The organism is Pseudomonas sp. WS 5532 (genome assembly GCF_012985445.1).
GTDB lineage: Bacteria > Pseudomonadota > Gammaproteobacteria > Pseudomonadales > Pseudomonadaceae > Aquipseudomonas > Aquipseudomonas edaphica.
Map to the genome: position 1 here is coordinate 230,687 of NZ_JAAQWK010000003.1, position 56,543 is coordinate 287,229.

The window sequence follows — 56,543 nt, forward strand, 5'->3', positions numbered from 1 at the left end:
ACACGCTGCTGTTGGCCGCCGGACAGGAACGCCGGGAATTCATTGCGTTTGGCGGCCAGGCCAACGCGGTCGAGCAAGGCTTCGGCGCGCTCGATGGCCTCGGCACGGCTTTCGCGCAGCACCTGGGTGGGCGCTTCGATAAGGTTTTCGAGGACGGTGCGGTGCGGCCACAGGTTGAAGTTCTGGAACACCATGCCCAGGGTCGAGCGGATGCGTACCAATTGCTTGGCATCGGCCACCAGCGGCGCGCCGGGCATGCCGTAGTTGAGCTTGATGCTTTCACCGTCGACATGGATGCTGCCCTGGTCGGGCACTTCAAGCATGTTGATGCAGCGCAGCAAGGTGCTTTTGCCTGAGCCGCTGGCGCCGATCAGCGAAATCACCTCACCTTCGTTGGCCGTGAGCGAGATGCCTTTGAGCACTTCGATATTGCCGAAGCGCTTGTGCAGGTCGATCACCTCAATCATCTTGCGCGCTTCGACAGGCGGCAGCACGTCGATCTCAGGCGTCGGCGCCACACGCGGCTCGCCCGCAAGCTTGGCGACGAACCTGGCGATACGCTGGCAGGCTTCGGCCAGGCGTGCTTCGCCCAAGGTGAACGACAGCCGCACAAACCCTTGCGCCGGCTCGCCAAACGCCGCGGCATCCAGCACCGAAACACCCGCCTCGCGGAACAGGCGCCAGGCAAAATCCAATGAGCCCAAACCCGTGCCGCGCACGTCCACCAGCACAAACATCCCGGCTTGCGGCGCTTGTACCTTGATGCCGGGGCACGCACTCAGGCCGGCCACGACCAGGTCACGGCGGCGCCGGTAGATGTCGCGCATGCCCACCGTCACTTCGTCATGGGCCAGCACGGCTGCTGTGGCGGCTTCCATCACAAAACCCGGCAGGCCGTAGAGCATGCTCAGCACCAGGGTTTCGGCGTGGGCGATCATTTCCGGCGAGGCGATCAACCAGCCGGTTCGCCAGCCGGTCATGGCGTGGGATTTGGACAGGCTGCCAATCACGATGCAGCGCTCGGCCATGCCGGGTAACGCGGCGAGGCTGTGGTATTGGCCGTCAAACACCAGGCTTTCGTAGACCTCATCCACCACCACCCACAGGTCGTGGGCGGTGGCCAGGTCGGCTATCGCTTGCAGTTCCTGCGGGTTGAGCACCACGCCGGTGGGGTTATTGGGGTTGGAGAAGAAGATGGCACGGCTGCGCGGGGTGATGGCGGCAGCCAGGCGTTGTGCATCCAGGCGAAACCCGGACTCCGGCGAGCACGGTACGCGCACCAGGGTGGCGCCGCTGGCTTTGAGCGTGGCTTCGTAGGTGACGTACATCGGGTCGAGCACCAGCACTTCATCACCGGCTTGCAGCAGGCACAGGGAACTGATGAACAACGCGTTCTGTGCGCCGGGCACGATGATCACGTTGTCGGCGTTTAGTGAGCGTGCCAGGGTCTTGCTGTAGCGCGCCGCCACAGCCTCGCGCAGGGCGGCGCGGCCGGGGATTTCGGTGTAGTGCGTGTCACCGCTGTGCAATGCGCTGACTGCGGCTTCGGTGATGAAGGCCGGCGTGGCGAAATCGGGGTCGCCGACGCTGAGGATGATGATGTCTTCGCCCTGGCTGGCAGCCTGGAACGCGGCGTGGTGGATGTCCCAGGCGGCGACGCCCTGCCCTGCAATTCGTTCGACGAAGGGGGAAAACCGCATGCCAGAGCCTCTCGTTCAAGAAGAAAAAGCGCGAACCCGGTTGTGTGAAAACGGGTGGATGCGGTCAACATAGTGCAAACTGAACAGTCGTTCAATGGGTATGTTTGAGGGGGTGTCGTTTATCGAGTGAACAGGTCGTGAATAACATTTGCGGGGGGAGTTTGAGTGTGGCGGATGAGTGCATACCCGTTATTGGGGTAACGGCGGCTAAGGGTTGCGCCCTGACGGCGGTTCACCTTGGCAACAGCAGAGCTGCACGCGATCAAATGTGGGGGCTGGCTTGTCGAGCCAGCTCCCACACTTGGAGCAGCAGGCAGATCAGATCAGATCAGGATAAAAATCAGCGCCAACCCAGCGAAAATCGCCCATTTTTCCAGGTAATACCGCGCACGATTACGCTTTTTCAGTTCCTTGCCACGCAAACGAATCTTGTACAACCGCGTAAACGCGCGGTTCAAACCACCGGTCTTGTCACCCTCATCATTAGGCGAACCCGCAGCCGCCATTACATTACGACTGAACCAACGGTTAAACGCCGCCGCCCAGCGGTACTTCATCGGGCGCTCAATGTCACAGAACAGAATGATGCGGTTCTGCTGCGTAGTGTTTTCCGCGTAGTGAATGTAAGTCTCGTCAAACATCACCGGCTCACCGTCCCGCCAGTAGTAACTCTCGCCATCCACATTGATGTAGCAACCCGGATCGTTCGGCGTGTCCAAGCCCAGGTGGTAACGATAAGAGCCTGCATACGGGTCACGGTGGCGCACCAGCTTGGAGCCCGGCGGCAGCTCGGCAAACATCGCCGCCTTGATCGAGCCAATGCCTTGCACCAGCTCAGTGGTACGCGGGCACAGCTTCATCGCCGAAGGGTGACTGTCGCCGTACCACTTAAGGTAAAAGCGCTTCCAGCCCGACTTGAAAAACGAGTTGAAACCCACGTCATTGTATTGGTCCGAGCGCTTGATCTCGCCCGCGCGCATCAGGTTCTGACCTTCCTGGCGGATTTCCTCCCAGTGCTCCTGCAGCGGGCTCAGGTCCGGAAAGTCGCTGGGCGACAGAAACGGACGGCTTGGCTGCCTGGAAAACAAGTAGAGGAAACAGTTGATCGGCGCAAGGAACGTCGAGTGATCGCTAAGCTGGCGACCCAGCTTGTGTCGCACTCTGCCACGCAGGTGAACATACGCAATGGAGGCAACGTAGAGAACAACAATGATGAGTTTCAAGGGATTCGTCACAAGTTAGAAGAGAACAGGCTGCTCCTGCATGCCCACAACGGCCGAGGATAAATAAGCAGCACCTGAAATCACGATTACATAGTGGCGGCTGGCCGGACGAGTCACTTCCTAAACCACGCCTTAGACCTTTATTTAGCCACAGTTTGTAACCAAAGGTTAACTAAGAATTGTGAAAAGCTGTCTACGCAACGCGTAGGACTCACGTGCGCCTGCCTGGATGCAAGCCCAGAGTGAGGCTATTTACAGCGCAGGCGGTTGCGCTGGCAACCCACAAAAAACTCGGCACCCAACCAGGTTCAATCCCCTTTCAGTTATCATCGCGCCAATCAATCTCCAGCAAAAGGAACTTGCATGAAACTTCAACCAGACCCGGACTTCACCGCGCTTCAGGGCGCCTGGGAGCAGACTTCCCTGGAAGACAGCGGCGTACTCAACCCTGCGGACGCACACAGCGCGCCAGGCGCCATTACCACGATTGAGGGTGATCAGTTCGAAGTCCGAACCGTCGCTGGCAACGTATTGCTGGCTGGCCGGTTTTCCCTGGACAGCAGCACCACGCCCAAACGTATTACCTGGGTAGATTCCATGGGCGATGACGCCGGCAAAGCGTTACCCGCCAGTTATCGCCTCGAAGGCGATAATTTTGTGTTTATCGCAGCGGATGAAGGCATGCCCCGCCCAACGGTCTTCAGCACCGGGCCAGGGCAAACCATGCGCGCCTTCGTGCGCCGCACCTGAAAACCGCATGCCATCCGAAACGCCGACATGCTTTTCACACGGTGTTTACTTCCTGGCCTTTAGCGTAAGGCCACCTACTCCAGTGAATCACTTGGCCCGCCTCTTCTCTCGCGGGCCTTTTTTTGTGCGCGAAAAACCCGCTCAAACAGCGCGCTTGATGGCCGTCAGGGTGAAACACAACGGCAATTGGGCCGACTGGTGCTCGTACTGGTCATACAGCTCCTCGCGGTTGGAGTGCGGATACTCCTGCAGATGCTCGATCTGCAAGTGCGCCGCAATCGCCGCGGTGACGACGCTGCCCAGGGTATGCACATACCAGTAGGACGTCGGCCCAGGCACCTCTGTCAGCCCTTCATACACAATTGACGCCTGCAACACGAACGGATCGCGTTGAAAATACGAGCTGTCGGGCAAAAACGGGTTGCTGGCCTGAGGGTCGAAGACTTCCAGGAAAGGGTGAGTCTCGTAGATCACCAGGGTGCCGCCGGGCTTGAGGGTACTGGCCACGTGCTGCATGAACAGCGCCACATCCGGCATCCAGCCGAGTACGCCAATCGTCACCAAGGCAATATCGAACCGGCCAAGCAAACGCTCAGGCAGGTGATGGATATCGGCTTCGATGAATTGCGGGTTATGCGGGGAAATATCAGCCAACTCCCGAGCTTGCGCCAGAAAGGCTGTCGATTGATCGACACCCACCACCTCGCGCGCGCCCAGGCCAAACAGCGACAGGCTTTCACGCCCGTTGTTACAGCCGACTTGCACCACCGACTTGCCGGCAACGCCGACAGTTTGCAACAACGCGGTGATGGTGGGATCGAGGCAGGAAAAAGCCGGCTCAACGACTGATTGCAGCAAGGTATTCCAGGTCGCAGTATCTTTGTGCAGCGCGGCAGAGGCGTCCCAGGCGGCCTTATTATCGGCGATTGCCTGTTGGGCTGAGGGCATGTCCATTGCGTCTCCAGGGAGTCATTTCAGCGGGCTACGGAAAATAATCCAAACGCCCGTCAGATGAAACCCTCAGCGGCAGCGAAACTTCTGTTCAGGCCCACGGGTCACTAGCCCAATGAGTGTCCAGCCCCTGAACACCCTTTGCGAAGACAACGCCGTGGCCAATCACTCTGACTTGCGTAATACCTTGTCCCTGGACAGCCTCAATTTTTTCCTGGCCGATGTGCGCGACGGCCTCGGGCCTTACCTGGCGATTTACCTGCTGGCCGTGCACAAATGGGACCCGGCCAGCATCGGCGTGGTCATGACCCTGGCGGGCATCGCCGCACTGGTCACCCAAGGCCCGGCGGGCGCGCTGATCGACCGCACACGCAGCAAGCGCGCGGTGATTGCGGCGGCTGCCATCCTGGTGACCATCAGTTGCCTGATGCTGCCATTTGTCAGCGCCTTCAGTTGGGTGGCCTTGACCCAGGCCGCCAGTGCCGTGGCCGCCTCGGTGTTTGCACCGGCCATATCGGCCATTTCCCTCGGAATTACCGGGCCACGCGCCTTCACCCGCCGAACGGGGCGCAACGAAACCTTCAACCACGCCGGCAATGCTGTGGCAGCGCTGCTGGCCGGCGGCCTGGCGTACCTGTACGGCCCGGTGGTGGTGTTTTACTTGATGGCCTTTATGGCGCTGGCCAGTATCGTGGCCGTGAGCTGTGTGTCGGCCGAGGCGATTGACCATGAAGTCGCCAGGGGCTTTGACCCGGCCCACCAAAGCGATCACGAACAACCGTCCGGTGTGAAAGTCCTGCTGGCCAACCGGCCGCTGCTGGTATTCGCCATCTGCTGCGCCCTCTTCCACCTGGCCAATGCGGCGATGCTGCCGTTGGTCAGCCAGAAGCTTGCGCAGATCAACTTGCAAATGGCTACGCCGCTGACCTCGGCGTGCATCGTCGCCGCGCAGTTGGTGATGGTGCCGATGGCCTGGCTGGTGGGGCTCAAGGCCGATGTGTGGGGGCGCAAACCGTTGCTGCTCGCAGGTTTCCTGATCCTGCCACTGCGCGGCGTGCTCTACACCTTGTCCAGTGATCCTTACTGGCTGGTGGCGGTACAGATGCTCGACGGCATCGGCGCGGGGATCTTTGGCGCGCTGTTCCCGGTGATCGTCAAGGACCTGACCCAGGGCACCGGGCGTTTTAATGTGAGCCTTGGCGCGCTGTCCACGGTGTTTGGCCTGGGTGCGGCGTTGAGTAGCAGCCTGGCCGGTTTCGTGGTGCAACAGGCCGGCTACAACGCGGCATTCCTGACCCTGGCAGGCGTGGCGGCCGTGGCCTTGGCGCTGTTATGGCTGGCGATGCCGGAGACCTTGGAGAAACCATCGTTCGCCTGCCATACAACTGTCGCCTGACATATGCGACAATGCGCGCCAAATTCCAACACACAGCCAAAATTTTCTGCTCAGCGACCGGGTTTCGCGCCTTGATGTCGCTGTTGACGCATGCCTGAAGGCTCCTGCCGCCACGCTCGCAACTCATTGATAGGTAAAGTAATTGATCTCCACAGCTAACATCACCATGCAGTTCGGCGCCAAGCCGCTCTTCGAGAACGTCTCGGTCAAATTCGGCGCCGGCAACCGTTATGGTTTGATCGGTGCCAACGGTTGCGGCAAGTCGACCTTCATGAAAATCCTCGGCGGCGACCTCGAGCCGTCCGGCGGCCAGGTCATGCTGGAGCCAAACGTGCGCCTGGGTAAACTGCGCCAGGACCAGTTCGCCTACGAAGAATTCACCGTACTCGACACCGTGATCATGGGCCACGAAGAGCTGTGGCGGGTCAAGGCTGAGCGTGACCGCATCTACTCGCTGCCGGAAATGAGCGAAGAAGACGGCATGGCCGTTGCCGAGCTCGAAACCGAATTCGCCGAAATGGACGGCTACACCGCCGAATCCCGCGCCGGTGAACTGCTGCTGGGCCTGGGTATTCCGCTGGAGCAGCACTTTGGCCCGATGAGCGAAGTCTCGCCAGGCTGGAAACTGCGCGTATTGCTGGCCCAGGCGCTGTTCTCCGATCCTGAAGTGCTGTTGCTCGACGAACCGACCAACCACTTGGACATCAACACCATCCGCTGGCTGGAAAACATCCTGACCCAGCGTTCCAGCCTGATGATCATCATCTCTCACGACCGTCACTTCCTGAACAGCGTGTGCACCCACATGGCTGACCTGGACTACGGCGAGCTGCGCCTGTTCCCGGGCAACTACGACGAGTACATGACCGTGGCGACCCAGTCCCGCGAGCAGCTGCTGTCGGACAACGCCAAGAAGAAGGCGCAGATCTCCGAACTGCAATCCTTCGTCAGCCGCTTCTCGGCCAACGCCTCGAAAGCCAAGCAAGCCACGTCCCGCGCCAAGGCGATCGACAAGATCCAGCTGGCCGAGGTCAAGCCGTCGAGCCGTGTGAGCCCGTTCATCCGTTTCGAGCAGAACAAGAAGCTGCACCGCCAGGCTGTGATGGTCGAAAAAATGGCCAAGGGCTTCGACGGCAAGCCGCTGTTCAAGGACTTCAGCTTCCAGGTTGAAGCCGGCGAGCGCGTGGCGATCATCGGCCCGAACGGTATCGGCAAGACCACCCTGCTGCGCACCCTGGTCAACGAACTGACCCCGGACGCCGGCAGCATCAAGTGGACCGACGCCGCAGAGCTGGGCTACTACGCCCAGGACCACGCCCATGACTTCGAAGACGACGTGACCCTGTTCGACTGGATGGGCCAGTGGACCCAAGGCGAGCAGATGATCCGTGGCACCCTGGGCCGCATGCTGTTCTCCAACGACGAGATCCAGAAGTCGGTGAAGGTGATTTCCGGTGGTGAGCAAGGCCGCATGCTGTTCGGCAAGCTGATCCTGCAAAAGCCGAACGTGCTGATCATGGACGAACCCACCAACCACTTGGACATGGAATCCATTGAAGCGCTGAACCTGGCGCTGGAAAACTACCCGGGCACGCTGATCTTCGTCAGCCACGACCGTGAGTTCGTATCGTCCCTGGCCACCCGCATCATCGAGTTGAGCGCCACCGGCGTGATCGACTTCAGCGGCACCTATGACGACTACCTGCGCAGCCAAGGCGTGGTGTTCTAAGCACCCGCGGCTAGCCGGCTTGCTGTGGCGAACCCGCTTGCTGTGGCGAGCAGGCTTGCCCTGCGCTGGGCTGCGAAGCAGCCCCAATAAAAAACACCGCGTTCTGCCAGGCAAAACGCGGTGTTTGGTTTTAGGGCCGCTGCGCAGCCCAGCGCAGGGCAAGCCTGCTCGCCACATCGAGCCTGTTCACCACAATAGAGCGGCTTATGATGACGGGCCTCTTCAGCAAAACCCGTTAGCCAGCTTCCTTTTCCCCCACGCCCTTGCCATCATGCCCTCACCGCCCGCCCGCGAATGAGTGACCATGCCTGCCGCCGCCCCCAGCTCCCTGTCGATCACCCTGCAGATCGTCTCCATTGTCTTCTACACCTTTATCGCGTTTATCTGCATCGGCCTGCCGATTGCGGTGATCCCAGGCTATGTGCATGAACAACTGGGCTTCAGCGCCGTAGTCGCCGGGGTCACCATCGGCTCGCAATACCTGGCCACCCTGCTCAGCCGCCCGATGGCTGGGCGCATGTCGGATAACGTCGGCACCAAACGCGCCATTGTGTTGGGTTTGGCCGGCATCCTGGTCAGTGGCGTGCTGACACTTATCGCAACCTTGCTTGAAAGCATCCCCGCCGTGAGCCTTGGGGTGTTGATCGTCGGCAGGTTGTTGCTCGGCGTGGCCCAAGGCCTGATCGGCGTTGGCACCATCAGCTGGTGCATGGGCGCGGTCGGTGCCGAACACACGGCGCGCTCGATCTCCTGGAATGGCATCGCGTCCTACGGCGCCATCGCGATTGGCGCGCCGCTGGGCGTGGTGATGGTGGCCGATTATGGCTACACCAGCCTGGGCATCGCGCTGTCCGTGTTGGCCGCCTTGGGCCTGGTGTTGATCCGCAATAAACCGTCGGTGCCGGTGGTGCGTGGCGAGCGGCTGCCGTTCTGGTCGGTGTTCGGGCGCATCGCGCCGTTTGGCGCCAGCCTGTGCCTGGCGTCTATCGGCTACGGCACGCTGACCACCTTTATCACCCTGTATTACCTCAACCGTGGCTGGGTCGGTGCGGCGTACTGCCTGACGGTGTTTGGCGTGTGTTTTATCTTGTCGCGCCTGGTGTTTATCTCCGCCATCAGCCGCTTCGGCGGGTTCAGCGCGGCGATTGCCTGCATGACCATCGAGACCGTCGGCCTGACCCTGTTGTGGCTGGCGCCCTCCACCGGTGTGGCGCTGATCGGCGCCGGGCTGACCGGCTTCGGTTTGTCGCTGGTGTACCCGGCGCTCGGCGTGGAGGCCATCAAGCAAGTGCCCAACAGCAGCCGGGGGGCGGGGCTGAGTGCGTATGCGGTGTTTTTTGATCTGGCCCTGGCGATTGCCGGGCCATTGATGGGCGCCGTGGCACTGAACCTCGGCTATGGCTGGATCTTCTTCTGCGCCGCGCTGCTGTCGGTCACGGCCCTGTGCCTGACCGTGCAGCTCAAGCGCCGCGCTTACTGATCAGCGGTCTGCAAACCGGCGCGGGTCGACTGACCCAGGGTATGCACGAAGAAGCGCCCCGCCTCCGAGATCAGGTCGCGGTGGATGCCTTCGCGGTCGACACCGTCGGCATCCGTGCAAATCGCCGGCATGGCCAGCAGTTGGTCGCTGTCACACGGCGCCATGAACACAAAGTGCCCGGCCCCGGCCAATAGTTTGAAATCCGGCGGCTGCGGCAGTTTGCGCGCCAGGGCAGCGGCGTTCTTGTCCACGGCCACCAGCTTGTCGCCGTCGCCACTGTAGAGCAGCACCGGCACGTGCACATCGGCCAACGTGTGGCGGCCAAACATCAGGCTCAACGGCGCCATCAGCATCAAGGCGTGAATACGCGGGTCGGCTTGCGGCTGCAGGTCTTCACGGTCGACCACCAGCTCACCTTTGGTGGTGCAGGCGTCGCGGTCTTCCGGGCGCTCCTGGCAATAGCGGCGCAGGCGGTCGAAATCCGGCTTGGCACCGGCCAGGATCAGCGCGGTTTCGCCGCCGGCGGAATAACCGATAACCCCCACTTGGTCGACATTGACGAACGGCGACAGCATCGTGTCGCCCAGGGTCGCGGTAATGGCTGCGGAAATCTGAATCGGCCGCCCGTACAAGTTGCTCACCGTGCCCAGGCGGCTGTGATCCTTGTAGTTGTCGCCGGGATGCAGCACGGCTACCACTACAAACCCCTTGCGCGCCAGGGAAGTGGCCAGGTCGTGCAGCGCCAGCGGTGTACCGGTGTTGCCGTGGGACAACATCAGCATCGGGAAACGCCCGATGGCCACTTTGGAATCCTGGGTGGCAGCCACGTGGTAGGGCCCCAACTGCGTGGAATGCTCGTCATCGGTGGACGGATAGAACGCGATGGCGTTCATCGGCTGCTGATCCAGCGGGTCGAGAAAACTCATGCGATGAAAGCCCACACTCCAATGCGGGTGCGGCGCCGGGGCGGCGTGCACTGAAATCAGGCCACCGAGCAGGGAAAGAACCAAAACAGCACAAAGACGCATCATGGGGATGTCCACCTTTGCTGCGCGACCACGTTCAACACCCGCGGCATGTCGGTTTGAAAAGTCCATGGGCCAAGGCACTCGCTCCGGGTGATAAACCCATGCGTGCATAACCTGGGCCAAAGTAATGACAGCGGGTAAACGAAAAAACTCCGTACTCCGGTCGCGTTCAGGCGATCAGAATACAGAGTTTAGGCGCCCCGGTTCAGATTGGAACCGAACAGAGGCGAACTTTACACAAGCCTTACGCGGCGGCGAACAATTGTTCGTTGATCACTACGTTGGCGTCGCTCAAGGCCTTGCTGCGAACTTCTTCACCGTACGCCAGGCCTTGGGCGCGGACAAATTCGATATCAGTGATGCCGAGGAAGCCAAACACCAGTTTCAAGTAATCCTCGTGCCCCACATTGCTCGCCTGGCCCGCATGCAGACCGCCAGCGGTGGAAACAATGATCAGCTTCTTGCCGCCGCACAGGCCTTCAGGGCCGGCTTCGGTGTAACGGAAGGTTTGGCCGGCCACGGCAATACGGTCGATCCAGGCCTTGAGCTGGGACGGCACCGAGAAGTTGTACATCGGCGCACCGATGACTACAGCGTCGGCGGCGATGAATTCAGCCAGGGACGTAGCGCTCAGTTCGGCCTCGTGTTTTTGTACGGCGTCGCGCAATTCGGCAGCGGTGCCCAGGGCGCCCAGGGTCAGGCCGGAAAAGTGGCTGATGCCTTCGGCAGCCAAGTCACGATAGGTCACTTCCACACCTGGCTCAGCCGCTTGCCAGGCCTTGACCACACCAGCGCTGAGCTGACGCGAAGCCGAGTTGTCGCCGAGGATGCTGGAATCGATATGCAACAGTTTCATGCGGGTTCTCCAAGTGAGGATCGCGGCTGGGCGATCGAATGAAGTTAATCCTACACATGAACCCAATAGTCGATTAGACGGCACAAATGTGATTGTTCGTCCTGCCAGCAGGACAATCAGCTCGCCAACTCAGTGCGACGACACATAAATAGACGTCGACGAGGGCGCCGGCAGCGCATAGGTGCGTTTCATCCACTGAATCTCCTCCTGGGGCGTACGCCCGAACAAGCGCTTGAACTCTCGGCTGAACTGCGAGGCGCTTTCATAGCCCACCTGAGCACACGCCGTGGCGGCAGTGATGTCGTTGCGCAGCATCAGCAAACGCGCCTGGTGCAGGCGCGTGGACTTGAGGTATTGCATCGGCGAGGTGTCGGTGACCGTGCGAAAGTGCGCATGAAAACTCGGCACGCTCATCATCGCCTCGCGCGCCAACGCTTCCACGTCCAGGTGCTGGTGGTAGTCCCCATGAATCTTGCGGATTGCGCGTGCCACCTTGCCGAACTGGCCTTGGCGGTTAAGCGCGGCGCGCATCGAACCGCCCTGCTCGCCTGTAAGGATGCGGTAGTAGATCTCGCGCATCAGCGCGGGGCCGAGAACCTGTGCCTCCATCGGCGCACTCATGGCTTCGAGAAACCGCAGCAGCGACTCACTGAGTTTGTCGTCCATGGGCGAGGAATACATGCCGCGCGGCTTGGCTTCGAGCAATTCGGGAAACGCATCCAGCGCCAACATCAATTCGGCGGCGAGGGTGAAATCCAGGCGCAAGTACACCGCCAGCATCGGCTCTGCTTCGCTGGCCTCGGTTTCCATGGTGAACGGCACCGGCACCGACACCACCAGGTAATGCTGGGCGTCGTACAGGTAAATCTCTTCACCCAGGTAACCGCGCTTGCGCCCCTGGCAGACGATCACGATGCCGGGGTCGTACAGCACCGACACCCGGTGCAGCGGCCGATTTGAGCGCAGGAAACGCACATCCTCCAGAGCGCTCAGGTTATAGCCTTCGACAGGCGCCAAGCGCCCCATCAGCTCGATGATTTTTTGGGTGCGGCCCATGGCGCATGGCTCCTGGCGAAAACAGCACGGTACTGCGCAAACACCGGTATGGCTATGCACTCATAGGAATAGGCAATCAGCACATTGGAATGGATATTCGCTCAAACCGCAGTGTTCCGTAGCCTGAAACAGCACTTTCAGCCTTCGGAGTTTGCCCATGCTTATCGTCTACAACCCTGCCACTGGCGAAGAAATCGGCCGTGTGACCAAGCACACCTCAGCCCAGGTCAAGGCCGCCGTTGACCGCACCTGCGCCGCCTTCCCCGAATGGTCCGGCAAACTCGCCAAGGAGCGCAGCGACATTCTGCGCCGCTGGCACGACAGCGTTAAGGCGGACAAGGAGGCCTTCGCCGAACTGCTGTGCCGCGAAAACGGCAAGTGCCTGAGCGAAGCCCGAGGTGAAATCGACTACGGTTTGGGCTTTATCGAGTGGTACGCCGAAGAGGCCAAACGCGTCTACGGCGACACCATTCCCACCCACGACCGCAATGCCAATGTCATGGTGACCAAAGAAGCCATCGGCCCCGTAGCGGCCATTACGCCGTGGAACTTCCCGTTCATGATGATCACCCGCAAAGTCGCCACGGCCCTGGCCGCCGGCTGCACCATGGTGATAAAGCCCGCCGAAGACACACCGCTCACCGCCCTCAAGCTGCTGGACTACGCACGCAAGGCCGGTATCGAAGCCGGTGTGCTTGAAGTGGTGGTGGGTGATCCCAAGGAGATCGGCCTGATCCTCACTGGCGACCCACGTATCCGCAAGATCTCGTTCACCGGCTCCACCGGTGTGGGCAAATTGCTCGCAGCGCAGTGCGCAGCGACTATCAAGAAGATGACCCTGGAGCTGGGCGGCAATGCGCCGTTTATTGTGTTTGAGGACGCCAACCTGGATGAAGCGGTAAAAGGACTGGTCGGCGCCAAACTGCGCAACTCGGGCCAGGTGTGCATCTCGCCGAACCGGATCTTTGTGCAGCACAGCATTCTCGAAGACTTTATCGAACGCATGAAGGCTGCCGTCGCCAACATCGAAGTGGACCAGGGCCTGCGCGAAGGCTTTGTGGTCGGGCCGCTGGTCAATCAACTGGGTTTTGACAAAGTCGTGCGTCTGGTCGAGGACGCCAAGGCGGCGGGCGCCAAGGTGCTGATGGGCGGCAAACCCCACGCCAAGGGCGGGCTGTTCTATGAACCGACCGTATTGACCGGCTTGCAGGACGATTCACCGCTGGCGACCGAGGAGATCTTCGGCCCCGTGTTCGCCGTCTACTCGTTCAAGGACGAAGAAGAAGTCATCGCCCGCGCTAACCAGACCGAGTTCGGCCTGGTGGCCTATGCCTACACCAGCGCGCTGGGCCGGTCGTTGCGCCTGTCACGTCAACTGGAGGCCGGCATGGTGATCCTCAACTCGGGTTCTGTGGGCACGGCGTCGGTCCCGTTTGGTGGCATCAAGCAGTCCGGCTATGGGCGTGAAGGCAGCTATTACGGGATCGAGGAGTACGTGCACGTGAAGTATGTGTTGATGGCGGGGGCGCAGTTCTAAGCCCTCTCACCCTCCAAAAGCCAGTGCCTGCAAGGTGCTGGCTTTTTTTAGGCTGGATTTGCGCACGCCACACGCGGATAGTTCGTCCCACTGACAGGACAATAGGTTGACCATGCAAGACCTCAACGACCTCTACTACTTCGCCAAAGTCGTCGAAGCCGGCGGCTTTGCGGCGGCCGGCCGGCTGCTGGGGATTCCCAAGTCACGGCTGTCGCGGCGCATCGCTGAACTGGAAGAACGCCTTGGCGCCCGCCTGTTGCAACGCACCACGCGGCAATTGACCCTCACTGCCGTCGGCGAGCGCTACCTGCGCCATTGCCAGGCGATGCTGCTGGAAGCGGAAATGGCCGACGAGGCCGTGGCCAGCATGTCCAGCGAACCCCGCGGGCGCCTGCGCGTGAGTTGTCCGGTGGGCATGGCGCAGCACATGTTGCCAGGCATCGTTGCCGGCTTTCTCGCCGCTCACCCACTGGTGCAGCTGGAGATGACCCTGGTCAACCGACGCGTCGACCTGGTGGCCGAAGGTATCGATGTGGCCCTGCGCGTGCGCGAGTTGGGCGATGAAGACCCGTTGCTGGTGACCAAGCGCCTGCGCCAGGCCCAGACAGTCTTGGTGGCCAGCCCGCAGTTCCTGCAAGGCCGCCAAATCAACACCCCGGACGATCTCAAGCAATTGCCGGTACTCGCTGCGCTTGAGGCCGATCGCCTGGTGCACTTGCGGTTGATCGACCCGCAGGGCAATACCGAAAACCTATCCATGGAAGCGCGCCTGGGCATCGACGACTTTATCGTGCGCAAAGCCTGCGCCTTGCAGGGCCTGGGCTTTACCCTGCTGCCAATGATGTATTGCGAAGAGGAGCTGGCCAGCGGCCAATTGGTGCAGTTGCTGCCGCAATGGTCTTCGCCGGGCGGCTGGTTGCAGGCGGTCTACCCGCACCGCCGTGGCGTGTTACCGGCGATTCGGGCCTGGATCGACTATCTGGAAGAAGCCTTCAAGGGTTGCGGAGACCGTTTGCTATGAAGATGAGCGAAGCACAAGTCGCGGCATTCTGCCTGGGCCTGCCCGGCGCGCGGGAAGACTACAAATGGGGCGGCGTGCGCGTGTTCTCGATTGCCGGCAACAAGATGTTCGCCCTGCAGAACCTGCGCGGTGACTCGCTGGCGTTCAAGGTCGACAAGGAGCTGTTCCTCGGCCATGTGGACCGCCCTGGCATCCACCCCGCGCCGTACCTGGCGCGGGCGCAGTGGGTGATCATGAACACGCCCTACCCGCTGGGCGCCGAGGAACTGCGTGGCCTGTTGCAGCGCTCGCACCAGTTGGTGGTAAGCAAATTGCCCAAGCGCGCGCAGGTGGGACTGAAGCTGGATTGATGGTTCAACGCGCAAACGGCAGTGCGCGCTCAATGGCCATCGCCGCCCCCAGCGCCAAATGCTCGTGCCAGGGCCGTGCAACGATCTGTACACCCACCGGCAAACCCGAGTCAGCAGTACCGGCGCGCACCACCACACAGGGCCAGCCGGCCAGGCTGTATGGCAGCGTATGGCTGAACAACCCTGGCCGGGCGGTGCCCAGCAGCGGCGCCGAGGCCGCGTCAACCGGGCACAGGATAATGTCGTAGTCCGCCATGAACCCCAGCATGGCACTGCGAAACTGATCCCAATCCGAGAGCAACTGTATCGCCTGTGCCCCGGAGCCTTTGCCCATTGCCCAGTAGCGCTCGGTAATATCGCGAGCATTACGTAATGCCGAAGGGAACGCCTGACGGACCACGGCGCCCGCACCTGCCAGCAAGTCGGCAGCCACCTGCAGCGTGACCTGGGTACATGTGTCTACCGGTTCGATGCCGCCCTCGCTGTACCAGGCGACGCGCAAACCATTCAGTGCCTGTGGAGGCATATCCGGCAGCGGCATTGGAATCACCCCACAATCGTGCCCATCCTCACCGGCGATCACCCGGAACACCAGGTCCAGGTCTTCGACATGCCGGGCCATCGGGCCGATCTGGCTGCGGCTATCACTCAACCCACCCGGGTGATCGAAAACCCCGGTGTTGGGCACCCGGCCCGTGGTGGGCTTCAAGGTACTGACCCCGCAAAAATGCGCCGGTATGCGCAGGCTGCCACCCGAATCGCTGCCCAGCCCCAGCGGCGAAAGGCCGGCAGCCACCGCAGCAGCTTCGCCACCGCTGCTGCCGCCGGGGCCATGGGACAGCGCATGCGGGTTACGGGTAGCGCCGTAGACCGGGTTATCGGTCACTCCACCGCCACCGCCCGGCGGGCAGTTGCTTTTACCCAAAAGAATGGCGCCGGCCGCTTTCATGCGCGTCACTGCAACAGCATCGTGCTGAGGACAATAATGAGCCCGATCAACCAGACCCGCTGCCGACACCACCCCACGGGTATCGAAAACATCTTTGACCGTGAAGGGAACGCCCTGCAACACGCCGCCATACTCGCCTTGGGCGATAGCGCGATCAACCGCCCAGGCATCGGCCAACGCCGTATCGGCACAGACCTGCACCAGCGCGTTGACCGAGGGGTTGAGCGCCTCGATACGCGCAAGGTAAAAGCTGACGATAGCGGTGGAAGTAAACTTGCGCTGTTGAATCAGCGCTGCAAGCTCAGTTGCCGAATGATGGAGCAATGAATCTGAAAAAGACATTCGTGTGGGCCCCGTGCGCTCAAGTGCCCGAAGCATAACGCGAGCCTGTTGCCGGTTTACAGGGCCGTCTGGGTAAGTTGCCTCCCGCAATCGCGTAGGAAATATCCCAGACGCCTCAACACTATAAAACCGAGAGCAGCGTGCCGCCCAGGAGCAACTGGTCCAGCCAGAACACTTGGTGCAGCAACACAATCACCCAGAACAGCACCTGATACGACACCTTGCGCGTCTTGTGGCGAAACACCTGCTGGGCAATCAGCGCCCCCGGCCAACCGCCCGCCAGCTCCACGGCATGCAGGATATTTTCGCGCACGCGCGGGCCTTCGGCTTGGGCCTTGCGTTTGTCGCCCCAGTACAGGAAAAACGCCACCACGCTGACCACGCCATAGGCGGCCAGCGGGATCAGCGTCTCGCCGCGATGCCACAACAGTGCCGCGCCAGTCAGCGGCGCGGCGCATAGCAAAACAAAGATGAACGCCTTCAAGCGCGGGTGTTGAATGCTCATGGCTTGACCGCCGTCCAGTCGATCCAGCCAAACTGCCAGGTCGCCAGGATCACCAGGCCAAACGCAATCCGATACCAGGCAAACGCCGCGTAACTGTGGCTGGCGATGAACTTGAGCAACGCCTTGACCGCAATCATCGCGAAGATGAACGAGGTGACAAAGCCGATGGCAAACACCGGCACGTCATCGGGCTGGAACAGGTGACGGTACTTGTAGCCCGAATACACCGCCGCGCCGACCATGGTCGGCATGGCCAGGAAGAACGAGAACTCGGTGGCGGTCTTGCGCGACAGGCCGAACAACAGGCCGCCGATAATGGTCGCGCCGGAGCGCGAAGTGCCTGGAATCATTGCCAGGCACTGGGCCACACCGACCTTGAGCGCGTCTTTCCAGGTGATCTCATCCACCGTTTCAGCGTGCACTGCATGTTGGCGGCGCTCGGCCCACAGCATGATCACCCCGCCCACCACCAGCGCGGTGGCCACCGTGATCGGGTTAAACAGGTAATGCTTGATCAGGTCGGCAAAAATCACCCCCAACACCACCGCCGGCAGCACTGCGATGATCAGGTTGACGGTAAAGCGCTGGGCGTTGCTCTGGGTCGGCAAGCCGATCACCACGTCGAGGATCTTGCGCCGAAACTCCCAGACCACCGCGAGGATCGCGCCCAGTTGAATAATGATGTTGAACGCTTCAAAGCGTTCTCCGCCGAAGCCGATCAAGTCGGCGACGATAATCTGGTGCCCGGTGCTGGAGATCGGCAGGAACTCGGTCAGCCCCTCCACCACGCCAAGAATCAATGCCTGTATGGCGGTCCAAAAATCCATGTATCCCCCAAAGGTCATGCGCTGCGGCATGCCTTGTCTGTCTTTTTAATGTTCACTGACCACGTGCAATCGTGATGCGCTGCGGATTTTCACCAGCCGTGCGCAAAAATTTCGTGAAAAATCAGGGAGTACTCAGGTTTTTCGATTACAGGCCGAAAGCCTATCAGACAAGCTGGAATTGTCGATGCAGCACACAATTATAAAAAGCACGGAGTGACAGGACGATGAACAGTTTGCGCAGCATGTCGATCAGCCGCCGTCTTTGGCTGATCCTGATAGTCGCCGTGTTGATGCTGCTAACCTTGGGGCTGTTGATGCTAAAGCAGATCCATGGCGACCTCTACCAGGCCAAACGCCAGCAGACCCAGCACGTGGTGCAAACCGCCAGCGGCGTGCTGGCTTACTACCAGAACCTTGAAAAAACCGGCGTTCTCACCCGCGAGGCCGCGCAACAGCAAGCCCTCAGCGCAGTCCGTGGCTTGCGCTACGACCACGATGATTACTTCTGGATCAACGACCTGACGCCCGTGATGATCATGCACGCGGCCAACCCCAAGCTCGACGGCCAGAACCTCTCGGCCATCCGCGACCCGGACGGTTTTGCGGTGTTCAATGAATTTGTGATCCTGGCCAAGGCCAAGGGCGCCGGCATCGTCAACTATCGCTGGCCCAAACCGGGCGCCGACGCGCCGGTGGAGAAGACCTCGTATATCCAACTGTTCGAGCCGTGGGGCTGGATTATCGGCTCGGGCGTGTACGTGGACGATGTGCAGGCCGAATTCACCGGCCAGGTGTGGAAAGCCTCGTTGATCGGCCTGGGCATTGCGCTGCTGATGGCGCTGTTGGTGATCCTGATCGCGCGCAGCATTGTGCATCCATTGCAGGCGGCAGTGAATGCCATGGGCAATATTGCCAGCGGCGAAAGCGACCTGACCCGCACCCTCGACACCCACGGGCGCGACGAGGTCACTCAATTGTCGCAGCACTTCAATAGCTTTACCGCCAAGCTGCGCCAGGTGGTCGGCCAGTTACAGGAGTGTGCCAACGCGCTGGGCCAATCTTCCACGGAACTGGGCACCAATGCCAGCCAGGCCCACGACCGTAGCCAGCAACAATCCCAGCAGATGGAGCTGGTGGCTACCGCGATCAACGAAGTGACCTATGGCGTGCAGGACGTGGCAAAAAATGCCGAGCATGCCGCCAGCGAAATGCGCGACGCCCAGGCCCAGGCGCAGCAGGGCCAGGTGAATATCGACGGCAGCCTGCAACAGATCGACCAGCTCTCCAGCACCATCAGCCAGGCCGTGGAGGTGATCCGCACGCTGTCCAGTGAAAGCACACAGATTGGTGGTGTGCTGGAAGTGATCCGTTCGATTGCCGACCAGACCAACTTGTTGGCCCTCAACGCCGCCATCGAGGCGGCGCGTGCCGGTGAACAGGGTCGCGGGTTTGCCGTGGTCGCCGATGAAGTGCGGCTGTTGGCCCAGCGCACGCAGAAATCCACCGCCGAAATCCAGGTGATGATTGAGCGCCTGCAAGGGCATTCGGAAGCGGCGGTCAAAGTGATCAGCGACAGCCACAGTGCCTCGCAACTGACCATTGAACAAGCTGGCCAGGCAGGTGCGAGCCTCACCGCCATTGGCCAGGCGTTGCGCAACCTCAATGGGCTGAATGCCTCGATCGCCAGCGCGACCTTGCAACAGGCGCACGTGGTGGAGGATATCAACCAGAACGTCACCCAGGCGGCGGGTTTGTCCCACAGCACGGCGCTGGCGGCGGAGCAGTCCAGTGTGGCGAGCGCGCATTTGCGTGGGTTGAGTGAGCAGCTTGGAGGGTTGTTGCGCCAGTTCAAGATCTAGCACTCATGCTCGTTCCCACGCTCCGCGTGGGAACGCCGCCACGGACGCTCTGCGTCCAGGCCTGACGCGGAGCGTCTGGGGATGCATTCCCACGCAGAGCGTGGGAACGAGCATTCCTCCGTCCCACCATCTTGGTTACAATCACCGCCCTCACCCACTCTCCCAAGGAACCGCCATGTCCGGGCTTGAATTGTTCGCCGCCGCCCTGGGGGTGATCGCTGTCTGGCTGACGGTCAAGCAAAACCCCTGGTGCTGGCCCATCGGCCTGGTGATGGTGCTGCTCTACACCTGGGTGTTCTTCGACGTAAAACTCTATTCCGACATGCTCCTGCAAGTGGTCTACGCCGCCCTGCAACTCTACGGCTGGTGGCAGTGGACCCGCGCCGGTGAGGTCGCGCAGGGTCGCCAGGTCACCAGCCTGGGCTGGTCCGCGATCATGGTCAGCCTCACCGTCGGTGCCGTGTTCAGTGGCCTGCTCGGCGCCGCCATGGCCCACTGGACCGATGCCGCGCAACCCTGGCTCGACGCCGCACTCACCGGTTTCAGCCTGGTGGCGCAAATGTGGATGGCGCAAAAACGCGTGCAATGCTGGCCGCTGTGGATCGCCGTGGACGTGATCTTCGTCGGCCTGTTCCTCTACAAAGGCCTCTACCTTACCGCCGCGCTGTATGCACTGTTCACCGCGATCGCCGTACAAGGCTGGCGTGAATGGCGCGCCGACCCGGCGTTGCACGCATGAAAGTGGTGGTACTGGCCGGCCCCGAATCCAGCGGCAAAAGCTGGCTGGCCGCGCAACTGCACGCCCGTTTCGGTGGGTTGATGGTGGGTGAATACGTGCGCTACTTCATCGACCATTACCAGCGCGACACTACCCTGGCGGACATCCCGGCCATCGCCCGTGGCCAACTGGCCTGGGAAGACGCTGCGCGCGCCGAGCAGCCTCGCCTGCTGATCCTCGACACCCACCTGCTGACCAACAAACTCTGGAGCCAGACCCTGTTCGGTGATTACCCGGCGTGGCTGGATGATGAGTTGCTGGCCCGCCATTACGACCTGCACCTGTTGCTGTCCCCCGAGGACGTGGAATGGAGCGCCGACGGCCAGCGCTGCCAGCCGGAACTGGCGGATCGCCGGGTGTTTTTCCAGGGCAGCCTGGACTGGATCGAACAGCATCAGCAACCCGCCCTGGTGATTCGTGGCGACTGGGAAGCACGCCGCGCCATAGCCTTTGAGGCGGTCGAGCAACTGCTCGCCTAGCCGTGCCAGGCACCACCTGTATAAATACCTCCCGCCTCAGTAACCGAGCGACAATCCGGTATTGCGGCGTGGGTCGTTAGCCCCGTAGAAACGGTTGTTGCCCACCGGCTTGCCGCCCAGCGAAGGCGCGCCCACCAGGATCGCCGCCAAGTGGTTGGCATCCTGGGGGCCGGCAAACTTGTGGCCCCAGCTTTCCAGAATCTTCTGGGTGTCAGGGCTTACCGCGAAGGTTTCCAGGTTGGTGGTTTCAGGCATCCACTGCTGGTGGAAGCGTGGCGCGTCCACGGCTTCCTGGATGTTCATCTTGTAGTCGATGACATTGAGGATGGTCAGCAAGGTCGCGGTGATGATCCGGCTGCCGCCCGGCGTACCGACCACCATCACCGCCTTGCCATCCTTGGTGACGATGGTCGGGCTCATCGACGACAGCGGCGCCTTGCCCGGTGCGATGGCGTTGGCTTCGCCCTGCACCAGCCCGTACATGTTCGGCACACCGACCTTGACGGTGAAGTCGTCCATTTCATCGTTGAGGATCACCCCGGTCTTGCTCGCCATCACGCCGGCACCGAACCAGTCGTTGAGGGTGTAGGTCACGGACACCGCGTTACCCCACTTGTCGACGATCGAATAGTGCGTGGTGTTGTTGCCTTCATGGGGCGACACACCCGGCTTGATCGCCTGGGAATCACCCGCCTTCTGCGGCTCAATGGCGGCACGCAGCTTGGCGGCGTAGTCCTTGTCCAACAGGTGCGCGATAGGGTTCTTGACGAAATCCGGGTCACCCAGGTAGCTGTTACGGTCCACGTAAGCGTGACGCATCGCTTCGATCTGGTAGTGCAGGCCTTGGGCCGAGTGATAGCCGAGGTCGGCCATCGGGTAACCTTCGAGGATGTTCATGATCTGGCAGATCACCACACCGCCGGAGCTTGGCGGCGGTGCCGAGACCACGTGGTAGCCACGGTAATCGCACTCGATGGGCGCCAGTTCGCGGGTCTTGTATTTGTCGAGGTCGGCCTGGGTGATGATGCCCTTGCCGGCCTGGCTGGAATCCACCAGCGCCTTGGCCACCCAGCCTTTATAAAAGCCGTCGGTGCCCTTGGCGGAGATTTCCTTGAGGGTCTTGGCCAGGTCTTTCTGCACCAGTTTCTGGCCGACCTGCATCGGTTGGCCGTTGTGCAGGAAGATCCCGCGCAGGTCTTTGTCTTTTTCGAACTCGCCGGTGGCGGTGTGCAGCAGGTCGATATCGCCCTGCTCCAGTTCAAAGCCGTTTTCGGCCAGTTTGATCGCCGGCGCAATCACCTGGGCGCGCTTGAGGGTGCCGTATTTGTTCAGCGCGGTTTCCATGCCGGACACGGTGCCGGGTACGCCGACGGCCAAGTGGCCCTTGGCGCTGAGGCCGTCGATCACCTTGCCGTCTTTGTCCAGGTACATGTCGGCAGTGGCCGCCAGCGGGGCTTTTTCACGGAAGTCCAGGAAAGTCTTGCGCCCATCTGCCAGCTGCACGGTCATAAAGCCGCCGCCACCGAGGTTGCCCGCTGCCGGGTACACCACGGCCAGCGCATAGCCCACGGCAACCGCCGCATCCACCGCGTTGCCGCCGGCCTTGAGTACATCCACGCCAACATGAGTGGCCAAATGCTGGGCGGTCACCACCATGCCGTTTTCACCGGCCACCGGGGCCTGTGAGGCGGCTTGCACGCCGTTGACCGTCAACACCAGCGCAGTGGCAATCAGGGTACGGCTGAAGGGTTGGTATTTCATCCATGGCTACTCTATTTATTGAGGTGCACCAAAATAGCCCGACTAGGATCCAATCCCCAGCGCAATGGCGTTTTTATTACAGAACTTGTCGGTCATAGAACGGGCACGAAAAAGCCCATGCTATATTTCGCGCCCAGACTGGCGGCAAGGCGCTTTGTGATGGCGATCAAGAAGACCGGAATTCGAGCGCAACAGGCCGACCAGACACGTGCGCGTATCTTGCAGGCGGCAGTCAAGGTGTTCACTCGCGACGGCTATTCCGGTGGGCGCGTCGACACTATTTCCAAGGCCGCCGACTCCAACGACCGCATGCTTTATTACTATTTCGGCAGCAAGGAACACCTGTTCGTCTGTGTGCTGGAACATGTCTATGAACAGTTCAATAAAGCCGAAAGCAAACTCAAGCTGGACCTGGGAGACCCCGTGCAAGCCTTGCGTGAACGGGTGGCATTTATCTGGAGCTACTACGTCAAGCACCCCGAGTTCGTGGCGATCCTGAGCATCGAGAATCTGCACCAGGGCAAGCATGCCCAGCAGTCCGGCGAAATGCGCAGGCTGTCGGGCGAAGCGGTTGGCGTGTTGCGCCCGATCATCGAAGCCGGCCAGGCCCAAGGTGTGTTTCGCCAGGACCTCGACCTCAAGCACGTGTATTTGATGATTGCCTCGCTCTGCTACTTCTACAACTCCAACCGCCACACGCTCAGTTCGTTCCTGGGTGAAGACTTGGGGGATAAGGAGCATCAGCAGGATTGGCTGGGGTTTATCAGTGACTTGGTGCTGCGTGGTGTAACGCCGATTCCACTGTAGCAACCGGCTCATCCTGTGGGAGCTGGCTTGCCTGCGATGGCCATAGGTATCTACACAACTTTTGAAGGCAGCCAATTTCTCCTGTGGCGAGCAGGCTTGTCGAATCGTCGCACCGCCTGCGTTGGGCTGCGAAGCAGCCCCAAACCCAGTCGCTGAGTTCTTTCAGGAAAATTGCAGTGCCTTTACTGGGGCCGCTTCGCAGCCCAACGCAGGGCAAGCCTGCTCGCCACAACAGCCCACTTACAACAGACTTCGTGTTAACCGGTTGTGTAGATGCCTACGCTGCGATGGCGGTCTTTTGGTGTACATATCCGTCACCGCAGCAACGGATATACACCCATAGCCCCTCTCAAAAGCACCACCGAAACAAATAAAACAATCCCATGCTCAACAGCACCGTAATCAACACGCTACGCGTCCAAAACATCAAGGCCACCGCGCAGACTCCCGCCAGCAAGTAAGGATTCGTCGGGCTCAAATTCAGCGTGTGATCAGCGAGAAAAATAATCGGCCCGCAGATCGCCGTCAGCATGCCCGGCACCGCAAACCCCAGGAACTCCCGCGCCCCCCGATTAAGCCGTACCGGCAGGCGCGGCTCGATAAACAGGTATCGGTTAAGGAAAACCACCAGCCCCATGGCCACAATCATGATGTAGATCACTTCTGCCCTACCCCCAGCCGCTTGCAGGCAAACCCCGCACTCATGCCCAACACCCCGGACACCACCACCGCCGACTCCCAGTGCAAAAAGCTCAACCACACCGAAAACAGCAACGACACCGCCACGCACACAACCGTCGGCACATCACGCACCACGGGTGTGATCAACGCGATAAAGGTGGCGGCAATCGAAAACTCCAACCCCAACTGGTCAAGCCCGGGAATGCTTTTGCCAAGCACGATGCCAGCCAGGGTGAAGAGGTTCCAGGCGATGTAGAACGTCAGGCCCACCCCCAGCGCATACCAGCGATTGAACGTCTCGCGGTCATAGTGGTTGACCAGCGCGAAGAACTCATCGGTCAGCAGAAAGCCCAGGCTCATGCGCCAGCGGGCGTTGAGTGACGAGAGTGTCGGGCGCATGTGCATGCCGTAGAGCAAATGTTGGGAAGTCAGCAGCAGCGTGGTCAGCACGATCGAGATCAGGCTGGCGCCGCTCTTGACCATGCCGATGGCCACCAGCTGCGCGGCACCGGCAAACACGATGGCGGACAAGCCCTGGGCCTGCAGCGGGGTAAACTGCGCATCAATGGCCATGGAGCCGGCGAGCAGCCCCCACGGCGCACAGGCCAGGGATAACGGGATAACGGCGATAGCGCCGCGGGCGAAGGCGTAATGCGGTAAGGCAGTGGGCATGGAGACGGCTCATCGACAGACAGTCGACAAGCATGCCAGCGTTTAAAGCGGGTTGTCTTGAACGATCTTGCTCACTCAGGCGAGCTTGACCGATACCTGCTCCACCGAGTCGCGCGCCTCACGCAATTCATGGGCGTCCTGATTGAGCCGGTGAATGGTGTTGAGCAGGCGTTGGCGCAGCACTTCATCGCCGAGCTTTTCGACGGCGCGCATCAGGTCAAACGCCGCGGTTTCGTTATTGTCCGCGACGGAATCGAGGGTCTTGCGCAGGTTGCGAGTGGCACGGGTCACGCGGGTTCATCCTTCATCAGCAATGGGCAGGCACTTTAGGACATTCGTGTTTCATTTTAATTTCAGTCACTTGTGGTGGATTGAGCGGGGTTTGATCCACATCAATCGAATTCAGGAATTGACCTACATATATGTATATTCGTATATTCGGATAACCATACACAAAGAAGACCCTGATCATGTCGGCCCCCTTCTCACCGCCCACCCTGTTCAAATGCCTGGCTGACGCGACTCGCGCCCGCTTGACGTTATTGATCCTGCGCGAAGGCGAACTTTGCGTGTGCGAACTGATCCATGCTCTGGACGACAGCCAGCCAAAGATCTCCCGGCACCTGGCGCAACTGCGCAGTTGCGGGCTGCTGCTGGATCGTCGTCAGGGCCAATGGATCTACTACCGCATCAACCCGGCACTGCCCGCCTGGGTCACGCAAGTGCTGGACACTACCTTGCAAGCCAACCAACCCTGGTTGCACCACGACGCGCAGCGTCTTGATGCCATGGGTGACCGACCACAACGGGCCAGCACCTGCTGCTGAGCCATCGGAGCGTTTATTCATGCTTGTCGCAATTGGCATTTTTATCTTCACCATCGTTCTGGTCATCTGGCAGCCCAAAGGCCTTGGGGTCGGCTGGAGTGCAAGCATGGGCGCCATTCTGGCCCTGGCCTGCGGGGTGATCAGCCTGGCGGATATTCCGGTGGTGTGGCACATCATCTGGAACGCCACCGGCACCTTCGTTGCGCTGATCATCATCAGCCTGTTGCTCGACGAGGCCGGCTTCTTTGCCTGGACCGCTCTGCACGTGGCGCGCTGGGGCCGTGGGCGTGGCCGGCGGCTGTTTGCCTATATGGTGTTGCTGGGCGCGCTGGTCTCGGCGCTGTTTGCCAACGACGGCGCCGCGTTGATCCTCACGCCCATCGTCATGTCGATGCTGCTGGCCTTGCGCTTTTCCCCGGCGGCCACCCTGGCGTTTGTCATGGGCGCTGGGTTTATCGCGGATACCGCGAGCTTGCCGCTGGTGGTGTCGAACCTGGTGAATATCGTCTCGGCGGATTACTTCAAGATCGGCTTCAACGAGTACGCAGCAGTAATGGTGCCGGTGAACTTCGTCAGTGTCGCCGCCACCCTTGCGGTACTGCTGTGGTTCTTTCGCCGCGATATTCCCCAGGCCTACGACCCGGCCGACCTGGAAGACCCCGCCAGCGCCATCCATGATCGTGCGACCTTCCGCGCGGGCTGGTGGGTGCTGGGTATCTTGCTGGTGGGTTGTTTCGCGCTAGAGCCGCTGGGCATTCCCATCAGTGCAATTTCCGCCGTGTGCGCCGTATTGCTGCTGGTGATCGCCGCCAAGGGCCACAAGATCTCTACGCGCAAAGTATTGAAAGAAGCGCCGTGGCAGATCGTGATCTTTTCCCTGGGCATGTACCTGGTGGTCTACGGCCTGCGTAACGCCGGCCTGACCACCTACCTCGCGACCTGGCTCGACACTTTTGCCACCTACGGCGTGTGGGGCGCGGCCATGGGCACCGGCGTGCTGACGGCGCTGTTGTCGTCGGCGATGAACAACCTGCCGACGGTGCTGATCGGCGCGCTGTCGATCGAGTCCAGCCATGCCGTGGGCGTGGTCAAGGACGCGATGATCTACGCCAACGTGATCGGCAGCGACCTGGGCCCCAAAATCACCCCGATCGGCAGCCTGGCCACCTTGCTGTGGCTGCATATCCTGGCGCGCAAAGGCATCACCATCACTTGGGGTTATTACTTCAAGGTCGGCATCGTGCTGACCTTGCCGGTGCTGTTGATCACCCTCGCCGCCCTCGCCTTGCGCCTGAGTCTCTGAAGGAAATACCGCTATGAAAGTCCTGTTCATGTGTACCGCCAACAGCTGCCGCAGCATCTTGTCCGAGGCGATGTTCAACCACCTGGCGCCGGCAGGTTTCGAGGCGATCAGCTCCGGCAGTTTCCCCAAGGGCCAGGTACTGCCGCGCAGCCTGAGCACGTTGCAGGCAGCGGGCATCAGTACCGAAGGCTTGTACAGCAAGGGCAATGAGGCCTTTGAGGGCAGCCCGCCGGATGTGGTGATTACCGTGTGCGATAAAGCTGCGGGTGAAGCCTGCCCGGTGTATTTCGGGCCGGCGGTGAAGGCGCACTGGGGGTTGGAAGACCCGTCGGATGTTCAGGGTGACGAGGCCCGTGTAGACGCCGCCTTCAAGGCCACGCTCAGCACCATCGAAAGGCGTTGCAAGGCGTTCCTGGCCTTGCCCTTCGCCCAACTCAGCGCTGCCGAGTTGAAGGCAGAACTGGCCCGCATCGCAGCGCTTTAACCGGAGAATATAATGACCACCCTGCCCAACCTCAACAGCACCCTCGCAGGCCCGCTGCCTGTCGGGCCAGGCCACCCGCCGCGCATCCTGCTGCTTTACGGCTCCACACGCCCGCGCTCATTCAGCCGCTTGCTGGTGGAAGAAGCCGCGCGGCTGTTGCGCCACTTCGGAGCCGACACGCGAATTTTCAACCCTTCGGGCCTGCCGTTGCCCGACGATGCGCCCATCGATCACCCTAAAGTCCAGGAGCTGCTGGACCTGATGCAATGGTCCGAAGGCCAGGTGTGGTGCTCGCCCGAGCGCCACGGTTCGATGTCGGCAGTGTTCAAGGCCCAGCTCGATTGGGTGCCGCTGGCCCTCGGCGCCGTTCGCCCGACCCAGGGCAAAACGCTGGCGGTGATGCAGGTGTCCGGCGGCTCGCAATCGTTCAACACCGTCAACCAACTGCGCGTGCTGGGGCGCTGGATGCGCATGTTCACGATCCCCAACCAATCCTCGGTGCCCAAGGCGTTCATGGAGTTCGATGACCAGGACCGCATGAAACCATCGGCGCTTTACGATCGCGTGGTGGATGTGATGGAAGAGTTGGTGAAGTTCACCGTTTTGCTGCGTGATCGCCCGGAGCTGGTGGACCGCTATTCAGAGCGTAAGGAAAGCGCCGATGAGCTGTCGCAGCGTGTCAACCAACGGTCGATTTGAGCGGCCCTGCTGGCGTATGCTCGTGCCAACCGCATCCTGAGCTGAATCATGAGCACTCTGCACCACGCCTGGCTGGGCAACTACGAAGTCAGCAGCACCGACTGCACCGGCCTGACCTTTGCCCGCCATAGCCACGATGAATGCGTGATCGGCGTCAACCTGGTCGGTGAGGAAAAGGTCTGGCTCGACCGCCGCGAATTCAAAGCCGGGCCGGGCAGCATTACGCTGTACAACCCCGGTCAGATCCAGGGCGGTGGCGCGGCGCAAGGCGCGCCCTGGCAGTTTGTCAGCCTGTATGCCACAGCCGATCAATTGGCCGCTGACCTTGGTTTGGCGCAGCTGGAGTTCGATCGTTCGATGTGCTTTCAGCCTGATCTGGCGCAGCGCCTGGCTGCGGCGGTGAAAGGTGCCTTGAGTACCGATGCATTGGTCCGCGATCTCAATGAGGAAGCCTTGGTGTTGCTACTGGGTGAGGTGGTCGGCGTCAGTGGTGTGCGTGTACCCGGCAGCACAGCAACGGGCAAAAGCATGATCAGCCGCGCCCAGGAATTGCTCGCTGCGCACTTGCATCAAGTGTTGCCCCTGGACCACCTCGGCGATGAACTGGGATTGTCCAAATTTCACCTGCTGCGCGCCTTCCAGAAGGAAACCGGGCTCAGCCCGCGGCAATGGGCGATGCAACTGCGCACCCGCCGCGCCAAAGGCTTGTTGCGCAATGGCATAGCGGCCAGCGAAGTCGCCCATGACCTGGGCTTTGCTGACCAAAGCCACCTCAACCGGCATTTTCGCGCCGCCTATGGCATCACGCCCGGCCGCTATCAAAGCGTGTTGTTTAAACGCTGAAGCGCAATCTGGTTCAAGACGCCTGCCCCACCTGCCGCCACACTGCCCGCCCTCTCTTGAAGGAACGCGGGCATGTTGACGATCTTCTTTTACGCGCTAGCATTCGGTTTTGTGTTTTGCCTCTCGCCCGGCGCCGTGCTGGCAGAGACGCTGCGCCGGGGCCTGCTGCACGGTTTTACCCCGGCCTTGCTGGTGCAGATCGGCTCGCTGGTAGGCGATGCGGTGTGGGCAGTGATCGGCCTTACCGGCATCGCCCTGCTGATCCAGCATGACGCGGTGCGTGTGCCGCTCACGGTGGTCTGCGCGCTGTACCTGGCCTGGCTGGGTATCCGCAGCTTGATTGATGCCTGGCGCTTGCCCGAGGCGAGCGACGCGCCCGCCAGCTCCGGGAAAAATGCGCTGGCGGTGGGCGCGGCGATTTCACTGGCTAACCCGAAAAACATCGTCTATTGGGGCGCGCTGGGCAGCGCCTTGTCCGGCATCGTCGGGGCTGCGCCCAGCCATGGGCAAACGCTGATGTTTTTTGCAGGCTTTATGCTGGCCTCGGTGTTGTCCTGCTTTCTGATTGCAGCGTTGGTCAACCTGCTGCGCAAGAACGCCTCAGCGTTATGGCAACGCATCAGTTATGGCGCCTGTGGTGTGGTATTGATTTATCTGGCAGTTCTAGCCGCGCAAGGCATATGAAGTTATATAAGGTGAAACTTGTCTGCGCCTCTTATCTGAATGAACTCTGAACACAGGGTAATTTAACTCATCCTGCGTTGACATTTTGCAACCAGCTAAGTAGATTGCCCCTGCCCACAACTGGGGCCTTTTTTAAACCTCACAAAAGAAGCCAATGGACACAGTATCTAGTCGCTGTCCGAGCACCGTTCACGCGGGCATCGGGCGCCAAACCCAGAATATGACAGGACTCGCCTTCCAGGTCCGGTAAGCTGCGCTAGAGCTTGATGCTCCACCGTAACTGCCTCACCGGTCGCCCGTCCGGTCCCGAGGTGTGTTATGACCTTTCAACTGATTGTTTTGCCTGACATTCGCACGCTAGCCGCAGCCCTGCGCGCCAAGCTGTGCCGCGAGCCCGCTGGCTTTTCACCTACCCGCTCGGCCTTTGCTGCACCCTCTCCCCTAGCCAGTAAAGATCAGCTGCGCCCAGCTCCCCCGCTGGCGCACTGGCGTGTCTGCCCTGCCAGCGGCCAATTGCTGCAGCACTGGGACCACGCCGACCCTCAAGACCCGCAGAGACCTCAGGTTTCCACCCTGGCTCAAGCCAGCCTGTTGCTCGGTTTTTACCTGAGCAATCGCGCCGCTTAAACCAGCTGGGAACAGCAACTTCCTGATAATTATTCTGGAGTTCGTTATGAACACATCCAGTAGTAGCCCGCTGCGCGCCAGTTAACTAACGCGCACTTGGCGGGCGCTGTAGAAGTTATGTGAACACCCTATTTAAACCGATCGCGAAGTCCGCGGCTCGGCATGCTTTCGCTCGCCTGTATTCAGGTAAGTACCGGGTATGTTTTGTCGAGAATTGGCGACAGGAGTACAGATAATGAGCGCCGTAAAAAACACGCCTCTGCACAAAAAGAATGGCACCGACACCGACACCAAACTGTCGATGCGTGCCGCCCGTGAAGCCCAGAACGGCCTGTCGGCCACCCTCGCCAATGTGCGTGCCACCCAGGACGGCCTGACCGAACTGGACGCCTCGGCACGTCTGCAACGCGAAGGCTACAACGAAGTGGCCCACGACAAGCCGCCTCACGCCATCGTCCAGTTCCTGCAGGCACTGAACAACCCGTTTATCTATGTACTGCTGACGCTCGCCGGGATCAGCTTTGTCACTGACTACTGGTTACCATTGCAGGCCGGTGAAGAAGTGGATTTGACCAAGGTCATCATCATCATGACCATGGTGCTGCTCAGCAGCCTGCTGCGTTTCTGGCAGGAGCACCGCTCGGCCAAATCCGCCGAAGCCCTCAAAGCCATGGTGCGCACCACCGCCACCGTATTGCGCCGCGAGCAAGTCGGCAGCCAGCCGATCCTGCGCGAAGTGCCGATGCGCGACCTGGTCGCCGGTGACATCGTGCAGCTGTCTGCCGGCGACATGATTCCGGCCGATATCCGCCTGATCGAATCCCGCGACCTGTTTATCAGCCAGGCCGTGCTGACCGGCGAAGCCTTGCCGGTAGAGAAGTACGACACCCTGGGCGATGTCACGCAAAAATCCGCCTCTACACTGGCGGCCGACCAAGGCAACCTGCTGGACCTGCCGAACATCTGCTTCATGGGCACCAACGTGGTCAGCGGCCGCGCCAAGGCCGTGGTGGTCGCTACCGGGCCGCGCACTTACTTCGGCTCCCTGGCCAAGGCAATTGTCGGCTCCCGCGTGCAAACCGCCTTCGACCGTGGGGTGAACAGCGTCAGCTGGCTGTTGATCCGCTTCATGCTGGTGATGGTGCCGATCGTGTTCTTCCTCAATGGCTTCTCCAAGGGTGACTGGGGCGATGCGTTCCTGTTTGCCCTGGCGGTGGCCGTGGGCCTGACCCCGGAAATGCTGCCGATGATCGTCAGCGCCAACCTGGCCAAGGGGGCTACCGCCATGGCCAAGCGCAAAGTGGTGGTCAAGCGCCTCAATGCGATCCAGAACTTCGGTTCGATGGACGTGTTGTGCACCGACAAGACCGGCACGCTGACCCAGGACAAGATCATCCTCGAGCATCACGTCAACGCCTTCGGCCAGCGTGATGACGCGGTGCTGTCCCTGGCCTGGCTCAACAGCTTCCACCAGAGCGGCATGAAGAACCTGATGGACCAGGCCGTGGTGCAGTTCTCGGAGCAGAACCCCAAGTTCCAGTTGCCACTGGCCTACAGCAAGGTCGATGAACTGCCGTTCGACTTCGTACGCCGTCGCTTGTCGATTGTGGTACGCGACACGGCCGGCGACCAGTTGCTGGTGTGCAAGGGCGCCGTGGAAGAGATGTTGAGCATCTCCACGCACATGCTTGAAGGTGGCACCGCCGTGCCGCTGGATGATCAACGTCGTGAAGAACTGTTGGCATTGGCCAACGACTACAACGAAGACGGCTTCCGCGTCTTGGTGGTGGCGACGCGCAATATCCCTAAATCCATGGCGCGCCAGCAGTACACCACGGCCGATGAGCGCAACCTGGTGATCCAGGGTTTCCTGACCTTCCTTGATCCACCCAAGGAAACCGCAGGCCCGGCGATTGCCGCACTGCAACAAATCGGCGTAGCCGTAAAGGTACTGACCGGCGACAACGCCGTGGTCACCAGCAAGATCTGCCGCCAGGTCGGCCTCGAACCCGGCCAGCCGCTGCTGGGTGTGGAAATCGAAGCGATGGACGACGCCACCCTGCTGCGCCGCGTCGAAGAACGCACAGTGTTTGCCAAGCTCACGCCACTGCAGAAGTCCCGCGTACTCAAAGCCTTGCAAGCCAACGGCCACACCGTGGGCTTCCTCGGCGACGGCATCAACGATGCCCCGGCGCTGCGTGATGCCGACGTGGGTATCTCGGTGGACAGCGGCACCGATATCGCCAAGGAATCGGCCGATATCATCCTGCTGGAAAAGAGCCTGATGGTGCTCGAAGAAGGCGTGCTCAAGGGCCGCGAAACCTTCGGCAACATCATGAAGTACCTGAACATGACCGCCAGCTCCAACTTCGGCAACGTGTTCTCGGTGCTGGTGGCCAGTGCGTTTATCCCGTTCATGCCGATGCTGGCGATTCACCTGCTGCTGCAAAACCTGATGTACGACATCTCCCAGCTGGCCTTGCCGTGGGACAAGATGGACAAGGAATACCTGGCCAAACCGCGCAAGTGGGATGCGAAAAACATCGGCCGCTTCATGATCTGGATCGGGCCGACCTCGTCGATCTTCGACATCACCACCTTTGCGCTGATGTGGTACGTGTTCAGCGCCAACAGCGTAGAAATGCAGACGCTGTTCCAGTCCGGCTGGTTTATCGAGGGCCTGCTCTCGCAAACCCTGGTGGTGCATATGTTGCGCACCCGCAAGATCCCGTTCTTCCAGAGCACGGCTGCCTGGCCGGTGTTGATGATGACCACTATCGTCATCTGCCTGGGGATCTACGTGCCGTTCTCTCCGCTGGGCACCCTGGTCGGCCTGGAGCCGCTGCCGCTGGCGTACTTCCCATGGCTGGTCGGTACCCTGCTCGCCTACTGCTGCGTGGCCCAACTGATGAAAACGATCTACATCCGCCGCTTCAAGCAGTGGTACTGATCACCCCCGCCGTTTAAACGGTGGCGGTCGCCCGATCGCCACCGTGCATCACAAGGACCCTGACTATGCGCATCCTGATCTGTGCAGGTCGTCATTACGCCGACACCAAAAAGACCCGCCAAGTGCTGGACGCCTACCACCGCTTGCGCCCGGTGCAGGTATTGATACACGGCGGCAACCAGTTCCTGGGCAGCGACATCGAGGAATGGGCGCGGGAAATGAGCATCGACGTGGTGCGCTACCCGCCCAATTGGCAACGCCACGGCAAGCAGGCGGAACGCCAGCGCAACCATTTCATGCTCGCCGACAGCCGCCCCGACGTGATCATCGCCCTGCCGGGTGGTGACGACACCTCGGAGCTGGTCTGCCAGGCCAAAGCCAGCGGCATTTCGGTGCTGACCGTAGAAAGCTGAATTCAAGAGAGGTGCATCATGCACAAAAAACACAGCCCTGACCGTCACGACGGGTTTGCCAAATATCGCGCGCGCCATTATCGCGGCGCTCGCCACACCCTGCTGTTGCTGCCACCGGCCAAGCGCCGCGCGCTGCAACGTAACCTGATCTTTATCGGCACCACACTGGGCCTTATTTTACTGATCGCGCTGTTTTCAAAAGCCCAGGCGGCCGGCGGTTCCTATGTGGTCGACGACGGCGGGATCAACGATCCGGGCGAGTGCAGCGTCGACGCCTGGTACACCGCCAACCGGCATCAAGGCAACATTCATAACCAGACGCTTAACCCGGCGTGTACCTTCAGCGCGCTACCTGCCGTGGAATGGAGTGCAGCACTGTCGCGCGCCAGCAATGCGGGGGATGCCGAGACGCAAATCAGCCCGCAGGTAAAGGCCCAAGTGTGGTCGCAGGAGGCGTTGGGGCTGCAAATCGCGGTGTCTGCCACCAGCCACTTTGCCCTGGACCGCCAGCATGCATTCGACGGCGCGGACTTTAATGTACCGTTGACCTGGCAACCGGTGCAGGCATTGCGCCTGAGCCTCAATGGCGGCTGGACCCATGCCTACAACGGCGGTGAACAAAACCACCGCCTGACGTGGGGCGCAGGCTTTGAGTACCAGTTGGCAGACGCGCTCACGCTGATCGGGGAGCGCTACGGCCAGGAAGGCGGCGACCAGGCTTGGCAGGCCGGGCCGCGGTTCCATGTGGGCAAACTGGTGGATGTGGATGTGGTGGTCGGGCAGAGCCTCACCGGTGATCACAACCAATGGTTGACCACCGGCGCGACCGTGCGTTTTTAAGGTTTTTTAGCTTGCTGCTCCAGGTGTAGTTGCAACTCTGGTTCGAGTCGCAACTGCGCCGCCAGTTCGTCTAGATAGCTGCGCTCCTTCGGCGCCTGGTCATTAACCAGCATCACGCTGGCCAGGTAGACCTCGGCCGCCATCGCCCCGTCACCGGCATATTCGGCAAAATCGGCGGCGTTCAGCGGCTTGGCGACTTCTTCGTCGAGCCACTGCTGCAATTGAGGGTCGTCGGTATGGCGGCCTATCTCGGCTGAGATCATTTGCTTCTCGTTGTCATCGATACTGCCGTCGGCCTTCGCTGCCGCAATCAGAGCGCGTAACACCGCATGGCTATGAGCTTCAGCTTCCGGACCATCAAGCTGGTCAACCGTCTGGATGGCTTGCTGCGGTGCGCTGGCCTGCTGGCGTTGCCAGGCCTGGTACGCCTGGAAAGCCGCCATGCCCAAGGAGGCCAATGCTGCGTAGTTCATCCCACCGGAGCGCGTTTGGGGGGTGCCACCTGCAGGTGCACCGCCCAACAATCCGCCCAGGCCACCTAATAAACCACCCAGCCCACCGCCTGCCGAAGCGTTGGTGCCGCTGGCGGAGCTGTTCAACAGGCCGCCCAGCAAACCACCCAGGCCGCCGAGCCCACCGCCCTGCGCACCGCCTGAGCCGCCGCCTTGCTGGCTGGCACGCAGCAGTTGTTCCAGTAAATTGCCGGTATTCATGGTGTCACTCTCCCGCAGCGTAATATTGGCGTTCAACAACCATAGCCCGCCTGCGCAGGAACACCAAGACCGCCGAGCGGGCACGCCTTATGATGGCCTCACCACGTTGAAGGAGAAACCTTGTGAACCGTCTTGAGCACATAGTGTTGATGGCTGACTACAACCAGTGGATGAACCGCAAAGTCTATGCCGCCGCCAGCCAGCTTACCGACGCAGAGCTGACCACGGACCGGCAGGCGTTCTTCGGCTCGATCCTCGGCACACTCAATCACCTGACGCTGGGGGACACGGTGTGGCTCAAGCGATTTGCCGAGCATCCGACAGGCTTTGCCCGGCTGGCGCCATTAACGTCGATTGCCACGCCCTCTGACTTGAAGCAACTGGCTTTCGCCAACCTGCGCGAGCTGGCGGCCCGCCGCACCTGGCTGGACCAACTGATCATCGACTGGGCCAACAGCCTGCGCGAGCCCGATCTGGACCAGCGCCTGCAGTACCACAACATGCGCGGCGTGGCGAACCACAAGCCGTTCTTCGCGCTGCTGGTGCATTTTTTCAACCACCAGACCCACCACCGAGGCCAGGCAACCACGTTGCTGACCCAGGCGGGCGTGGACGTCGGTGATACCGACTTGCTGGCCCTGATTGATTGAACTCAGCGGGCACTGAAGGTGGCGTAAGCCTGCATCAAGCGCGGGAAGTCCTGCGGCTCGGGCAGTTGCGCGAAGCTTTCGAGCGCCGGCGTCGCGGCCCAAGGCAGTTTTTCGCTGGTCCAGGTTTCCATGAACGGCACATAGTCGCGGGCGTTATCCAGCAAGGTTGCGCGCACATTGACGAACTCATCGATGCCATGGGGGCGCGTAAACAGCCAGCTCATGCAGTGCGGGCAGCAATAATGGCGGTCCACGCCGTGCAAGCCACCTATCACCGGGCAACCCTGGGTCACGGTGAAGCCTGCGGCCGGAATCAACGCGCTAAGGGAAAACGCACTGGCGGTCATCTTCTGGCAGCCGTTGCAATGGCACGCCATGGTGATTACCGGCGGCAAACTCACACTGAAACGCACCCGGTTACAACGACAACTGCCTTCCAGCGGCAAGGTTTCGACGCTCATCACTCACTCCTTTTCATGATTGTTGGCACCGCAGGGTAACGTGAACTGCCCCCGGAATAAAACCGAACGCCGCGCCGCCTGCGAGGTCACAACCCTGAGGGTGCGGGGTTGTTTGCCCGCGCCCTGCCCACGCGCCGCCGCTGCTTTATGGCCGCGCGTACCCCCATAAGAAGGAGACGCTTACATGGTCACTCACTTCAAGGTCGCCGGGCATCTGGCTTGCGGCCATCACGGCACCAACCTCACCTCCAGCACCGAGCTGAACCGAGTCAAATGCCGCACCTGCCGCAATACCGACGCCTACAAAGAAGCGCGCCGCACCCAGCGCAACGCTGCCCGCCGCTCCGCGCGCAAAGCCAAAACCCATACTGCCGTTGACTGGCGCAGTGCCTGGACGCAACGCCTCACCGACTTGCCTGGGCTGCAGCGCCTGCCACGCGGTTTCAGTGGGCAGCCATTTGTCTGAGCTGTTCAGGCGTTGAAAACAGATTAACCCGGTTCCCATCGGGATCCTGCAGCAGATGCTAGATGTCAGTGCGCCTTGTGCTCGGCTGGCGGTGCATCGGCCTGCAACTTCTGCACGTCGCTGACCGCCAGCTCCCTCGACTGGCCACCCCAACCCTGGCGCAGATAGTTGAGCAGGTCGGTCAGCTGTTGGTGATTGAGCTTGTCGGCAAAGCCCGGCATCGGTTGCATGCGCTCGAACCCGGTGAATTGCTGCTCGCCGATGCCGTCCTCGATCACCCGCAGCAGGTTGCGCGGGTCTTCCAGGCGCAGCGTGGTGTTGCCGCGCATGGCCACCGCGATGTGCGGCTTGCCCTCGCCGTTCGGCGCGTGGCAACCGGCGCAGACGTTCAGATAGTCCTGGCGGCCGCGTTGGGCGCTTGGGCTCATGGCGTCCAGCGACGTCTCGCTCAGCACCTTGGCCACCGGCGGTTGATCGCCCAGCAGGAAAGTCGCCATGGCGGCCAGGTCCGGATCGCTCAGGCCCTGGGTGCTGTTGTGGAACACCGGGAACATCTCATTGAACATCGTGCCCTGGGCACTCATGCCGTGCTTGAGGAACGTGCTCAGGTCCTGATGATTCCAGCCGCGAGCGGCCAGGTCATTGGCCAACAGGCTGGGTGCCAGATAGCCATTGAGCAGGCCGCCGGTCAGGCGTTTATCCTGCTGCATTGCGCCGGGCAAGCCCCGAGGCGTGTGGCATTCGCCGCAGTGGCCGAGCACCTCGACCATGTATTGGCCACGCTGGAATGCTTCACTTTTGCCCTCGGTCGGGGCAAGTTTTACATCCTTGCCGTAGAGCATGTTCCAGCCCATCAGGCCCAGACGAACGTTGAACGGAAAGCTCAGGCGGGTAACCGGCGCCGCACGCTCGATAGGCTCGATGGTTTTCAGGTACGCATGGATCGCGTCCGAATCTGCACGGGGCATCAAGTGGTACGAGGTGTACGGCATCGCCGGGTACAGATTCGCGCCGTCCCGGCGTTTGCCTTCAGTGAGCGCGGCGAAGAATTCGTCATCGGTGTACAGGCCAATGCCGCGCTCTTTGCTCGGGGTGATGTTGGTGCCATAGATGGTGCCGAACGGCGAAATGATTGGCAGACCGCCCGCAAACGGTGCGCCACCCGGTGCGGTGTGGCAGGCCATGCAGTCAGCGGCGCGGGCGAGGTATTCGCCGCGTTTGACTTGATCGTCCGCGTGCGCCAACACCACCGGCGCGGCCAGGCCAACCGCCAGCGCAAGACGGGAAAGTAGTTGCTTCATGCTTAACCCTCCTTGACCAGGCCGAGATCGGTCAGCACGTTGCGGGTCGCGTTGTAGTAACGCACGTAGCCGGTGCAGCGGCAGATGTGGTGGCCGAGGCTGTCCTCAATGACTTTTTCCAGCTGGCTTTTGACGATGGGCTGACGCTGCAGCTTCTCGACCAGCACGGTCGCGGCATTCACGAACCCCGGCGCGCAGTAGCTGCACTGGAAGGCGAATTCATCGACAAAACGCTGCTGGATCGGGTTCAGCTCAGTGACTTTACCCTGATCGTCGCGGGTTGCGTGGCCTTCGATGGTGCGGACTTTTTTGCCTTCGAAATAGTGTGCCCCCGTGATGCAGGTGCGTACTTCTTCGCTGGTGCCGTCCGGGTTGTCGACGATCACCACACAGGCGTGGCAAATGCCCTGGCCGCAGCCGAGGCGCGAGCCGGTGAGATTTTTGTATTCGTGCAGGTAATCGATCATCGGCAGGTCATCAGGGATGTCCACCGGGCCGACGGATTGACCGTTGAGGGTCAGTTGAAACGGACGGTTAGCCATTGAGGGCCTCCTTGATGCGCGCAGAAGTGATGGGCAGGTCGCGGACACGTTTGCCGATGGCGTGGGCCACGGCGTTACCGATGGCGCCGACAATCGGGATCATCACCACTTCGGCAATGCCCTTGGACGGGTCGCTCGGCGACAGCGGCGCCAGGATTTCGGCCGTCTGGTTCCACACCGCAACGTGGCGGGCCATCGGCAAACGGTAACGGTTGAAATTCCAGTCACCCTCCCCCGGCCCGCCTTCGTACAGCGGCATCTCTTCCATCAACGCATGGCCAATGCCCATGGCGATCCCGCCTTCGAGCTGACCCTTGACCAGCTCTTCCACCAGCACCCGACCGCACTCGACCCACGAGTGATGGTTGAGCACTTGCACGTCGGCGGAGCCCTTGTTCACTTTCAATTCCACCAGCGTCGCGACCGGGCTGTAGTAAGTCACCGCCGCGTTGTTCAACTGGGTGTCCGGGTAGTGGACGTTCTGGCGATCCAGCAGGTGGAAACCGTTGCTGGTCATTTGCGCCTGTTTCGCCTTCGGCGCGCCGTCGCCGTACTTCACGGCCAGGCCGTCGAGCGGCAGGCGTTCACGCACGCCGTCGATGCTGTAATCGGCCTCGGCCCAGCTCCAGCGGTTAAAGCCGTGCACGGTAGCGCCGGTCACCAGGCCTTTTTCATGGGCGTGTTTGGCCAATTGCGCAAAGCTCAGCGGCTGCATGCCGTTGGCGGTAAGTTTGCCGTCCACCCAATGCGCGTCTTCGCGGCGCACCACATACGGGTTGGCCTGGCCGCCGTAAGGGCCTTGGCCCCAGATCTGCAACGCCGCCGGCCACAGGCCGTGGTTGAACAGCACCCGAGAGGCTTCACGGGTGGCGTGGCTGAAGTAATACGCAGAATTGGTCGCCGACGAGGCCGACGCCAGTTTGCCGACCCAACGTGGGTTGCGCAAAAAACCATCCTGCTCGGCCTGGCTCATGACGTAAGGGTTGCCGCCCGTGATCAGTTGCAACTCTTCCCATTCGGTTTCGCCGGTCTTCACTTGCGTGGCCGGAATGCCGATGAAATCCGCCACCACCAGCGCTTGCGAGGTGGACATGCCGGTGCCGATTTCAATGCCGATATGGCGCAACGTCACGTGGCCTTCGGCGGTGAATTCGATGCTGGCCATCGGCGCCTCGGAACCGGTGCCGAAGTCTTTCTGGCAGATGGCAAAACCCACGCCATACCAGTTATCCGGGTCAGCGGCTTCGCGCGTCTTTTTGATTTGGTCGCGGTTTTTCCAGACGTCGTGGGCAGCCGCTTTGTCGAGAATCTCGTGTAAGCGCAACGCCCCGGCCGGCACCGCGCCCTGGGTGTTTTTCATGCCCGAGAGCATGGCGTTTTTCTTGCGCAGGTCGATGGCGTCGATGCCCAGACGCCCGGCGATTTCGTCGACCATCATCTCGGTCGAGGCCATGCTCTGCAGGGTGCCGTAACCGCGCATCGAACCCGCTTCAACCGCGCGGGAATGGTAGGCCGTGACCTGCAAATCGTTCTGCGGCATGTAGTAGATCGACTGCGCTGCCGTGGCGCCAACCGCCGCCACCGAAGGGCTGTAGTTGATCCGCCCGCCGCCATCGACGTTCATCTCGGCGCGAAAAATCTGGAAACTGTGATCGTTCTTGTCCACCGCCAATTGGTAGCGGATGTCGAACGGGTGACGCTTGATGCCACTCTGGAACTGCTCATAGCGGTCGTTGGCCAGGCGCACCGGGACACCGGCGCCATACAACGCGGCGAGGGCTGCGTAGTAGACAAAAATGTTGTGGTCCTTGGAACCGTAACCGACGGTGTAGCCCGGGTGCATGTTCAGGTTCGCCAGGCCGAAGCGCGATGGCGCGATCATTTTTGCGGTTTCGGTGGCGGCTTCCAGAGGGCACTGAGTCGCGACGACAAAGTGCAAGGTTTTGGTGGCCGGGTCGTACCAGCCGTTGCCGTTGTCCGGTTCCATCGCCGCCGGTTCGATTGACGGGGTTTTGTAGCGCTCGTCGAACACCAGCCAGTTGTCGGGCGGCGCGTCGATTTGCTGCTGCATCCGGTCGGCGTAAAACAGCCCGCGCTCGGTCAGGTTGCCGTGCAGGTCCGGCTGGGAATTCCACACCGGGCGACGGTTTTTCAGCATGGGGAACAGGATCGAATCCTTGAGGCTGGCGAATTCATCCTCGTCCGCCGAGGTCGCACCGCCGACGCGCACGTAGCGAAAGCTGCCGTATGGGTCACGTTCGTAGTACGGCACCTGGGCGCCGTAACGGATGGCTTTGTCATTGAATTTGAGTTTGGCCTTGGCCTGGCGGAAACGCTCGAAGTCGTTCCAGATCAGGATCGCCACAGGGTGACCGATGAACATCGGCACCTTGCCTTCCGGCAGCAGTGGATCCGGCGCGTGTTCTTCCGGGAAGACGATACCGTCCTTGTCCAGGTCGGCGGCGGTCACAATGCGGTCAGGCTGCAAGTCGGCACCGAGCCACGACAGATCGTAGCCGGCGTAGATGCGATCGGCCTTGGTTGTTTTCAGCAACATGGCGTGGCCCTGCTGCTGTGGCCAGCCCGGCATGTCCTTGGCGCGGATGTCGCGGGCAAAGACCTTGCTCCCGCAGACCTTGGACAAGGCGTCGTTACGCGAGCGCGCCTTGCCGTTGTTGCCCAGCCACTGCTCGGACGGCACGGTCACGCTGTTTTCCATCAAGGCAGCCAGCGCCTGGGTGCTGAGCGGTGTAAGCGTCACGCTCACACCCGCCACCAGCCCGCCCTGAAGGAACGAGCGCCGGGAAATATCACGGTTGGACATGGATCATCCTCTGGGCGGTTATGGGTCCGCCCTTTTAGTTATGTTCTGGGGGTCTCGATCCTTGCAGGAGCGCTTTCGCTGGAAACAAAAGGCTGGAGTTGACAGTGCAAAGCTGACCGAAAGGTTAACTTTATAGGTTTCTGCGCCTGCCGCAAACAATCTGTTACAAAAACCGAACAAAGAATCAACGCGTTGCCGCTTTGCTCTGAGTAAAAGCAAAGGTCGCGAAGGATCAGGGGAATGTCAGGAGGGATACACACGCAAAAGGATCGGCAAACAGGTCATGCCGACAAAACGAGCGGTGGAGTTTTCTAATTTGGGGGAGCACAAACGAAAAAGGGCTCGCATGAAAAATCATGCAAGCCCTTGATATCTATGGTGCCCGAACCCGGAATCGAACCGGGACGCCCTTACGAGCGGGGGATTTTAAGTCCCATGCGTCTACCAGTTTCGCCATTCGGGCGGTAGCGCGGTGTTGCAGGGTTGGGAATATATAGACCCCGGCGCTTGGATGCAAGGTCGAGGCGCACCTTTATCGTGCTCATCCTGAGCTGAAAAACCTTGTCAGATCAGTGATCTACGCAGCCAACCTGGCATTGCACCAAGCGGGTTGGCTGACTGTCCTGGGCCGATGCCACGGGTTAAATGCAGCACTCGTTTTCCAGAATCAGCTAAGTTGAAGACTTTGGCGACACCAAAACCAATGATCAAACAGGAATGATCGCAATGCGCACCTTTTCAATCCAACATATAGATCATGTCGTTTTACGCGTGAAAGACATCACCCGCAGCCTGGCGTTTTACACCTCGGTACTGGGCTGTGAGGTCAAAAAGCGCCGTGACGACCTCGGCATGATCCACCTGAGTGCCGGGACGTCCCTGATTGACCTGGTCGATGTGAACGGGTCGATCGGTCGTGAAGGTGGGGAGCCGGCGGGCAAGCAAAGGCATAATGTCGATCACGTCTGCCTGAGGGTTGAGCCTTTTGATGAATCCGCGATTCTCAACCACTTGGCTGAGGCGGGTGTGTTTGCGGAAAAGGCGCAGAAGCGCTATGGCGCAGACGGGACAGGTTGGTCGATCTATTTCAATGACCCGGATGATAATCGGATCGAGCTCAAAGGCCCTGCCATTTAGGCTGGCGTCAGGTTTTGGTTTCAGCTGCCTGTTTCGGCTCGCTCAAATGCAGCTCGCTCAACTTTATAAAAACGATTCTCTTGCGAACGCCCAGCGAACGTTTTTACCGAAGTATGCGAAAGCTGCCCGCCGATTTTCTCCATTGCCCGTTGCGAGCGAATGTTGTCGGTGCCGACGTGGAACCATACGGTATCGACCCACTGAAAGGCGTGCTTGAGCATCAGTTGCTTAAGCTCGCCATTGGCCCCGCCGCCCCATTTTTCACGGGCCAGAAACGTGTAACCGATGGCCACCTCAGTTTGCGGCTCACTGAAGTCGTAGTAACGAGAGCTGCCCACCACCCTGTTGCTCTCAAGGTCGATTACCACCAGTACGCTGGGGGATGCCAGCGCCTGCTCGAACCATTCGCGAAACACCGGTTCCTGGTAGCGCGTGGGGCTGGGGTGCTGGGCCCAGATCAACGGGTCGCAGGCGACGCCATACAGGGCCTCGAAATCCCCGGTTTCCAGCGGGCGCAGCTCAAGTAACACACCCTTGATGGAGAGCGGTATGGGTAGCGATTGCATCACTGTACTCCAGGCGCTGACAGTGCCAGATCATCGCGCATGGGCGATGGCATTCGCAACAACCGGTGAGCCACCGTGAAGCTACACCCCCACTTCTCTGTTGCGTGCAGTGGCCACAAGGCTGGGATCAACCCTGGCCATGAGCTGGGTGAGCGTGTCGAGGTCCGGCAACGGCAATGCACTGATCAATACCTTGTCCTGACGGCACACCAGAAACGCCGGGATACCCGATTGCCTTTCATCGTAGATCATTGCGTAACGCACGTACGGGTTGTCCATGCAGAACGAAAACAGATCAAATTTCACGCCTTTCACCAGTGAAGCGTTGATGATCAGCAGGTCCAAGGGTTCGCAGTCATACTCCAGCGCGCTTAATACCTCCTCCAGCCGGTGCATCGGCGCAATCCGGTAGTAACCCAGATGGTTCAGGGCACGCTCGATCCTCAACCGGGAGAAATGCTGGTCATCTGCGATCAGAATCCTGAGTGCTTTATTTGGCATCTTTCGCATCCTCGCGATTAGTCTTACGTACTCCATCACTGATAAATAATCGTAAACGTTGCCGACGCGTTGGCCGGCCCCGGCGTGACCTTGGACTGGGTTTGCAGATAACGTGCGCGCAACGGGATTGAATAGCTGCCCTCGGTCGCTCGCAGGGCCAGGCCACTGTTTTGATTCGTCGCTAAAGGCAAGCCGATTCCGTTAGGGGTTGCGACCTGCACACCTACGCCTGTGGCGGCAGGTGCACTGCCGCCCGTTGTAGAGTCGAGGCTCAGCACGCCATTGCCGCCGTTGATCGCAGTCCGCGACGGGTCGACGCGATATTGCAGGGTGTTATTGACCACGGTGCCAGGCGTGCTGCTGCCGGAGGGTGAATTGCCGCTCTGGGAAATCCAACCGGGACCTGTGGTCCTGAAGGTCCCCGTAAACGCCGGGCAATCATTTAATCGAATGGCAAAATCGACCCAGGCGCTGGCAGTGTTGACTCCCGTAAATGTCTTGGTCTGATGTGTACCCATAGGGACGTTCACATCCGGCGTGCTGCAGGTGCGCGAGACAATCTGGATAGTGCCGGAGATACCCATTTTGAAGCCCAGCATTCTGGCGTCGCCAAAACTGCCAAATAGGCTCACGGTCGGCAACGTATTACCCACCAATACACCCGGTGCCACATCGCCCAGTTTGATTAATATCAATTCAAAATTGGAAGGTCCGTCAAACGGGACCAGGCACCGCCAGCCCGGCGTACACGAGGTCCAAATTTTGCTCGTTGCCCTTGGCAGAGGGCCGCCCGTGCTAGTGAAGGCGACCCCTAGTCCTTGAATGCTGGTTCTGTAGACTTTGTTGGCATACACCCCGCTGGTGACGTTGGCCAGGCCATAGCCCGAATCAACCGTAAACTCGGTCGACTGTTCATATGGGGCATACAGGCACTCCAGCTTTACCGCCTGGCCCGCGGCCATGCTGAACTTCTGTCGATAAACTTCGGCGCCTACCGGCACATCGCGCCCGACGGTGATCGCCGATATTTGCAACGGCATGGAGCCATTCGCTGGCTGGATGCCATTCATGTAGGTGCAGGTTACCGCCATGGCCGTGTTGGCTGCAGCCCACAACGCCATAACTGCCAATCCCGAGTTGATCAAAGCCCTGATGTTCATAACGGTACCTTTTGCATAGTGTTGGGCCGCACGCGGTCAGCGACCTGTTTGCCTGCCGCACACACGGCGTCCAGCTGCTGCAACTGCTGGCCCTCGCCCGGGCCCGGTGGAATGACCAACGCACACTGCTGGTGCGCTTTGCTGCCCCAATTGATCAGCAACTGGCGGGTGTCCGGCTTGATGCGTGCGTAGAGCTGACCGCCCTGCCCGACCACGCCCACCGTGGCGCCTTCGCCGTCCGTTACGCCGGCACCGAACGGCAAACTGTTGCCATCGTCCAGGCGCACATTGAGCAGTACTGCCCGCCCCTGGTTGGTGGTGTATTTGAGGTGCACTACGGCGCCGGCACGCGGCGCGACCTGCTGGCTGGTTTCGTTGAATTCAACGTCCAGGGAACTGCCGATCGGGTCGATGGCGACCTCGTTCAATTCATAGGGGCGCAAATACGGCACCACGGCGTTACCGCTTGCATCAAGCCTCAGACCTGGATAGCCCGACACCTTGGCACCCTGCGCACCCGGCGCGCTGATCACCGCCATGGTCTCGCCACGATAAGGCGTCATGGTCATACCGTCGGCATGGGCCACCAGCGTGCCGCTGGCACCCACGGAAGCACTGGTGTAGCCGTCGCCACGCCCCAGTGCGGCACTGAGCATCGCCCTGGCACCGGTGTACTGCCCGTTGAGCGCTACACTTTTGCTATTGCTGCCACCGTCATGCCCGAAGGTTGCGCCGTAGCCGTACTGGCGATCGTCGCCCGCGGTGCCGCTGATGCCGGCCTGCTCGCTGTAGTTGCCGCGCGTGTCACGGCCAACCTGCGCCGTCACCTGTGGGCCATAACCAGACCCACCAAACTCCAGGGGCATGCTCATGGTCAGCAGGAAGCTGTTCTCCATATCGCCCAGGCCCATGCGGCTGCGATTGGCGTTCACGCTGAAACTCACGCGATTGAATTGCTTGCTGTAGCTGAACTGGTACTGCACATCACTGCCCGGCTGGTTCCAGTAATTCTGCGCATAGCCGCTAAGAGTCACTTGGCCCCAAGGCCCCAACGTCTGGTCTGCGGTGATGGACAGGCGGCTGCGCGGGCGTCCGAACATACGGGTGTCCCAACCATTTTTCTCGGCATCCACCAGTTGCACGGCATTGCTGAAATCCAGGTAGTCACCGGTAGAAAAACGGTAAGCCGCCACCGAGAAGTTGCTGCCGGTACTGAGTACATTCTTGCTATAGGACACACGCATGCTCTGCCCTTTGGCCGTCCCGGCAGCCAGCTCGGTCTGTGCGTGAGTCACGTCCACCGCCATGGCGCCGATGGGCGTGCCAAACGCCAGGCCCGTGAGCAGCGCCGTGTAGTGGTCGCTCGACTGCAGGCCACCGAAGCCTGTGAACGTGTTGTTCAGGCCATATTGCAGCGTGCCTTGCAGCACGCGTGCCTGTTGGTCGACAAAGTTGTTGCGGGTTTCACCGGCGGTGAAGCTGAACCGCGAGGTACCGGGGCGCAACAACTGGCTGACCGAGGCATAGGGCACGATAAAGTTTTGCTCGGTGCCGTCTGCCTCGGCAACGCTCACGTTAAGGTCTCCGCCGTAGCCGGTGGAGTACAGGTCATCGATCACGAAAGCACCCGGCGCTACGGTAGTCTCCAACAGGACGTTGCCGGCCTGGCGAATGGTCACGCGGGCGTTGGTGCGGGCAATGCCGCGGATGACCGGGGCATAACCGCGCATGGAATCAGGCAGCATGCGGTCATCGCTGGCCAACTGCACGCCGCGAAAGGACAAGGTGTCGAAGATCTCGCCGCTGGTGTTGGACTCCCCCACCGTCAACTGGCTTTTCAGCGCCGTCACATCACGTTGGGCGTAGGTGTCCAGAGCCTGGTACTTGTTGCCCTGGCGCGACTGCCAGCTCATCGACGCGTTGTGGCGCAGGCGCCAGTCACCCAGATTAAGGCCCGCATTAAGGCCCATGAACGCCGAGTCATAGTCGCCCGTGCGGGTGCGATTACGGTTGGCGTTGAAGGTATAACTGAGCATGCCGGCGGTCACACCGCGGTCCCATAACTCAGGGCTGACGTAACCCCGGGAATTACGCTTCAAGGCGGCCTGAGGAATGCTGAGGTCGAGCGCCTGGTTCTCCGGTGAAAAACTCGCACTGGCACCTTGGATCAAACTGCCCAAAGACACGCAGCCTGTGGTGTCCAGCGGTTCGGACAGCTTGGACATGTCCACGCCCTGACGTTCAAGCAAGCCATGGTCCATGCACACCACCGGTTTGCTGCCGTCGGGCTGGGCCTCAATGCGAATGTCCTGGCGGCTGTTCAACTGGCCGTTGAGCAACACATCGGCGCGGTATTGCCCCGGCGTCACCGGGTTGCCGGTCTGGTATTTACCCAGGTCGAGGTTACGCGAGTCCTCAGGCAGGAATGCGTCGTTGAACTGCACCTCTTGCGCCAATGCGCCCTGTATTCCCCATGCACCAGGCGCGATGGCCAGCACCTTGAGCACCAAGGCTGTAAGCGGATTCAAGGCAAAGCGAGGCTGCGCCCGCAGGGCAAGCCTGGAGCTGGAAGAGGTTTGCATAATTAACTCGCGTGTAAAGACGTCAGGAGTTGATCAAGGCTTGAGTGCTTTCCGAGTCGGGATCAGCGCGCCGTAATCGTTGATGGCGTTGAACTCCACTTGGGCATCGGCGGCAGGCCGAGTCTTGAGAGTCGGCAGCGGGAACTGTCGGGTTTCACCCGGAGCGACCATGCCGTCCTCACTGCGAGCACGTACTGAGCCCGACACCAGTTCCAGTTCAACCAGCGACACGTAAAAGGCCGACGGGTTGAACGCCTGCAAAGCCAGGCCCAAGCCATCACGGCTGGAAACCACTTGCCATTGCACCTGTTCAATCGCTTCAGTGGCGGTTCCGGGCAACTCGGTGGGGCGATAGAACAGCTTGATCCGCGAGCGAAATGCCATTTGCAGGGTGTTAAGGTCCTCACCCGCCTCGGGCTTGGGCGGAATTTCCAGCACGTTCAGCCAGAACACCGACTCCTTGTCCGAGGCCAACGCCGCCCCCGTGAACAATACCCGCAGGCTTTGGCCTTTGGCCGGGTCGATACGTGCCACCGGCGGCGAAAGCAGAAACGGTGCCTTGGAGCTGGTGGGCGTGGACTCGACACTGCCAGTATCGATCCAGGCTTGCATCAGTGCAGGCTGCGTGCCGTTGTTATTGAGTTTGACGGTGACTTCCTTCTGGCCAGCCGGGTAGATCACCCGCGTGCCGGTAATCACCACGCCCGCAATGGCTTGGGCGCTTGCCAGGGCCAGAAGGCTTGCCAGCAGCAACTGTTTGAGTGGAAGTTTGCAAGGCATGACAGTGTCCCATCGCCGCCAGAAAACACGCCCTTTTATCGACCACACAGGGCGTGTGTTCATTGGCGAGCGACTTACTGATAATTAATGGAGTACGTCACGTTACTGATAACGGTGCCCGGCGTAGTTGCGGCCTGGGCGTAGTACTGGACGGCGTAAGGCAGGTCGGCACTCAGTGTTGTTGTATCGATGCTGATACGGCTGGTAGACGCCACTTGCCCGGTGTCACCGGCTTTGATGGCTTTACCATTTGAGGCGTCAACCAATTGCAGTTGCGCCTTGGTGGCGGTGCCGCTCAAGTTCTTCAAGTTGCCGCTGGCCGGGTCCACCGAGCCACCTGCTTCAAAGAACGCAGAGGCGGTTTTAAGCGCCGCAGAGCACTTGCTCAGTTGAATGCTGAACCCGGTCTGGCCCGCCACTTGGCCCTGTGCAGCCAGCGAAGCGGTCGAAATCGTCGGCAGCGTGACGGTGCTGCCTGCTGAGCCTGCCGCGCCATTGACTGCGACTTGGCAAGTTTCGGCTTTCAGTTCACCGTTGAAGTTGATAGTACCGTCCGACGCCATGGCGGCGGAGGTGGCAGTGGCGGCGACCAGTACAGCGAGGACGCGGGCTTTGTAATCCATGAGTAACTCCAAGAGCGCAAGATGCTGAGTAGAGAGTGAGTTCCCTGTTGCAGGAGAACTGCTGTGTTGTTGCGGAGTTAAGTGTAAGGAAGTCACCGAACTGTCCAAATAGGACTGCTCCGAAAAAGCAACTAAGCCCCGCAGATTTTAATTAATTAACTTGGCGATGGCCGCGCAAAAAAAATTCAATCTACCGAGGAGGGTTTTTATTCTGCAGACAACTTTATGGTCAATAGGAGTGCTCCTAAAAACAACGCCGTCACCCCAATAATTCAAGGGCAACACTCAAGCGCTTAATGCTGCCCACTGTTCAACCATACGGCTGAGATGACCGGCAATAACGACAGTTGGCCAGGCTGTTTTATCCTGCAAGGCCGCATCGATCAGGTCAGCCGTGGTCGCGATGTCTATCCACCCCGCCACTAGCGCGGCAGCCTGCAGGTTATGCGCGGCGAGCAACGCCAGGCTGCGATCACGCAGGGCTGCCGCCTCAAGCAAGCCGCCAAGCTGTTTGCGCAGTATTTCAGGCCCGGAAGTACTCGGCGCCGATGAGGGTTGCAGCAAGTTGACCTCGCACCACAGTTCAATGGTTTCGCGTAGAAGGCCCTCGCCAATGGGTTTGCTCAGCGCGCCATCCATACCCGCTTCAAAGCAGCATTCCAGCATGTCATTGCCGGTAAGCTGTGAGACCGCGATGATCGGGCAGTGTGTACGCTGTCGCTGGCTCTGCACCTGCCTGAATTCACCGGCCAGTTTATAGCCAGCGCCTGCTGGCAGGTCGCAGTCGATAAGTATCAAATCAACCTGGTGTGCATTGAAAAACCTTAAACCCTGGTTGGCATCGTCCATTGGTAAGGGATGGCAACCTAACGCGCGCAGCTGCGTCACCAGCCCTTGCTGGTCGACATTGGTGCCCCCCACCACCAACACCGTCAAGCCCACAGGTTCGTCGGGCGAAGGCATCACCTGCGCAGGTGAATCAAGCGGCGCAGCCCATTCAACCGGCAACCTCACACCCACGCGGGTGCCTTTGCCCTGGAGGCTGCTGAGCGTCAACTCGCCCCCCATCAACTGCACTAACCGCTGGCAGATCACCAACCCCAGCCCGTTACTGCCACTGGCACGCGCGGATGAACTCAGCAATGAGGCGTGTGCCTGGTCGGACAACCCGATCCCATTGTCGATGACCTCAATCATCAGGTGGTGATCGCCCTCAAGCACCTGAAGCCGAATCTCTACATGGCCCCTGTCGGAGAACTTGATGGCATTGACGATCAGGTTGCGCAAGACCTGCGCCACGCGCAGTTCATCCAGCAATAACGGGGCGTGCAGGTGCTCACCCGTTACCGTCAGTTCAAGGCCTTTTGCCTCGGCAGACGCGCGCTGGCTGTCCACCACGCGCTGGACCAGCACACCCAGGTCCACGGCTTCCACATTCAGCGTCAATTGCCCGGCCTCCATCCTGGAGATATCCAGCACATCGTCCACCAACCGCAACAGGGTATTGGCGCCGTTGTTCGCAAGGGCCGCAAAGTGATGTTGCTGTTCGTCAAGTGCGGTGTGCTCCAGCAACTCAACAGCGGCCAGTATTGCGTTCATGGGCGAACGGACTTCGTGGCTCATAACCGCCAGGAACATCGCCTTCTCCCGTTCGTTATGGATGGCGCGCCGGCGTTGCACGCGGCTTTGCCACACCAGCGTGATGAGTATCAGCACGCTGCTGAGCAGCAACCACAACTCACTTTTGTAGTGATCAAGGATGGCCTTGATGGGCGGGATATCGAGGTTCATGTCCGCGAACCAGGCATCGTAGATCGCCTGGCGCTCATCGCCCGAAATGGACCCCAGTACCTTCTGCAGAATCGATAGCAAAATCACGTCGTTGTCGCGCACCGCCATGCTTACCCCAGTACGCTGCTCGGGCACCACACCGGAAACCTGCAGCACGCCCTGGTACTGGCGAGACAGATACGGGATCAGCAACCACTCCGAAGCAATGGCGGCGTCCGCATCGCCGTCCTTGACCATTGCCATCATGTCGATCGCGTTCTGGGCCGAAATGATCGTGATGCCCGGCGCCCGCTCACGCAAAAACGCCGAATAGCCTTCACGCCCCAGCATCACCAGGCGTTTGCCGGCGAGCTGGCCCAGTTCGGCAAACGGCTGGTCGTCAAAACGGCTGATAAGGATGGTCGAGCTGGTGTTGTAAGGCGCGGTATAGAGAACGCCGCGATCTTCAGCAGGGTCGTCCGACCGGCGCCGGGTGGACAAGATATCCACCTCACCACTGAGCAGCATGTCTTTGCGCGCACTGCGTGAGGTAGTCGGCACAGACTTGAAACGCAGCCCCGTACGCCGTGCGATCAAGTCCAGGTACTTGGCCGACAGCCCTCGCAGTTCGCCACCGCTGATGTACTCAAAGGGCAACAGGTTATCGAACACCCCCACACGCAATACCGGGTGGGCTGCAATCCAATCGAGTTCCTGTGGTGTCAACGCCAACGCCGGCGCGTTGGCTTGCGCAACACACAGACCAATCTGGCCCATCAGCGCCAACACCGCCAACAAGCGCCACATCAAGGCAGCATCCGGTGCGAACGAGTGGCAGGCAGTGCATCAACCTGCCGATCGCCGCCCAGGTCACGCCATTGCTGGAGCAGCAACCGCAAAGCCTGCGCATACGCCGGGTCATCCCATCCCGACTGCGCGCGCAGCAGGTTCTGCAGGTTTTCGGCAGCCTGACCCATCGCCGACCATTCCATGATCAGCGCTGCGCCGTGCAAACGGTGGGTCACGTGCAGAGCGGAGGAGCGATCACACAGCGCAAGCGCTTTGGTCAGGCTGCCCAGGTCAGCGGCCACTTCGCGATTGATCCCGGCCTGGTCCAGCACAGGGGCCATCAGGTTTAACCGAGGGTCTGCCAGTGTGACGTCGCACCAACGCTCAATCACCCCGCGCAATGGCTCCAGGCGAATAGGCTTGCTCAACACCGCGTCCATTCCCGCCGCCAGGCAGCGCTGAAGATGTTGCTCACCGGTCAAGGCAGAGATGGCAATGATCGGGCAACGCAGTCGGCCCACCTGCTGTTCGAATCCGCGCAGTTCGCGGGTCAGGCTGTAGCCATCCTGGTCCGGCAGATCACAGTCCATCAGGACCAGGTCGTAACGGGTATGCACAAACAAGGCGCGGGCTTGGGCGGCATCGCCGGCTATCACCGGCAGGCTGCCGAAGCTGTTGATTTGCGCGCCCAACACCTGCTGGTTCGCCCGGGTGTCCTCCACCACAAGGATCTGCAATGCTTTGCCAGCGTTTGCCGTTAATGGCGCCTCTGCCGGTTGCGATGCAAGGGGTTGCGGGGCGTTTATCACGGGCAAGCAGATCGTCACCGTGGTGCCCGCGCCCGGCGCGCTCTTGAGCGTCAACGTCCCGTGCATCAAGTTGACCAACTGCTGGCAGATCACCAGCCCCAAGCCTGAGCCGCCCGCGCGTTTGTATGACTGGCTATGCTGCGCGTAGGGTCGAAACAACGACGCCTGAACCGCCGCCGAAATGCCGATGCCGGTGTCGCGGACCTCGATCTGCAAGCGGCCGTTGCTCGCGTCCAGGCCAACCTGGCGCACGTCGATATCAATACTGCCCGCATCGGTAAACTTGATCGCATTCGAGAGCAGGTTATGCAGGATTTGCGTCAGGCGCGCACTGTCGAGCATCAACAGGGGCAACGCCTCTTGGATATGCGCATTGAGCTCCAGGCGTTTTTCCCTGGCCCGCAGGCGATGCAGCCCGACGACTGCCTGCACCAACGCTGTCACATCGGTCGACTCGACCTTCAGGCGTTTCGGCTTGACCTGCGACCCGGAGGTTTCAAGGACATCGTCCAGCAAATGCAGCATCGCGTCGGCGCCACTATTTGCCAGCTGGGCAAAGTGGCGTTGTTGCTGATTGAGCCGTGTGTGCCCCAGTAACTCCATCGCCGCCAGCACTGCGTTCATGGGCGAACGTATTTGATGGTTCATGACCGCCAGGAACATGGATTTTTCTTGTTCATTGCGCAACGCCCGCCGGCGCAACCGATGACCGCGATAGACCAGCGCGCAAAGGCTGGCCAACGCCAACACGCCGAGGATGAACACATGCGCATAATGATTGACGATGTTTGACAGGGACGGCACGTCCACTTCCAGGTCGTGATACCAATTCTCATAGATATCATTGCGCTGCTCCGCCGTTATGGAGCCCAGTACCTTTTCAAGTATGGAGCGCAACATGAGGTCATCAGCGCGCACGGCCATGCTCACATCCAGCATCTGGCTGCCGACCACGCCGGAAACTTCCAGCACGCCCTGGAATTGTCGATACAGGTAAGGCATTAAAAAGGTTTCCGAGGCCACTACCGCATCGGCCTTGCCCTCCTTCACCATGGTCAGCATCTGCAGGGCCGAGGTGCTTCTGATCAGATGGGACTTGGTCGCCTTGTCCCGGAATATCGTCTCGTAATATTCCACATCGGGAATCATCACGTTTTTGCCCTGTAGTTGTTCAAGGTCGAAGACACCCGGGCTGTCGACACGCGTGACGATGATGGGCGAAGTGGTGTGGTAAACCAGCGCAACAATGCCCTGGGTCGCAGGCTCAGAGCGAAAGCGCAAGTATGAGGACAGCAGGTCCACCTGCCCTGCCAGCAGCATGTTTTCGCGTGCGGCCATTGTATTTCCGGGCACGTAGCTGAAACGAAGGCCCGTAGCGGCCGTCACGAACTGCAAATACTGCATGGACCGCCCGCGCAGTTCTCCACCGCTCATGTATTCGAAGGGAATCAAGCCCTCCACCACCCCGACGCGCAACACCGGGTGCAGTGCTATCCACTGCAGTTGCTCGTCGCTCAACGCGACGGCACCCGCACAGACGAGCGGCGAGCCCAGCACAATCAGCGCCAATAGCACTGCCCTCCACAACCCGATTGTCATGGCGTGCCGATGAGTTTATTCAGCTTGAACAGCTCATTGTTCGAGGTGACCCCAAGCTTGCGAAACGCTGCGGTTTTCTGGGTGCTGATGGTTTTGATGCTGCGGTTGAATTTCTCGGCAATCTCACTCACCGTCATGCCCGCCAGGTAACAGCGAATGACTTCCTGCTCACGGCTGGTCAACTCCGCCTGGACCAACGCGTCAGGCGCATCGCCACGGCCTTGGCCAGTATCGCTGGTCACCGTCTCCGCCAGGCGGTAGGTCATGTCGGTACTCAGGTACACCGCACCCGCCGCCACCTTGCGGATGGCCTTGACCAACTGCGCCATTTCTTCACCCTTGCCGACAAAGCCACGGGCACCGACACGCATGGCCAGGCTGACCGTCGCCGGGTCGTGATGCGTGGACAAAACAAGGATATGACAGCTGGGAAATTTGACCCGCAAGGCGCGGATCAGTGAGACCCCGTCCAGCTCGTCAGGGTTCAGGGAGAAGTCCAGCAGCAGCAGGTCTGCTGGCGCCGAGGCGAGGCCGGCGATCAGGTCGCGGCTGCGCGCATAAATGCCAACCACTTCAAAGTTCGCCTCGGCCGCCAACGTGGCGGCTAGCCCGTGTCGAACAACTGCGTGATCATCCAGCAAAGCAATACGTATTGGTTTCATCGTGATCGACCCACTCGGCACAACGCTGTCGGAATACTGGGATACCCCACCGCTACAACGTTCAACCCGTCTTTGAGTATAAGCAAGGATCGGTAAATCACACCCCGCTCGTTCCCGGGTGTCGGAAACCAGGATCAAATACCATCAATAATGTGTTTGATCCTGAACAACTCATTGTTCGATACCACGCCCAACTTGCGAAACGCCGAGGCTTTTTGTGAGCTGATGGTCTTGATGCTGCGATTGAATTTTTCGGCGATATCGGTAATGGTCATACCCGTCAAGTAACACCGAATCACGTCCTGTTCACGCGCGGAAAGGCTGACAAAACGCAAGGCTTCATCGCGGTTCTGCTCGTCACCGATATGGTTCACCGCCGTCGCTTCGGCTACCCGGTAGGCCATGTCCGGGCTCAGGTAGACCTCCCCGGATGCCACCAACCGAACCGCACTGATCAACTGGTTGATATCTTCACCCTTGCCAAGAAACCCGCGCGCGCCGACACGCAGGGCCAGGATCACGGTGGCGGCATCGTGATGCGTGGAGAACATCAGAATGCGGCATTGCGGGTACTTCACTCGCAACGCACGAATCAACAAGATGCCGTCCAGTTCACTGGGCCCGAGCACGAAATCCAGCAACAGCACATCGGCGGGCAGCAACGCGAGCCCGGCCATCGCTTCACGGCTGCGGGCGTAGACACCCACCACTTCAAAATCAGGTTCCTGCTGCAATCGATTGATTAACCCGTGCCGCACGATTGCATGATCATCGAGCAAAGCAATTCTTAAGCATTTCATAACGTGGAAGGCACTCTTTATAACGAGCAAAAGGATGAGGCCTGCAACATTCTCATCTTTAGTAAGTTCTCGTCATCGCAGACGAACCTATAAAATCAACGGCATCCGTGATATTGAACAATCGCACATAACACACATAACAACAGCCAAACCAACTCAGCAACCGATAGTTCTTAAACAGTGAGCGGATGCGAAAGTTAATGCACGGGCACTCATTCGGGTATCAGATCACTCCTAAAAGCGCTCAGCACCCGCACTATTTTCCCGCTGAATAACAAAGTTCAAGAAATCGTCCATTTCCATTGGGCGAGCCAACGCGTAACCCTGCCCCACTCGGCAACCCAAACGATAGAGCAACGCAATCGTCGACTCGTCTTCGATGCCCTCAGCCACCAAATTCAAACTGAGCAGTCGCGCCCAATTGACAATACCGGCAATGACTTTGCGTGAAGACGAGTGCTGTTCAACCCCACGCACAAACGATCCGTCGATTTTCATCTCATCAAACGACAGGTTCGCCAACAGGTTCAACGTAGCAGCGCCCGTGCCGAAGTCGTCCATCGATACCTGGAACCCCTTGGCCCGAATCGCCGTCAACGAGGCGGATAGGTAGAGCTCATCCGGTTCGGGTACATCTTCAGTAAGCTCGATTTTCAGCAGCCGGTTCGGCAGGCCGGCCTGGCGCATCCGCGCAGCCAGGCGCTCGGAGAAATCGGGGGTGCAAATGGTTTTAGCCGACGCGTTTACAGCAATGGGAATCCCGATATGTTCGCGTTTGAGCGCGAGCATGGCCTTGATCGTCCACATCTCCACCAGGCTGAACAGCAGCAGGTCCAGGCCCAAGCGGTTGACCAAGGGCATCAATACCGAAGGGGGGATTTCCCCAAATCGTGGATGCTTCCAACGCACCAGCGCTTCGGCCCCCACGATACGCCGGCTCAGCAGCTCAAATTGCGGTTGGAACACAAAACGCAAGCCCTCGCCTGTGGTCAGCGCGTTGATCACCTCATCTTCGGCCAAGTCATCAAAAGTGTTCATATTCAGCCTTGCATCCGGCTGCGCGCGCGTCAGCACGACCGCGCGCAAGGCGTCGCCCAGCGCCAGGGTTGCGCCTTCGCGCAGGATTTGCACGGAGATCCCCGCCGTTCGCGCCAACCGCGCATGGGACTCCAGCGCACTGACCGCAACCCCGCCCATGTACTTGATCCAGAGCGGGCTTGCAGGCGTTTTACGGGTCACGTCGACCTCGCCCGCGGGCGCGTCCAAGGCCGTCTCTCCGGTCCAGAAGATGCAGGGCAACCGGGCCAGTGTGCCTGCTTCGTGCAGCCCCCTGAGCAGGCTCGGCAACATCAGCCCATCACCGCACTCTGGGCGAATTTCGCAGACAATGACGTCGATCGG

At 60.4% G+C, this 56,543-nt stretch carries 53 protein-coding genes and 1 tRNA gene (2 of these 54 running past the window's edge); 24 read left to right on the forward strand and 30 right to left on the reverse strand.

What is annotated here, in order from left to right:
- Positions 1 to 1,700: the 5' portion of an aminotransferase class I/II-fold pyridoxal phosphate-dependent enzyme gene (locus HBO23_RS34045; RefSeq protein ID WP_026013822.1), read on the reverse strand. It extends 295 nt beyond the left edge of the window; 1,700 of the gene's 1,995 nt are visible here — the first part of the coding sequence; its start codon is at positions 1,698 to 1,700; its stop codon lies beyond the left edge, outside the window.
- Between the two features lie 323 nt (positions 1,701 to 2,023).
- Entirely contained in the window at positions 2,024 to 2,923 is a 900-nt protein-coding gene (gene lpxO / locus HBO23_RS07725) for a lipid A hydroxylase LpxO (protein WP_017138809.1), read from the reverse strand.
- Between the two features lie 363 nt (positions 2,924 to 3,286).
- Here lpxO and HBO23_RS07730 point away from each other — a divergent pair, with 363 nt between their 5' ends.
- Entirely contained in the window at positions 3,287 to 3,673 is a 387-nt protein-coding gene (locus tag HBO23_RS07730) for a TIGR03067 domain-containing protein (protein WP_017138810.1), read from the forward strand.
- Positions 3,674 to 3,814: 141 nt separating this feature from the next.
- Here HBO23_RS07730 and HBO23_RS07735 read toward each other — a convergent pair whose 3' ends face one another.
- Complete coding sequence (locus HBO23_RS07735; RefSeq protein WP_017138811.1) at positions 3,815 to 4,627, reverse strand: class I SAM-dependent methyltransferase; 813 nt, start codon at positions 4,625 to 4,627, stop codon at positions 3,815 to 3,817.
- 154 nt (positions 4,628 to 4,781) lie between these two features.
- On the opposite strand from HBO23_RS07735, the gene HBO23_RS07740 reads away from it, so the two are divergent.
- The 3 genes from HBO23_RS07740 (at position 4,782) to HBO23_RS07750 (ending at position 9,229) form a co-directional block, all read left to right on the forward strand.
- Positions 4,782 to 6,020, forward strand: coding sequence for an MFS transporter (locus HBO23_RS07740; protein ID WP_170037754.1), 1,239 nt, complete (start codon positions 4,782 to 4,784; stop codon positions 6,018 to 6,020).
- Between the two features lie 142 nt (positions 6,021 to 6,162).
- Entirely contained in the window at positions 6,163 to 7,749 is a 1,587-nt protein-coding gene (locus HBO23_RS07745) for an ABC-F family ATPase (RefSeq protein WP_074854431.1), read from the forward strand.
- A 304-nt stretch (positions 7,750 to 8,053) separates the two neighbouring features.
- Positions 8,054 to 9,229 carry an MFS transporter gene (locus HBO23_RS07750; protein ID WP_170037446.1) on the forward strand — a complete coding sequence of 392 codons (1,176 nt, stop codon included), beginning with the start codon at positions 8,054 to 8,056 and terminating at the stop codon, positions 9,227 to 9,229.
- On the opposite strand, the gene HBO23_RS07755 is transcribed toward HBO23_RS07750, so the two are convergent.
- From HBO23_RS07755 to HBO23_RS07765, 3 genes are all read right to left on the reverse strand, one after another.
- A complete protein-coding gene (locus HBO23_RS07755; protein WP_017138815.1) occupies positions 9,223 to 10,260 on the reverse strand; it encodes a dienelactone hydrolase in 1,038 nt (345 codons plus the stop codon). The genes HBO23_RS07750 and HBO23_RS07755 overlap by 7 nt on opposite strands.
- 241 nt (positions 10,261 to 10,501) lie before the next feature.
- Complete coding sequence (locus HBO23_RS07760; protein ID WP_017138816.1) at positions 10,502 to 11,113, reverse strand: FMN-dependent NADH-azoreductase; 612 nt, start codon at positions 11,111 to 11,113, stop codon at positions 10,502 to 10,504.
- A 129-nt stretch (positions 11,114 to 11,242) separates the two neighbouring features.
- Positions 11,243 to 12,169, reverse strand: coding sequence for an AraC family transcriptional regulator (locus HBO23_RS07765; RefSeq protein ID WP_017138817.1), 927 nt, complete (start codon positions 12,167 to 12,169; stop codon positions 11,243 to 11,245).
- A 157-nt stretch (positions 12,170 to 12,326) separates the two neighbouring features.
- Here HBO23_RS07765 and HBO23_RS07770 point away from each other — a divergent pair, with 157 nt between their 5' ends.
- The 3 genes from HBO23_RS07770 (at position 12,327) to HBO23_RS07780 (ending at position 15,077) form a co-directional block, all read left to right on the forward strand.
- The gene (locus HBO23_RS07770) at positions 12,327 to 13,706 is read left to right on the forward strand and encodes an NAD-dependent succinate-semialdehyde dehydrogenase (RefSeq protein WP_170037449.1); all 1,380 of its coding nucleotides are present in this window, start codon (positions 12,327 to 12,329) and stop codon (positions 13,704 to 13,706) included.
- Positions 13,707 to 13,818: 112 nt separating this feature from the next.
- A complete protein-coding gene (locus HBO23_RS07775; protein ID WP_017138819.1) occupies positions 13,819 to 14,727 on the forward strand; it encodes a LysR substrate-binding domain-containing protein in 909 nt (302 codons plus the stop codon).
- A complete protein-coding gene (locus tag HBO23_RS07780) occupies positions 14,724 to 15,077 on the forward strand; it encodes an MmcQ/YjbR family DNA-binding protein (RefSeq protein ID WP_017138820.1) in 354 nt (117 codons plus the stop codon). The genes HBO23_RS07775 and HBO23_RS07780 overlap by 4 nt, the downstream gene beginning before the upstream one ends.
- A gap of 4 nt (positions 15,078 to 15,081) precedes the next feature.
- Here the strand turns inward: HBO23_RS07780 and HBO23_RS07785 are convergent, their stop codons facing one another.
- The 3 genes from HBO23_RS07785 to HBO23_RS07795 all read right to left on the reverse strand — a co-directional run bounded on the left by HBO23_RS07785 (position 15,082) and on the right by HBO23_RS07795 (position 17,700).
- Complete coding sequence (locus HBO23_RS07785; protein ID WP_170037452.1) at positions 15,082 to 16,368, reverse strand: amidase; 1,287 nt, start codon at positions 16,366 to 16,368, stop codon at positions 15,082 to 15,084.
- A gap of 121 nt (positions 16,369 to 16,489) precedes the next feature.
- The gene (locus HBO23_RS07790; protein ID WP_170037455.1) at positions 16,490 to 16,873 is read right to left on the reverse strand and encodes a DUF1294 domain-containing protein; all 384 of its coding nucleotides are present in this window, start codon (positions 16,871 to 16,873) and stop codon (positions 16,490 to 16,492) included.
- On the reverse strand, positions 16,870 to 17,700 hold the full coding sequence (locus tag HBO23_RS07795; RefSeq protein ID WP_170037458.1) for an undecaprenyl-diphosphate phosphatase: 831 nt from the start codon (positions 17,698 to 17,700) through the stop codon (positions 16,870 to 16,872). Before HBO23_RS07795 ends, HBO23_RS07790 begins: the two co-directional genes overlap by 4 nt.
- A 224-nt stretch (positions 17,701 to 17,924) precedes the next feature.
- Between HBO23_RS07795 and HBO23_RS07800 the strand changes: the two genes are divergently transcribed.
- The 3 genes from HBO23_RS07800 (at position 17,925) to HBO23_RS07810 (ending at position 20,816) form a co-directional block, all read left to right on the forward strand.
- Positions 17,925 to 19,559: a methyl-accepting chemotaxis protein gene (locus HBO23_RS07800; protein ID WP_170037461.1), complete on the forward strand. Its 1,635-nt coding sequence runs from the start codon at positions 17,925 to 17,927 to the stop codon at positions 19,557 to 19,559.
- 175 nt (positions 19,560 to 19,734) lie between these two features.
- The gene (gene pnuC, locus HBO23_RS07805) at positions 19,735 to 20,298 is read left to right on the forward strand and encodes a nicotinamide riboside transporter PnuC (RefSeq protein WP_017138825.1); all 564 of its coding nucleotides are present in this window, start codon (positions 19,735 to 19,737) and stop codon (positions 20,296 to 20,298) included.
- Positions 20,295 to 20,816 carry an AAA family ATPase gene (locus tag HBO23_RS07810; RefSeq protein ID WP_017138826.1) on the forward strand — a complete coding sequence of 174 codons (522 nt, stop codon included), beginning with the start codon at positions 20,295 to 20,297 and terminating at the stop codon, positions 20,814 to 20,816. Before pnuC ends, HBO23_RS07810 begins: the two co-directional genes overlap by 4 nt.
- A gap of 36 nt (positions 20,817 to 20,852) precedes the next feature.
- On the opposite strand, the gene ggt is transcribed toward HBO23_RS07810, so the two are convergent.
- On the reverse strand, positions 20,853 to 22,577 hold the full coding sequence (ggt, locus tag HBO23_RS07815) for a gamma-glutamyltransferase (protein WP_170037464.1): 1,725 nt from the start codon (positions 22,575 to 22,577) through the stop codon (positions 20,853 to 20,855).
- Between the two features lie 159 nt (positions 22,578 to 22,736).
- Between ggt and HBO23_RS07820 the strand changes: the two genes are divergently transcribed.
- The gene (locus HBO23_RS07820) at positions 22,737 to 23,384 is read left to right on the forward strand and encodes a TetR/AcrR family transcriptional regulator (protein ID WP_170037467.1); all 648 of its coding nucleotides are present in this window, start codon (positions 22,737 to 22,739) and stop codon (positions 23,382 to 23,384) included.
- A 349-nt stretch (positions 23,385 to 23,733) separates the two neighbouring features.
- On the opposite strand, the gene HBO23_RS07825 is transcribed toward HBO23_RS07820, so the two are convergent.
- From HBO23_RS07825 to HBO23_RS07835, 3 genes are all read right to left on the reverse strand, one after another.
- A complete protein-coding gene (locus HBO23_RS07825; protein ID WP_017138829.1) occupies positions 23,734 to 24,045 on the reverse strand; it encodes an AzlD domain-containing protein in 312 nt (103 codons plus the stop codon).
- Positions 24,042 to 24,737 carry an AzlC family ABC transporter permease gene (locus HBO23_RS07830; RefSeq protein WP_017138830.1) on the reverse strand — a complete coding sequence of 232 codons (696 nt, stop codon included), beginning with the start codon at positions 24,735 to 24,737 and terminating at the stop codon, positions 24,042 to 24,044. The genes HBO23_RS07825 and HBO23_RS07830 overlap by 4 nt, the downstream gene beginning before the upstream one ends.
- A 75-nt stretch (positions 24,738 to 24,812) precedes the next feature.
- Positions 24,813 to 25,028, reverse strand: a complete 216-nt coding sequence (locus HBO23_RS07835; RefSeq protein ID WP_017138831.1) for a hypothetical protein — start codon at positions 25,026 to 25,028, stop codon at positions 24,813 to 24,815.
- Between the two features lie 179 nt (positions 25,029 to 25,207).
- Here HBO23_RS07835 and HBO23_RS07840 point away from each other — a divergent pair, with 179 nt between their 5' ends.
- From HBO23_RS07840 to HBO23_RS07885, 10 genes are all read left to right on the forward strand, one after another.
- Positions 25,208 to 25,564 (forward strand): metalloregulator ArsR/SmtB family transcription factor, encoded by a 357-nt coding sequence (locus HBO23_RS07840; protein ID WP_138454111.1) that lies wholly within the window; start codon positions 25,208 to 25,210, stop codon positions 25,562 to 25,564.
- A 19-nt stretch (positions 25,565 to 25,583) separates the two neighbouring features.
- On the forward strand, positions 25,584 to 26,867 hold the full coding sequence (locus HBO23_RS07845) for an arsenic transporter (RefSeq protein ID WP_170037470.1): 1,284 nt from the start codon (positions 25,584 to 25,586) through the stop codon (positions 26,865 to 26,867).
- 13 nt (positions 26,868 to 26,880) lie between these two features.
- Positions 26,881 to 27,351, forward strand: coding sequence for an arsenate reductase ArsC (locus HBO23_RS07850; protein WP_170037474.1), 471 nt, complete (start codon positions 26,881 to 26,883; stop codon positions 27,349 to 27,351).
- 12 nt (positions 27,352 to 27,363) lie between these two features.
- Positions 27,364 to 28,050 carry an arsenical resistance protein ArsH gene (arsH, locus tag HBO23_RS07855; protein ID WP_170037494.1) on the forward strand — a complete coding sequence of 229 codons (687 nt, stop codon included), beginning with the start codon at positions 27,364 to 27,366 and terminating at the stop codon, positions 28,048 to 28,050.
- A 48-nt stretch (positions 28,051 to 28,098) separates the two neighbouring features.
- Positions 28,099 to 28,893, forward strand: a complete 795-nt coding sequence (locus tag HBO23_RS07860; protein WP_170037497.1) for an AraC family transcriptional regulator — start codon at positions 28,099 to 28,101, stop codon at positions 28,891 to 28,893.
- Between the two features lie 72 nt (positions 28,894 to 28,965).
- On the forward strand, positions 28,966 to 29,577 hold the full coding sequence (locus HBO23_RS07865) for a LysE family transporter (RefSeq protein ID WP_170037500.1): 612 nt from the start codon (positions 28,966 to 28,968) through the stop codon (positions 29,575 to 29,577).
- Between the two features lie 318 nt (positions 29,578 to 29,895).
- Positions 29,896 to 30,204, forward strand: coding sequence for a hypothetical protein (locus HBO23_RS07870; protein WP_099549718.1), 309 nt, complete (start codon positions 29,896 to 29,898; stop codon positions 30,202 to 30,204).
- A gap of 235 nt (positions 30,205 to 30,439) precedes the next feature.
- Positions 30,440 to 33,154, forward strand: a complete 2,715-nt coding sequence (gene mgtA, locus HBO23_RS07875) for a magnesium-translocating P-type ATPase (protein WP_170037503.1) — start codon at positions 30,440 to 30,442, stop codon at positions 33,152 to 33,154.
- A 65-nt stretch (positions 33,155 to 33,219) separates the two neighbouring features.
- Positions 33,220 to 33,567 (forward strand): DUF2493 domain-containing protein, encoded by a 348-nt coding sequence (locus tag HBO23_RS07880; RefSeq protein WP_026013827.1) that lies wholly within the window; start codon positions 33,220 to 33,222, stop codon positions 33,565 to 33,567.
- Between the two features lie 18 nt (positions 33,568 to 33,585).
- Positions 33,586 to 34,407: a hypothetical protein gene (locus HBO23_RS07885; protein ID WP_170037506.1), complete on the forward strand. Its 822-nt coding sequence runs from the start codon at positions 33,586 to 33,588 to the stop codon at positions 34,405 to 34,407.
- On the opposite strand, the gene HBO23_RS07890 is transcribed toward HBO23_RS07885, so the two are convergent.
- Entirely contained in the window at positions 34,404 to 35,120 is a 717-nt protein-coding gene (locus tag HBO23_RS07890; RefSeq protein ID WP_170037509.1) for a tellurite resistance TerB family protein, read from the reverse strand. The two genes, HBO23_RS07885 and HBO23_RS07890, sit on opposite strands and share 4 nt — an antisense overlap.
- A gap of 122 nt (positions 35,121 to 35,242) precedes the next feature.
- Between HBO23_RS07890 and HBO23_RS07895 the strand changes: the two genes are divergently transcribed.
- Entirely contained in the window at positions 35,243 to 35,770 is a 528-nt protein-coding gene (locus tag HBO23_RS07895) for a DinB family protein (RefSeq protein ID WP_170037512.1), read from the forward strand.
- Positions 35,771 to 35,772: 2 nt separating this feature from the next.
- Here HBO23_RS07895 and HBO23_RS07900 read toward each other — a convergent pair whose 3' ends face one another.
- A complete protein-coding gene (locus HBO23_RS07900) occupies positions 35,773 to 36,231 on the reverse strand; it encodes a GFA family protein (RefSeq protein ID WP_017138845.1) in 459 nt (152 codons plus the stop codon).
- 184 nt (positions 36,232 to 36,415) lie between these two features.
- On the opposite strand from HBO23_RS07900, the gene HBO23_RS07905 reads away from it, so the two are divergent.
- On the forward strand, positions 36,416 to 36,697 hold the full coding sequence (locus HBO23_RS07905; protein ID WP_017138846.1) for a hypothetical protein: 282 nt from the start codon (positions 36,416 to 36,418) through the stop codon (positions 36,695 to 36,697).
- Between the two features lie 65 nt (positions 36,698 to 36,762).
- On the opposite strand, the gene HBO23_RS07910 is transcribed toward HBO23_RS07905, so the two are convergent.
- From HBO23_RS07910 to HBO23_RS07925, 4 genes are all read right to left on the reverse strand, one after another.
- Positions 36,763 to 37,998, reverse strand: coding sequence for a cytochrome c (locus HBO23_RS07910; protein ID WP_170037515.1), 1,236 nt, complete (start codon positions 37,996 to 37,998; stop codon positions 36,763 to 36,765).
- A gap of 2 nt (positions 37,999 to 38,000) precedes the next feature.
- Positions 38,001 to 38,540 (reverse strand): (2Fe-2S)-binding protein, encoded by a 540-nt coding sequence (locus HBO23_RS07915; RefSeq protein WP_017138848.1) that lies wholly within the window; start codon positions 38,538 to 38,540, stop codon positions 38,001 to 38,003.
- Positions 38,533 to 41,364: a xanthine dehydrogenase family protein molybdopterin-binding subunit gene (locus tag HBO23_RS07920; RefSeq protein ID WP_170037519.1), complete on the reverse strand. Its 2,832-nt coding sequence runs from the start codon at positions 41,362 to 41,364 to the stop codon at positions 38,533 to 38,535. The genes HBO23_RS07915 and HBO23_RS07920 overlap by 8 nt, the downstream gene beginning before the upstream one ends.
- Before the next feature lie 376 nt (positions 41,365 to 41,740).
- Positions 41,741 to 41,827 (reverse strand) — tRNA-Leu (locus HBO23_RS07925).
- A gap of 263 nt (positions 41,828 to 42,090) precedes the next feature.
- On the opposite strand from HBO23_RS07925, the gene HBO23_RS07930 reads away from it, so the two are divergent.
- A complete protein-coding gene (locus HBO23_RS07930; protein ID WP_017138850.1) occupies positions 42,091 to 42,501 on the forward strand; it encodes a VOC family protein in 411 nt (136 codons plus the stop codon).
- 20 nt (positions 42,502 to 42,521) lie between these two features.
- Here the strand turns inward: HBO23_RS07930 and HBO23_RS07935 are convergent, their stop codons facing one another.
- From HBO23_RS07935 to HBO23_RS07985, 11 genes are all read right to left on the reverse strand, one after another.
- Positions 42,522 to 43,067, reverse strand: a complete 546-nt coding sequence (locus HBO23_RS07935) for a GNAT family N-acetyltransferase (protein ID WP_170037522.1) — start codon at positions 43,065 to 43,067, stop codon at positions 42,522 to 42,524.
- A gap of 81 nt (positions 43,068 to 43,148) precedes the next feature.
- Positions 43,149 to 43,568 carry a hypothetical protein gene (locus HBO23_RS07940; RefSeq protein ID WP_017138852.1) on the reverse strand — a complete coding sequence of 140 codons (420 nt, stop codon included), beginning with the start codon at positions 43,566 to 43,568 and terminating at the stop codon, positions 43,149 to 43,151.
- A 35-nt stretch (positions 43,569 to 43,603) separates the two neighbouring features.
- Complete coding sequence (locus tag HBO23_RS07945; RefSeq protein WP_099549708.1) at positions 43,604 to 44,728, reverse strand: fimbrial protein; 1,125 nt, start codon at positions 44,726 to 44,728, stop codon at positions 43,604 to 43,606.
- On the reverse strand, positions 44,725 to 47,310 hold the full coding sequence (locus HBO23_RS07950) for a fimbria/pilus outer membrane usher protein (RefSeq protein WP_225932990.1): 2,586 nt from the start codon (positions 47,308 to 47,310) through the stop codon (positions 44,725 to 44,727). Before HBO23_RS07950 ends, HBO23_RS07945 begins: the two co-directional genes overlap by 4 nt.
- A gap of 33 nt (positions 47,311 to 47,343) precedes the next feature.
- Positions 47,344 to 48,090: a fimbria/pilus periplasmic chaperone gene (locus HBO23_RS07955; RefSeq protein WP_017138855.1), complete on the reverse strand. Its 747-nt coding sequence runs from the start codon at positions 48,088 to 48,090 to the stop codon at positions 47,344 to 47,346.
- 74 nt (positions 48,091 to 48,164) lie between these two features.
- Entirely contained in the window at positions 48,165 to 48,713 is a 549-nt protein-coding gene (locus tag HBO23_RS07960; RefSeq protein ID WP_017138856.1) for a fimbrial protein, read from the reverse strand.
- A 285-nt stretch (positions 48,714 to 48,998) separates the two neighbouring features.
- Positions 48,999 to 51,290: a transporter substrate-binding domain-containing protein gene (locus HBO23_RS07965; RefSeq protein ID WP_169986157.1), complete on the reverse strand. Its 2,292-nt coding sequence runs from the start codon at positions 51,288 to 51,290 to the stop codon at positions 48,999 to 49,001.
- Complete coding sequence (locus HBO23_RS07970) at positions 51,290 to 53,680, reverse strand: ATP-binding protein (protein WP_262378168.1); 2,391 nt, start codon at positions 53,678 to 53,680, stop codon at positions 51,290 to 51,292. The genes HBO23_RS07965 and HBO23_RS07970 overlap by 1 nt, the downstream gene beginning before the upstream one ends.
- A complete protein-coding gene (locus tag HBO23_RS07975) occupies positions 53,677 to 54,342 on the reverse strand; it encodes a response regulator transcription factor (protein WP_017138859.1) in 666 nt (221 codons plus the stop codon). Before HBO23_RS07975 ends, HBO23_RS07970 begins: the two co-directional genes overlap by 4 nt.
- 134 nt (positions 54,343 to 54,476) lie before the next feature.
- A complete protein-coding gene (locus tag HBO23_RS07980) occupies positions 54,477 to 55,142 on the reverse strand; it encodes a response regulator transcription factor (RefSeq protein WP_170037525.1) in 666 nt (221 codons plus the stop codon).
- 234 nt (positions 55,143 to 55,376) lie between these two features.
- On the reverse strand, positions 55,377 to 56,543 hold the 3' portion of the coding sequence (locus tag HBO23_RS07985; protein WP_017138861.1) for an EAL domain-containing protein. It continues 171 nt past the right edge of the window; only the last 1,167 of its 1,338 coding nucleotides appear in the window; its start codon lies off the right edge, out of view; its stop codon occupies positions 55,377 to 55,379.

What these genes read in the sequence shown, in the direction of transcription:
- HBO23_RS07915 (WP_017138848.1), bottom strand. Translation starts at nt 38,540, where the DNA reads ATGGCTAACCGTCCGTTTCAACTGACCCTCAACGGTCAATCCGTCGGC.
- pnuC (WP_017138825.1), top strand. Translation starts at nt 19,735, where the DNA reads ATGTCCGGGCTTGAATTGTTCGCCGCCGCCCTGGGGGTGATCGCTGTC.
- HBO23_RS07750 (WP_170037446.1), top strand. Translation starts at nt 8,054, where the DNA reads ATGCCTGCCGCCGCCCCCAGCTCCCTGTCGATCACCCTGCAGATCGTC.
- HBO23_RS07885 (WP_170037506.1), top strand. Translation starts at nt 33,586, where the DNA reads ATGCACAAAAAACACAGCCCTGACCGTCACGACGGGTTTGCCAAATAT.
- HBO23_RS07870 (WP_099549718.1), top strand. Translation starts at nt 29,896, where the DNA reads ATGACCTTTCAACTGATTGTTTTGCCTGACATTCGCACGCTAGCCGCA.
- HBO23_RS07905 (WP_017138846.1), top strand. Translation starts at nt 36,416, where the DNA reads ATGGTCACTCACTTCAAGGTCGCCGGGCATCTGGCTTGCGGCCATCAC.
- HBO23_RS07810 (WP_017138826.1), top strand. Translation starts at nt 20,295, where the DNA reads ATGAAAGTGGTGGTACTGGCCGGCCCCGAATCCAGCGGCAAAAGCTGG.
- HBO23_RS07980 (WP_170037525.1), bottom strand. Translation starts at nt 55,142, where the DNA reads ATGAAATGCTTAAGAATTGCTTTGCTCGATGATCATGCAATCGTGCGG.
- HBO23_RS07945 (WP_099549708.1), bottom strand. Translation starts at nt 44,728, where the DNA reads ATGAACATCAGGGCTTTGATCAACTCGGGATTGGCAGTTATGGCGTTG.
- arsH (WP_170037494.1), top strand. Translation starts at nt 27,364, where the DNA reads ATGACCACCCTGCCCAACCTCAACAGCACCCTCGCAGGCCCGCTGCCT.
- HBO23_RS07860 (WP_170037497.1), top strand. Translation starts at nt 28,099, where the DNA reads ATGAGCACTCTGCACCACGCCTGGCTGGGCAACTACGAAGTCAGCAGC.
- HBO23_RS07940 (WP_017138852.1), bottom strand. Translation starts at nt 43,568, where the DNA reads ATGCCAAATAAAGCACTCAGGATTCTGATCGCAGATGACCAGCATTTC.
- HBO23_RS07830 (WP_017138830.1), bottom strand. Translation starts at nt 24,737, where the DNA reads ATGCCCACTGCCTTACCGCATTACGCCTTCGCCCGCGGCGCTATCGCC.
- HBO23_RS07960 (WP_017138856.1), bottom strand. Translation starts at nt 48,713, where the DNA reads ATGGATTACAAAGCCCGCGTCCTCGCTGTACTGGTCGCCGCCACTGCC.
- HBO23_RS07785 (WP_170037452.1), bottom strand. Translation starts at nt 16,368, where the DNA reads ATGTCTTTTTCAGATTCATTGCTCCATCATTCGGCAACTGAGCTTGCA.
- HBO23_RS07920 (WP_170037519.1), bottom strand. Translation starts at nt 41,364, where the DNA reads ATGTCCAACCGTGATATTTCCCGGCGCTCGTTCCTTCAGGGCGGGCTG.
- HBO23_RS07845 (WP_170037470.1), top strand. Translation starts at nt 25,584, where the DNA reads ATGCTTGTCGCAATTGGCATTTTTATCTTCACCATCGTTCTGGTCATC.
- HBO23_RS07765 (WP_017138817.1), bottom strand. Translation starts at nt 12,169, where the DNA reads ATGGGCCGCACCCAAAAAATCATCGAGCTGATGGGGCGCTTGGCGCCT.
- HBO23_RS07755 (WP_017138815.1), bottom strand. Translation starts at nt 10,260, where the DNA reads ATGATGCGTCTTTGTGCTGTTTTGGTTCTTTCCCTGCTCGGTGGCCTG.
- HBO23_RS07790 (WP_170037455.1), bottom strand. Translation starts at nt 16,873, where the DNA reads ATGAGCATTCAACACCCGCGCTTGAAGGCGTTCATCTTTGTTTTGCTA.
- HBO23_RS07935 (WP_170037522.1), bottom strand. Translation starts at nt 43,067, where the DNA reads ATGCAATCGCTACCCATACCGCTCTCCATCAAGGGTGTGTTACTTGAG.
- HBO23_RS07770 (WP_170037449.1), top strand. Translation starts at nt 12,327, where the DNA reads ATGCTTATCGTCTACAACCCTGCCACTGGCGAAGAAATCGGCCGTGTG.
- mgtA (WP_170037503.1), top strand. Translation starts at nt 30,440, where the DNA reads ATGAGCGCCGTAAAAAACACGCCTCTGCACAAAAAGAATGGCACCGAC.
- HBO23_RS07975 (WP_017138859.1), bottom strand. Translation starts at nt 54,342, where the DNA reads ATGAAACCAATACGTATTGCTTTGCTGGATGATCACGCAGTTGTTCGA.
- HBO23_RS07880 (WP_026013827.1), top strand. Translation starts at nt 33,220, where the DNA reads ATGCGCATCCTGATCTGTGCAGGTCGTCATTACGCCGACACCAAAAAG.
- ggt (WP_170037464.1), bottom strand. Translation starts at nt 22,577, where the DNA reads ATGAAATACCAACCCTTCAGCCGTACCCTGATTGCCACTGCGCTGGTG.
- HBO23_RS07775 (WP_017138819.1), top strand. Translation starts at nt 13,819, where the DNA reads ATGCAAGACCTCAACGACCTCTACTACTTCGCCAAAGTCGTCGAAGCC.
- HBO23_RS07780 (WP_017138820.1), top strand. Translation starts at nt 14,724, where the DNA reads ATGAAGATGAGCGAAGCACAAGTCGCGGCATTCTGCCTGGGCCTGCCC.
- HBO23_RS07955 (WP_017138855.1), bottom strand. Translation starts at nt 48,090, where the DNA reads ATGCCTTGCAAACTTCCACTCAAACAGTTGCTGCTGGCAAGCCTTCTG.
- HBO23_RS07950 (WP_225932990.1), bottom strand. Translation starts at nt 47,310, where the DNA reads ATGCAAACCTCTTCCAGCTCCAGGCTTGCCCTGCGGGCGCAGCCTCGC.
- HBO23_RS07970 (WP_262378168.1), bottom strand. Translation starts at nt 53,680, where the DNA reads ATGACAATCGGGTTGTGGAGGGCAGTGCTATTGGCGCTGATTGTGCTG.
- HBO23_RS07900 (WP_017138845.1), bottom strand. Translation starts at nt 36,231, where the DNA reads ATGAGCGTCGAAACCTTGCCGCTGGAAGGCAGTTGTCGTTGTAACCGG.
- HBO23_RS07965 (WP_169986157.1), bottom strand. Translation starts at nt 51,290, where the DNA reads ATGTGGCGCTTGTTGGCGGTGTTGGCGCTGATGGGCCAGATTGGTCTG.
- HBO23_RS07795 (WP_170037458.1), bottom strand. Translation starts at nt 17,700, where the DNA reads ATGGATTTTTGGACCGCCATACAGGCATTGATTCTTGGCGTGGTGGAG.
- HBO23_RS07735 (WP_017138811.1), bottom strand. Translation starts at nt 4,627, where the DNA reads ATGGACATGCCCTCAGCCCAACAGGCAATCGCCGATAATAAGGCCGCC.
- HBO23_RS07800 (WP_170037461.1), top strand. Translation starts at nt 17,925, where the DNA reads ATGAACAGTTTGCGCAGCATGTCGATCAGCCGCCGTCTTTGGCTGATC.
- HBO23_RS07890 (WP_170037509.1), bottom strand. Translation starts at nt 35,120, where the DNA reads ATGAATACCGGCAATTTACTGGAACAACTGCTGCGTGCCAGCCAGCAA.
- HBO23_RS07820 (WP_170037467.1), top strand. Translation starts at nt 22,737, where the DNA reads ATGGCGATCAAGAAGACCGGAATTCGAGCGCAACAGGCCGACCAGACA.
- HBO23_RS07730 (WP_017138810.1), top strand. Translation starts at nt 3,287, where the DNA reads ATGAAACTTCAACCAGACCCGGACTTCACCGCGCTTCAGGGCGCCTGG.
- HBO23_RS07840 (WP_138454111.1), top strand. Translation starts at nt 25,208, where the DNA reads ATGTCGGCCCCCTTCTCACCGCCCACCCTGTTCAAATGCCTGGCTGAC.
- HBO23_RS07760 (WP_017138816.1), bottom strand. Translation starts at nt 11,113, where the DNA reads ATGAAACTGTTGCATATCGATTCCAGCATCCTCGGCGACAACTCGGCT.
- HBO23_RS07910 (WP_170037515.1), bottom strand. Translation starts at nt 37,998, where the DNA reads ATGAAGCAACTACTTTCCCGTCTTGCGCTGGCGGTTGGCCTGGCCGCG.
- HBO23_RS07930 (WP_017138850.1), top strand. Translation starts at nt 42,091, where the DNA reads ATGCGCACCTTTTCAATCCAACATATAGATCATGTCGTTTTACGCGTG.
- HBO23_RS07865 (WP_170037500.1), top strand. Translation starts at nt 28,966, where the DNA reads ATGTTGACGATCTTCTTTTACGCGCTAGCATTCGGTTTTGTGTTTTGC.
- HBO23_RS07850 (WP_170037474.1), top strand. Translation starts at nt 26,881, where the DNA reads ATGAAAGTCCTGTTCATGTGTACCGCCAACAGCTGCCGCAGCATCTTG.